Raw genomic sequence first — 57,340 nt, 5'->3', positions numbered from 1 at the left:
TTTTGTTTTGGCTTTACGATTCGGGATCAATCGGATTGGGCCCGCTGTAGGTCCAACGATAAGAAGGCGGCGTCGGTCCTTTGTTGCGTTCGCCCTGATTCATCTGTTCCCATGCATGGGCAATCACCCCGACCGAACGGGACAGACAAAACAGCCCCCGCGCCAACGGGCCTGCAAATCCCAATTCCGCATAGATCACCGCCGTTGCACCATCAATATTCATCGGCACAGGCTTGCCCTTGCGTTCATTGAGCAGCTTTTGCAAGGCGCGGCCTATTTGGGCAAACTCTCCACCCACCGTTCCTTGAGCTGCGGCTTCGTCCACCAACGCCAGCAGTCTGGGTGCTCGCGGGTCTTCTGGTTTGTGAAAGCGATGGCCAAAGCCGGGGACGAATTTTGTGCGTTCCGCCTGCCATTTGTCCACCATAGTGGCGGAAGCCTCCTCCAAAGCAGTTCCCTCGCGCACGGACGCTGCGATCCAGTGATACAATTCCACCGCTTGCTCTCCCGCACCTCCATGAACATCATCCAGCATATTGACCGCAGAGGCCATTGCACCGTTCAGGCTCAGCCCGCACGTCACCGCCATACGGGCGGCCGCGATGGACGGTGCCTGCGGACCATGGTCGACCGCCGCAACCAAGGCGCATTCCAATAGTTTGGCTTGGGCAGGAGTGGGTAGATCACCACGGGTCATCAGCCAGATCATTTGCGGGAAGGAGACGGTTCCGATGAGATCCTCGATCGGGTTGCCGCGAAAGCGGATCTGACCAGGAGCCATGTCGATGATGGACGTAGTCCACCAGTCTGAGACATCGTTGCGTTCGCCACTCATAGGGTTCCCTCCTTTTTCAATCTTGCCAGTTCGTCACTGGACAGGCCCAACTCGGTCCAGATTTCTGCATTGTCCTGTCCCAACTCTGGTGGGGGAGTGTCCACATGCAGCGCTTCTCCATCCAGCTTTATCCCCGTTGTCACCACCTCAATATCACGTCCGACACCGGGAACATTCGCGAAAGGATGCAAGAATCCACGCTCGGCAATTTGCGGCATGCCAAGCACTTCAGGCACACTCAATACCGCCCCAGCAGGAACGCCAATGTTGTTCAGGTCTCTGGCCCACTCACGCGCAGATCGTGTCAAAAGCACCGTCTCCAATGCAGCTTTGAGCGCCAAACGGTTCTTTTTGCGATCTTCCCGCGTCGCATAGTCCGGTTGATCGCGCAAAATCTGCAGGCCCAAATGATCGGTCAACAGCACCCATTGTTCGTCCTTGTTGGCGGAGATGTTGATCAGGCTGTCTTTTGCCGCAAATGTGCCCGATGGGGCCGACGTCGGATTTTCATTGCCATTGGCGGTGGGCTCCACACCCGCAATAAGGTGGTTGGAAACGACCCACCCCATGGTGGCCAAAACGCTTTCCAGCATTGAAACATCCAGAAAGGCCCCACGGGGCTTGGCATTGAGTGCCGCAGCAATGGCAAAGGCTGCTGTCATTCCGCCGACGCTATCGGCAACCGGATAGCCAACCCGCAGGGGGGCGCTGTTGCTGTCACCGGTGATTGACATCACGCCGGAAGCGCCTTGAATGATCTGGTCATAGGCAGGCCTGTGCACCCATGGACCATCCTGCCCGAAACCGGATATCGCACAATAGATCAAGTCTGGCTTGATGGCTTTAAGCGCCTCATAGCCGACACCCAGTCGGCTCATGACGCCGGGGCGAAAATTCTCAACCAGCACATCAGCGGTGGCGACCAGTTTCTCAAACAGTTTTTTGCCTTCGGAATGTTTGAGATTGACGGTTACCGATTTTTTGCCTGCGTTCTGCGCCAGAAATGAGACGCCCATGCTTTTGGCGTTGAGTTCCGTATCCGCGCCCAATTGTCTGGCCAGATCCCCACGACCCGCCGCTTCCACTTTGATAACATCCGCCCCCATATGCACAAGCTGATGACAGCAAAAGGGGCCAGCCAGAACATTGGTCAGGTCCAGTATGCGAATGCCTTCTAGCGGTTTGATCAAGTCAACCTCCTTCGTAAGTTCTATCTAGTAGAACGAATTTGTAATTAATAGAACAGTGTGTCATGATCGTCTCACTTGTCAATCACGAATTTGGCCGCAGGCGAGGGGCCAGACAAAGGAAGCAGCGATGTCGGAAGCCAAAGGCGTTGAAGCCGTTGAACGTGCGTTGAGCATTCTAGATTGTTTTGAACCAGACACCACCGAGCTGAGCCTTGCTGAAATTGCGCGCCATACGGGTCTCTACAAAAGCACGATCCTGCGTTTGGCAGTGTCGCTGGAGCGGTTTGGCTACTTGGTCCGCGGGGAGGGCAGTCGATTTCGTGTCGGGCCGACAGCTTGGCGACTTGGTGCCAATTATCGACAAAGTTTCGACCTTGCAGCTGTTATCCGCCCGCAGTTAAAGCAATTGAGTGAGGCCACCAATGAGACGGCCTCATTCTATGTCAAAGAGGGGCGGCATCGTGTGTGCCTGTTCCGGCACGAACCGCCTCGGGCAATCCGTCATACGATACAGGAGGGAGTGAGCCTGCCGCTTGTTCAAGGCGCTTCGGGTAAAATCCTGCAAATTTTCGCGAAAATTCAGCAGGATTATGGGACAGAAGAAGACGCCCGTGTGCGGTCCTGCGGCATTGCGATTTCCATGGGAGAAAGGGACGTGGAAGTGGCCGCAATCGCTACGCCGATCCTGTCGACATCCGGTGGGCTTGTTGGTGCTTTGGCTGTGTCAGGGCTGATCACCCGTTTTGGCCCGGACCGTCAGGAGGAGATGACGATCCTCTTGAAGGACTATCGTAAGGCATTGGAAAAAATGATCATTTGCTAGGTGCTTCTACTGTGCATAAATCGGCTTTGAAGAGCCGTCGCGATCACGATTAAGCCGGATTCTTGTAAAATATACTGGCAATTGCCCGCCAATCTCTATTAACTAAGCGCCGTGACAGGGGCGTCCGGACCACCGGACTGAGAAGCACCCTTTGAACCTGAACCAGATCATACTGGCGGAGGAAGTCGCGGATCCAGCCCTTCTATTCCCATCGGAACAAGGGCTCGGCCCTACGTCATTCCATCCGCCTCAGTAGGAGCGAAGAATGACCAACTGGGGCCACTATCTCAACCAGATGCGTGCCAATGCACCACTCGTGCAGAATATCACCAACTATGTGTCCATGAATATCATGGCCAATGTCATGCTTGCTGCAGGCGCCTCTCCTGCCATGGTCCATGCAGAAGAAGAAGCTGCCGAATTTGCCAGCTTCACCTCTGCACTGACCATCAATATCGGCACGTTGTCAGCACCATGGGTCAATGCCATGCAAATGGCTGCCAAGGCTGCTAATGATGCCGGCACACCGTGGGTGCTCGATCCGGTCGCCGCAGGAGCGACTGCTTTTCGCCGTGAAACCGCAGCCAAATTGTTGGCGCTCAATCCATCCATTATCCGCGGCAATGCCTCTGAGATCATGGCGCTTGCCGGGGCTATAACAAAGGGTAAAGGGGCCGACAGTGCCGACAGTGTCGAGGCAGCTCAGGAAGGCGCCAAAGCACTGGCTAAATCCATCGGTTGTGTTGTTGCCGTAACCGGACCGCAGGATTTTATTACTGACGGTGCAACATCTTACGGGGTTACCAATGGCCATGCTTTAATGCCTTTGGTAACGGCCCTAGGCTGTTCGCTCACCGGTGTTGTCGCCGCCTTTGCTGTCGGGCAGCCGCATCTGGAAGCAACAACCGCAGCGCTGGCCTATTATGGTTTAGCCGGTGAAGTCGCCGCCGAGACTGCACAGGCTCCCGGGTCCTTTGCCACCGCTTTGATCGATGCGTTGCACACGGTAACACCCGACATTCTCTCACAAGCAGCAAAGGTTGAGTTGTTATGAATCTCTCCGTCTATTTCGTAACCCCCCATAATCCCGACGATTCGCTGGTCCTTGCTGCGTTGAAGGGTGGGGCCTCAGTGATCCAACTGCGCGACAAAACAGCGAGCGATGCGGTCTTGATTGCTCAGGCCAGACGATTGGTTGCCATGGCCGAGGATTTCAATATTCCCTTGATCATTAATGATCGTGTTGAAGTCGCCTTGGCGAGTGGTGCATCTGGCCTTCATATGGGCCAATCTGATGGCGATCCTGTGGCTGTGCGAGCCGCCCTTGGCCTCGATAAGATTTTGGGACTGTCGATTGAGAATGAAGTGCAATTGGCAACAATGGCCGCGCTTCCGAAAGGCACTCTGGACTATATTGGGGCAGGACCGGTGCGAGCGACCGCATCAAAACTGAACCATGCAACGCCCATTGGTTTTGAAACACTGGCGCGCATAGCCAAAGCTGCGCCAGTGCCCTGTGTCGGCATTGGTGGTGTCAAGCAGGCTGACATTGCAACGGTGAAAGCGGCGGGTTGTGCCGGTCTGGCCATCGTTTCAGCTATTTCCGGTGCTGTCGATCCCGAACTGGCCACGAGGCAGCTTGTCGCCAGTTGGGAGGCGGCATGATACCGAATATTCTTTCCATTGCAGGCTCTGACCCTTCGGGTGGGGCTGGCATTCAGGCTGACATAAAGTCCATTTCCGCCAATGGTGGATATGCGATGGCGGTGATCGCTGCCATGACGGCGCAAAACACCCAAGGGGTAACCGGTTGGGTGCCGACACCGCCGGATTTTATAACAGATCAGATCGCCGCCATCCTTGCTGATATTGACGTCAGCGCCATCAAAATTGGCATGTTGGGCACCGTCGAGATTGTCACTGCGGTCGCAGACGCTCTGGCTGACTGCCCAGCCCCCATTGTGCTCGATACTGTGATGGTGGCAAAAGGCGGTGACCGCCTGCTTAAACAAGATGCGGTTGCTGCTCTGCGTCAGACTATGCTTCCCTTGGCGGCCATTATCACACCAAATTTGCCCGAAGCGGCCGATTTGTTGGGGGGTGTAGAGGCAATAAATAAAAATGAGATGGAAGCTCAGGCTCGTGCTTTGCTTGACCTTGGCCCCAAGGCTGTGTTCCTCAAAGGCGGGCATTTAAGGGCAGAAGACAGTCCTGATCTGTATCTCTCCAAGGATCAAATGGAGTGGTTTCCGTCGGAGCGCATTGCCACCAAAAACACCCATGGAACCGGTTGCACTCTGTCATCGGCATTGGCCACGCATTTGGCCTTGTCTGGTGATGGCCTCGAGGCGGCCAAAGCTTCAAAGGCTTATATTCTCAACGCAATCCGAGCCGCTGACGCATTGTCTGTCGGCCATGGCCACGGCCCAACCGATCACTTTTTTGCCCTAAGGGCGACCTAAGGAAGCCGATATGAAAACGTTCATCGCCGCTCTGATGCTTGCTGCTGCCATCACGCCTGCCGCTGCAGAAACCAAGCTTTCCATCATGCTAGACTGGTTTATCAATCCAGATCACGGTCCTATCATTGTTGCCCAGCAACGTGGTTATTTCAAAGAAGCCGGCCTCGATGTTGAAATCATCGCGCCAGCGGATCCGTCTGATCCACCCAAAATGGCCGCTGCCGGTCAGGTGGATTTGGCTGTTTCCTATCAACCACAGCTTTATCTTCAGCATAAGGAAGGCTTGCCCGTTGTTCGTGTTGGCACACTGGTCAACTCTCCGCTTTATTGCGTCATGGTGGATGCTGATGGCCCGATCAAAAGCCTCGCTGATCTCAAAGGCAAACGCATCGGCTTTTCCGTTCCCGGCATTGAAGAAGCCTTGATGCATCGCATGTTGCGCACCAATGGTGTTGAACCGACTCAGGTGGAACAGATCAATGTCAATTTTGCCCTCACTTCAGCGCTGGCAGCTGGAAAAGTTGATGCGACATCTGGCGCTTTTCGCAATTTTGAACTGCACCAAATGAAAGCGGTGGGGCGTACAGGAAAATGCTTTAACCCAGAAGATCACGGCGTGCCTGTCTATGAAGAACTGATCTATGAGGCCAGTGCCACGCGTGAGACTTATGATGACATCAAGTTGTTTCTGGATGCCACAGCGCGCGCTACCGCAGACATACGCAATGATCCTGAAGGCACTTGGGAGCAGTTCAAGACCTATGCAGCCGAATTGGATGACACGCTGAACCATTCGGCTTGGTTTGACACCTACCCAAAATTTGCCACAGATCCTGTGACGCTCGACAAAGCGGGCTATGAGGCATTTGGTGCTTACCTAACAGAGGTTGGTATGCTCTCATCGGCGCCTGAACTGCAGAGCATTGCCCGTGACCTAGGGGCAAAATAATGCCCGACAGTCCGGTGCCAAACATTGAGGTGTCTGGGACGATTACGCTTGAGGGCAGGGTGCTTGTTGATGCATTCGATCTTGCCCTCGAGGCTGGGTGGACATGTTTGCTCGGACCATCAGGTTCGGGCAAATCAACCCTGTTGCGGTTGTTGGCCGGACTGGCGACTCCTGCTCGTCTGCTAGGACAAAAAGCCGTGCCCGAGCGCATCGGCTGGATGGCGCAAACCGACCTTATGCAGCCGCGCTTGACGGTATTGCAAAATGTTATGCTGCTGGAAAAACTAGCAGGCCGAAGGCCGGATCAGGCGCGGGCAATCGACTTGCTTGCTGATGTGGGATTGCAAGGATATCAAGGCAGCTATCCCGACAAATTATCAGGTGGGCAGCGCCAGCGCGTGGCTTTGGCTCGCACCTTGATGAGCGATGCCGAGCTGATCTTACTCGATGAGCCGTTTTCTTCCCTTGATCCGGTAAATCGCGCGCTGATGCAAGAGTTGGCATATCAACAATTTGCCGGGCGCGCGGTGCTGCTGGTTACCCATGATCCGACGGAAGCTCTGCGTTTGGGGCGCAATATTTGGTTGCTTTCCAATCGGAAACTTAAAAAAATCAATCCTTTGTCGGGTGAGACGCCTCATGGCCTGTCTGATCCATCGCTTGCTTTGGCGGCGGCCGAACTGCTTACTCAGATCAGGGGGGAAACGTGAAAAAGGCAATCGTACCGACATTTCTTTTGATTGTCTGGCAGATCATTGCTTGGGCCGAGTTGCTGCCCCGTTTTATCCTGCCAGGGCCTTTGGCGGTGATGGAAGCGCTTTGGACAAACGCACCGCTACTGACCTCGCATTTGTTGGTTACGTTGGGTGAAGTTATCGCCGGATTTTCGATTGGGGCGTTGCTCGGTCTGGGCTTTGCCACTCTTATGATGATGTCGCCGCTGGTGCGCGTTAATCTACGGCCATTGCTCAATGCATCGCAGGCCATTCCCGTGTTTGTGCTGGCGCCGATCCTGACACTTTGGTTTGGGTACGGAACCGAGCCAAAGGTTGCCATGACGATCTTGTTGGTGTTTTTCCCCATCGCTTCCGGTTTGCTAGACGGCATGCTGGCGACGCCAGAAGCAACGTTGGATTTGGCCCGCATTGCCAAGGCATCCCGGTGGCGTGAGCTGGTTTGGTTGCGGTTGCCACAAGCGATCCCCCAGCTGGCGGCAAGCGTTCGGATTGCGGTCACCTATGCTCCGACCGGCGCTGTGATCGGAGAGTGGATCGGCGCGTCCAAAGGCCTTGGTTATCTGATGTTGATGGCCAATGCACGGTCGCGCACAGAATTGATGTTTGCCGCCTTGGCCTTGATCGTCGCCATGACATTGCTGCTCCACAAAGCTGCGGACTTGCTGTTGAGGCGGTTTCTGGAAAAAGACCGTTAGCTGACGATCGCGCCTACAACAAAGGCCACGAGCGCACAGACGCTACCCACCAGCACCGTTTCTCCAATGCATCGCACTATGCGTTCGCGCGTCGACCACCAACGCAGCAATCCCAATCCAACGAGCGCGGAGAAGGCAGCAAGAACCGACAGGAAAAAGGTGTTTTGGGTTGGCTCCAGCAGGAAATAAGGAACCAGTGGCGCACTGCCAAAAATGACAAAGGCAATGAATGTAACCAGACCATCCAATACCGGCGACACCTGCCGCATATCTGGCAGTTCCAATTCATAAGCCATCATCAGGTCTGCCACCAATTCTGGGCTTTGCATCAACTCATTGGCAACCCGTTCGGATGCATCATCGTCCAAACCACGTTCGCGCATCATCTGCACAAGTTCTGATTGTTCATGGACTGGGTTGCTTTTCAGCTCTTCAAAGACAAATTTGCGCTGCTTTAAATAAAGGTCCTGCTGAGATCGCGTCGACAGAAACTCCCCGAGCCCCATGGAAACAGCGTCAGCAAACAGGTTGGCCAAACCAAACACCAACACAGCGATCGCTCCGATTTGCGCAGTGCCGTCTGCTTGCGCCCCTGCAAAGCCCGCAACAATAGCAAAGGTGGTGACGATGCCATCATTGCCGCCATAGACAATCTGTTTCAGGAAATCTTGTACCTTGCCCAGATTGTGCACTTCTTTGCGGTGAAGATCCCAGTCTATAGCCATCATCGGTCCTCATGATTGCTGTGTTCGTTGCGTTAAAAATTCCCTATTCAATCTGAGACCAGATCAAAACAAAGGCAAGGGAAGATAGCTCCGCGCAACAGGATTTACGATACAATTGGCTTTTGGGGCGATTGTCGCAGACTGTCCAAAATGGCAAAAATTTCTTTCTATGAAGGCATCCATTGAGGCATGTTTGAAGGCGAAACGCTCACAACACATCAATGCTGATATCTATGTGTATAGAAAATAGTCTTTATTTATAGAGGATTATGGGTTATCTCAACAGATATTATAAGATGAGTTAAATAATCAACTTTACAAACATGACTTTTTAATTCAACTATTTGACGCCCGCGTTGATTGGTGTTTTATGCCACTGAAATAGCGGCTTAGAAATTTGGCGGTGTCTGCTTGACGATAGACCTAACATGTCTGTTTTTGCAGGTTGCCTGTTGATCTGAGTTTGAATTGATTGAAAAATTGGGAATGTGATCTGATGATGAAACGCAATCTTGCAGCCTATTCTTGTTTGTTGCTGATGGGGGCTGGTTCCTCTGCGTTGGCCCATGAACATGTCAACAAAACGACTGTTCTGGACACCTATGCCAACATTGCAGAGGCCAAATATAGCGACAGCCTGACAACTGCAAAACGTTTGCAAGCGTCGGTCGCGGCTTTGATCGAAGCGCCTTCGGCCGTAAATCTGGAAGCCGCCAAAAAAGCATGGCTGGCGTCCCGCGTGCCTTATCAGCAAACCGAAGTTTACCGTTTTGGCAATGCCATTGTTGATGATTGGGAAGGCAAAGTGAATGCTTGGCCGCTGGACGAAGGCCTGATTGACTATGTCGACGCGTCATATGGCGGCCCTTCAGATGAAAACGCCTTTGCTGTGCTTAATGTTGTCGCAAACCCGAACTTTGAGCTGTCTGGCAAGACGATTGACGCAACGCAGATCACACCAGACCTTTTGGCAGAAACCCTGCATGAAGCCGATGGTGTCGAATCCAACGTTGCGACCGGCTACCATGCCATTGAGTTTTTGCTTTGGGGGCAGGACCTCAATGGTCATGCGCATGGGGCAGGCAGCCGTCCTTGGACCGATTTTGCCAAGGGTGATGCGTGCACTAGCGGCAATTGTGATCGTCGCGGCGCCTATTTGTCATCTGCAACGGATCTGCTGGTGTCTGATCTTCAATGGATGACATTGCAGTGGGGCGAAAGCGGTGAGGCGCGTAAGGCTCTTTTTGCGGATGAAGATGCCGGTATCGTCACCATCCTGACAGGCATGGGGTCGCTGTCATATGGTGAGCAGGCAGGAGAGCGTATGCGCTTGGGCCTGATGCTTAATGATCCTGAAGAAGAGCATGATTGTTTCTCGGACAATACCCACAACAGCCACTATTATGACGGACTGGGCATTCAGAATGCTTATCTCGGAGAATATGTGCGTGTAGATGGATCGCTTGTATCTGGCCCGTCCCTGTCCGACTTGGTCGCTCATGCTGATGAAGAACTGGATGCGGAGCTGCGGAGCAAATTGTCCACCACAATGATGAAACTGGGCCGCATCAAAAGTGCAGCTGAAGCCGGTTTCAGCTATGATCAGATGCTTGAACGCGGCAATGCAGGCGGCGAGGCCCTGATCATGGGTGGTGTGGATGCACTGGTTGATCAAACCAAGTCGATTGAGCGGGTCGTTTCTGTTTTGCAAATCGATAATATCGCATTTGAAGGTTCCGACAGCCTTGACAATCCAAAAGCTGTTTTTGAATAGAAACTGATTTAATGGTGCGGCATTTGGGTGCCGCACCATGCCATTTTAAGACCGGTAAAATGACCCGAATTTATACGTTGTTGATTGCTGTTTTGTTCAGTCTACCGGTTGTGGCTGGTCCCATGGATGAACCGCATCTGGATTTTGTCCCAAGAACCGTCAGGGAAGCCGCACGTATCGGTGTGGTTACGGCGCCCGCATCAAGTTTCACAACCGCCCAACCTTTTGAAGCCAACCCCGCTGGCGCTGCAACCGTGCATCTCAAAAGCAATGAAGACCCATTCTCTCAAGCATCGGGCAACATGCCCTTCGACGACATATTGAATTTTAAACTCGGCAATGGGTTGTTCGAAAAGTTATGGGTTTCATCTCCCTCGTCCACCAAGGCTTCTGACGGATTGGGGCCCCTTTACAATGCCCGCTCCTGCAACCGATGTCATGTCAAAGACGGTCGGGGCCATCCACCAGAAACGGCAGATGACAGCGCGGTCTCTTTGTTCCTGCGCGTCTCCATTCCGGCTCGATCCCATCCGCTTACAGACAAGATTGAAGGCTATCACCCAACGGCACCCGAGCCGAGCTATGGGACCCAGATGCAGGACTTTGCTCTTGCTGGGCACACGTCCGAATATCGTCTGGAAGTCTCCTACCAAGAAACAGAAATCACTTTATCGGGCAGTGGAACGGCAAGTCTGCGAAAACCAACCTACAAAGCAGCAGATTTGGGGTATGGGCCGCTGCACCCCAATGCAATGTTGAGCCCGCGTATTGCACCGCAGATGATTGGCTTGGGGCTGCTTGAAGCCATTCCCGCTGCTGATATTTTGGCCAATGCTGATCCGCATGATGAAGACGGCAACGGCATTTCTGGCCGTGCAAACATTGTTTGGTCTGTGGAATTTAAAACCCCTATGTTGGGGCGCTTCGGGTTAAAAGCCGGGGCCCCAACCGTCAAGGAACAATCCGCCGCTGCCTTTTCGGGAGATATAGGCATCTCTACCCCACTGTTCCCGAACCCGTGGGGTGAGTGTACCGAGCGCCAGATCGACTGCCGCGCGGCGCCTCATGGTGACAAAGATGTGCGCGGGCAGGAAGTGGACAGTGTCGGGCTCGATTTGGTGACCTTTTACAGCCGCAATCTTGGCGTGCCAGCCAGACGCGAAGCCAATAATCCGGATGTGTTACGCGGCAAAGAGGTGTTCTATAAAACCGGCTGCATTGCCTGTCACACGCCTTCTTTTGTCACCCACCGCCTGAAGGATCAGCCTGAACAGAGTTTTCAGCTTATCTGGCCCTATTCCGATTTGTTGTTGCATGATATGGGCCCTGATTTGGCCGATAACAGACCCGAAGCCCGTGCTGATGGTCAGGAGTGGCGCACGCCACCCTTATGGGGTATCGGTTCCACCAAACAGGTGTCGGGCCATACCTACTTCCTGCATGATGGCCGTGCCCGATCTTTGCTTGAGGCTGTGTTATGGCACGGCGGCGAAGCCCAGTCCCAAAGGGATGCTGTCGTCACCATGCTTCCCGATCAACGGGCGGCGTTGATCCGCTTTTTAGAGAGTTTGTAAGATGCTAAAAGTTTGTCTGGTCTTCTTGAGTGTGCTGATCGCGCCGGTGGCAGCACAGGCTTTGGACCTAAGGGCCATCGTCGATCAGCATATTTTGTCCGGCTATCAGCAATTGGCAGATCGCTCAGCAGAGCTTGCCAAAGCCTCAGAGTCGAGCTGCGAAGCGGGGCATGACGCTTTGACACCTGCTTTCCATGTTGCCTTTGATGCGTGGGTTGCGGTGAGCCATTTGCGGTTCGGGCCATCAGAACAACAGGATCGCGCTTTCGCTCTGGCTTTTTGGCCAGACAGCCGCGGCGTTACACCCAAAACATTGTCTGGCCTTTTGCGTAGCCAAGACCCTGCCATCGACGATCTTGCGCTCTATCAGCATGTCTCGATCGCTGCGCGTGGCTTTTATGCTTTGGAATTTCTGCTCTTTGATGCTGCTTTTGTTGATAAGCCATCGTCCAAATCATGTGCCCTTATCAAGGTGATCGCAGAGGATATTTCCGCCAATGCCAATGCGATATTGGAAGGTTGGAACCAAGGCTATGCGAGCCTTTTAGCTGAGGCAAACAACGACACCTATCGCTCAAGGGACGAGGCGGTCAAACAGCTCTACACTTCCCTGACCACTGGACTGCAGTTCACGGCAATGACGCGACTTGGCAGACCGTTGGGCACATTTTCCAAGCCGCGCCCAAAGCGGGCTGAAGCACGCCGATCCGGCCGTTCTTTGCGCCATGTGATCCTGTCTCTCAAAGCCAACCAACGATTGGCCGCGCTGTTGTCTGATAATGATAAGGCCATAGACGCCCGCTTCCAACATGTCATCCAACAGGCGGAAGACCTGAACGATCCAGTCTTGCAAGGGGTGAATGATCCGATGAGTCGCATTCGGATTGAGGCTTTGCAGGGGGCGATCAATACAATCAATGACTCTCTGGCATTGGATCTGGCACCCAAGCTTGGCATTACCGCAGGTTTCAACTCTATGGATGGAGACTAACATGCACAATCGACGTTCATTCCTTGCGGGTCTGTTTGCCCTTGGACTTTGCCCCAGTGTGACATGGGCCGATGCCGGCAGTCCGGCTTTTCTGTCAGCCGCCCGAAACCCCGATGGAAAATACGCGTTGTTTGGCTTGTCCGACAAGGGAGGGATCATTTTTGAAATCCCTTTGCCGGGGCGCGGACATGCCGCCGCAGCGCACCCGCAGCGCCCGGAAGCGGTGGCTTTTGCTCGGCGACCTGGTAATTTTGCATTGGTCATCGATTGTATCTCGGGCAAAACAAGGGCTGTATTGGACGCTCCCAGCGGCCGCCATTTCTATGGTCACGGGGCCTTTTCTGCTGATGGAACACGGCTCTTTACTTCGGAAAATGATTTTGAGAATGCCCAAGGCATTATTGGTGTCTGGGCGGTCGGTGAAACCTATCAACGATTGGGCGAATTCCACTCCGGTGCAATTGGGCCTCATGAACTCAAGCTGCTGCCTGACGGCAAGCATCTGGTCATCGCAAATGGTGGCATAGAAACCCATCCTGATAGTGGTCGCACCAAGCTCAACATTGCCACGATGCAACCCAGCTTGGCTTATGTTCGTCTTGATGGCACACAGGTGGATGAATTGATTCTACCGCAGACGATGCACAAAAACTCGATTCGTCATCTCAGCGTTGGCAGTGATGGTACGGTGGCTTTTGCGATGCAGTGGCAAGGGGATATAAACCAGAGTCCGGCTTTGTTGGGTTTGCATACAATGGGCGGCACATCGCAGTTGCTCAAGGCCCCGACCGATGCACATCGCGCATTGCAGGGATATATTGGAAGTGTGGCTTTGTTATCCGGGCAAAACCGATTGGCAGCAACCTCGCCCCGCGGCGGTATGATGCAAATCTTTGACACTGGCAGCGGAGACTATGTCGAAACCATTTTGGAGCCGGATGTTTGCGGCGTTGCCATTCATGATGCACAATTTGTTAGAACCAGCGGCCAAGGTGTTGTTTCCTGCTCCCAATTGCGGGAGCAAGACAAACGACAGGCAGATGGAAGCGCCCAAAATTGGCGACAAACCCATATTTGCCAATGGGATAATCATTTGGTGCCGATCGGGTAAAGCCCAAACGGGGCATTATTGAGTGTTCACGCCTTTTCTATGGGTTTGGATTTATTGCCTCCAACCTGACGCACCAAATCAGCAATATGGGTCAACTGCCCCAATAGAGGGTTGGTCTTGCGCCAAACCATCCCAATGGTCCGTGAGGGCCGTGGATGGGGCAGCCGTGCCAAAGCAACATCGGCCGAGCGGGTCTCTATGTCGACCGCCATTTCTGGAATGAGGGTCACTCCTATTCCAGCACCGACCATCTGCACCAGAGTGGAGAGCGAACTGCCCTCCATGAGCTGACGGGGCAAGGCTGAATTGGACGTGCAAAACGCGATTGCCTGATCGCGAAAACAGTGACCTTCTTCCAGCAACAGCAAGCGCATTTCTTGCAGCATGCTGGCACTAGGAACCGGTTTGTTGGCATCTGCCTTGGGCCGTATCAGGACAAACTCTTCATCAAAGAGAGCAACTTCGCTCAAGGATGGTTCCGATATTGGCAACGCGACAATCGCCACATCGAGACGCGCTTCCATCAACTCCTTTATCAGTGTCTGGGTTTTGGCCTCCCGTGGCCGGAGGTCCAAGCCGGGATAGGCAATTGAAAGCTCCTTTATGACACTTGATAACAGGTAAGGTGCCACGGTGGGTATGACGCCCAGCCGCAACTGACCTGTGAAGGGACCATGTGACGCACGGGCCAAATCTTCCAGCTCATCAACAGATCTAAGAATGCTTTGCACCCGTTCTGCGAACTCGCCCCCAAGACCAGTCAAATGAATCTGGCGTGCACCGCGCTCGACCAAAGCAGCCCCGATGAGGCCCTCAAGCTCCTTGATTTGAACCGACAGCGCCGGTTGTGTGATGGCGCAATCCTCTGCAGCGCGACCAAAATGGCCATGGCGGGCTAGGGCATCAAAATAGCGAAGATGTTTCATGGATAATCTACTCATTAGATTTTATTATCACAACCGTTAGAAAATGCAATTTTATTTAATCACATTTCTTTGCTATTCCTAATTTTAGAAAAGGGAAGAGCACTGCTTGGGTAATAATCATAAACACCCCTTTAGCTCAGCTTTCTTTGACCACCCCAACGCTGCTTCTTTGGAGGACAATATGGACCATAATGATATGAAATCTGCTGGAAAATGTCCGGTAATGCATGGCGGGAACACCGACCACAGCAAGCCCGTTACCGACTGGTGGCCCAATGCACTAAATCTCGACATTCTGCATCAACATGATACCAAGGTTGACCCGATGGGCGAGGACTTTGACTATCGCGAAGAAGTCAAAAAGCTGGATGTGGATGCACTGAAAGCTGACCTTAAAGCCTTAATGACCGACAGTCAGGATTGGTGGCCAGCGGACTGGGGCCATTATGGTGGTTTCATGATCCGTATGGCGTGGCACTCGGCAGGGACTTATCGTCTGGCCGACGGACGCGGTGGTGGCGGCACCGGCAATCAACGGTTTGCACCGCTTAATTCTTGGCCTGATAACGTCAGTCTCGATAAAGCGCGCCGTTTGCTTTGGCCCGTCAAAAAGAAATATGGCAATAAGCTCAGCTGGGCTGATTTGATGATCCTTGCCGGCAATATGGCCTATGAATCCATGGGTCTGAAAACCTTTGGCTTTGGGTTTGGTCGCGCCGACATTTGGGCGCCTGAAATCGACGTATATTGGGGCTCAGAAAAAGAATGGCTGGCGCCTAGTGATAGCCGTTATGAGGCGGTTGAAAATCCAGCCACTATGGAAAATCCGCTCGCAGCTGTTCAGATGGGCCTGATTTATGTGAACCCTGAGGGCGTCAACGGCAAGCCGGATCCATTGGAGACAGCAAAACACGTGCGTGAAACCTTTGCGCGCATGGCCATGAATGACGAAGAAACCGTCGCACTGGCGGCTGGTGGTCATACTGTGGGCAAGTGTCACGGCAATGGTGATGCCAGTTTGCTCGGCCCAGAGCCGGAAGCGGCCGGCGTTGAAGAGCAAGGCCTTGGTTGGCGCAATCCAAACGGCTCTGGCCATGGTCGCCAGACTGTTTCTAGCGGTTTGGAGGGCGCTTGGACAACCAATCCAACCAAATGGGACAACGGCTATTTCTATCTGTTGTTCAATTATGATTGGGAGTTGAAAAAAAGCCCTGCTGGCGCTTGGCAATGGGAACCCATCAATATCAAGGAAGAAGACAAACCGGTCGATGTGGAAGATCCATCGATCCGCCTCAATCCGATGATGACTGACGCGGATATGGCGATGATCAAAGATCCGATCTATCGTGAGATCTCCGAGCGGTTTCATAATGATCAAGAGTATTTCACCGAAGTCTTTGCCCGCGCTTGGTTCAAACTGACACACCGCGATCTTGGGCCTAAAGTGCGCTATCTCGGGCCGGATGTACCGCAGGAAGATTTGATCTGGCAAGATCCAATCCCAGCCGGCAACACCGACTATGATGTCATTGCCGTGAAAGCAAAGATCACCCAAAGCGGCCTTTCCCTGAGTGATATGGTTTCCACCGCTTGGGACAGTGCCCGCACCTATCGCGGATCCGACATGCGCGGTGGCGCCAATGGTGCTCGCATCCGCTTGGCTCCGCAGAAAGATTGGCAAGGCAACGAACCTGTTCGTCTGGCAAAGGTGCTTGCTGTGCTGGAGGGCATTGCGGTTGAAACGGGCGCTAGCATTGCTGACGTGATTGTGCTGGCTGGTAATCTGGGTGTGGAACAAGCGGCCAAGACCGCTGGTTTCGACGTGAGCGTACCCTTTGCGCCCGGTCGTGGTGATGCAACCGATGAAATGACTGATGCAGAATCGTTCGACCCGCTTGAGCCTCTGGCTGATGGGTATCGCAACTGGAGCAAGAAAGATTATGTCGTCAGTCCCGAAGAAATGATGCTTGATCGCACGCAGTTGCTGGGGTTAACCGCTCACGAAATGACCGTATTGGTCGGTGGGATGCGTGTCATGGGGACCAACTATGGTGGCACCAAACATGGTGTCTTCACAGAACGAGAAGGCGCTCTGACAACAGACTTCTTCGTCAATCTGACCGATATGGATTATGCTTGGACCCCTTCGAGCAACGGTCTTTATGATATCCGTGATCGCAAAACGGGTGAAGTCAAATGGACAGCAACCCGGATGGATCTTGTCTTTGGGTCCAATTCGATCCTGCGGTCCTATGCCGAAGTGTATGCTCAAGATGACAACAAGGAAAAGTTCGTCAAAGACTTTGTTGCTGCATGGACCAAGGTCATGAATGCCGATCGTTTCGATCTGGCCTAAACAAAATTAAACCCCCGCGCAGCCGTCTGCGCGGGGGTTTCTATCATCTGTTCGCGGACAGTGGGCCCTTATAAGACCACAATCGGAGACTGTGACGGGACGCGGCTGTGAAGGTCGATAATGTCCTGATTGAGCAGACGGACACACCCAGACGATACAGACTTGCCAATGGACCATGTTTCGGCGGTTCCATGCAGGCGATAAAGCGTATCACGACCATCCTGATAAATATAAAGCGCACGTGCACCAAGTGGATTCTGAAGCCCACCTGGCATGCCGCCATTTTTCCAACTCCATTTTTCAAGTTCGGGCTGGCGGGCAATCATTTCTGTCGGTGGTGTCCATTTGGGCCAAGAGGCCTTCCGTGCAACATAGGCTCGGCCAGCCCACTCAAACCCGGCGCGTCCCAAGCCAACGCCGTAACGCATGGCTTTGCCATTTTCTTCAACCAGATAAAGGTAGAAGTTTTTGGTATCAACCACCAGAGTGCCAACGCGCTCATCGGTGCGATAATCCACTTGCCGTCTTAGAAACTTGCTGTCAATTTTTTTAAGATTAATAGCGGGAAGCGGAAAACGTTCGTTTGGCATGGCGCCATACATAGAGGCAAAAGGACTGATTGTTTCGGCTCCGGGCAGTGCTTTTCGCGTGCTCGGGCTACAAGCCGCCAGCAGGCTTGCTCCAAATGCAACTGAACTGCCTCTCAAAAAGTCTCGCCGATTGAGATGTGTGTTGGCTATGGCAATGGACGATGGTGCATTGTATTTCGATGTCATGGGTCAGGACTCGTCAATAAGGGCGGCAAGGAATGAAACCTTGCATAAAAAGGTATTTCGGGAGGTGTTCTTTTAATGATCAGGTGATCGGTGGCCGTAGCACGCGCCGCTTGGCCTCTGCCTTCAGAGAGGTTTCATCATCATACCAAACAGTGGCACACGACCCAGCGAAGATGTGGACGGTGTTAGGCAGACAATAGCAGGCGGAAGATCCACAAGTGGACGCGAGTGCATCCGTTCCCGATATATGCCGATGGCGGCATCTTTTGGTGAGTTCATCGTGCGAAGGCCCTGCAATAAACGGCTTGACTGGGTCGAGCTGATTGGAAAGGGAGACAGTCGGTTTGGCATAGGCCACTGTGGGGGCGATGAACAATGCCGCAAAACTGAACAGCATAACAAGAGCGGCTAGACGCTGAATAGAACGGTATAAGGGCATTTCTCGTCTTTGATTGCTGATTCGGGACTGGACCATTCAATGCGGGGGAGACCGCATTGAATCATCAAAATTATCTGAAGATTCAATTTAATAGACAATAGTTGGAATAAGCGTTCACAATTGCGTGTAGTGCGTCAGAGAAACAAACAGTGTGACAAAAAAAGAGCACAGGCAGTGATGCCTATGCTCTTGATTTTCGTGCCGGTCCCAACACCTTAAGGGAGCTGAGTGTCAGCAAAGGTGATGCGGGGCAAAGCTCCGCATCTGATATGTTAGTTGGCGTACCAAGCGATGAAGTAGCCTGCAACCACTGCGGTACCGATAACACCGGCAACGTTTGGCCCCATGGCATGCATCAACAGGAAGTTGCCTGGATCTGCGCGTTGGCCTTCCACTTGACTGACACGAGCAGCCATAGGAACAGCAGACACGCCAGCCGAACCGATCAACGGATTGATCTTGTTTTTCTCGCCGCTGAACCAGTTCATCGCTTTAGCCATCAGAATTCCACACGATGTGGCAATGCTAAAGGCGACAATACCAAGCGCCAAGATCTTCATCGTATCAATATTCAAGAAGCGTTCTGCGGTCATGGTAATACCGACCGAGGTACCCAAGAAAATGGTAACAATGTTGATCAACTCGTTCTGAGCCGCTTTTGTCAGACGTTCTGTTTCCAGGCTTTCCCGAAGGAAGTTACCCAGCATCAGCATGCCGATAAGAGCTGCAGCAGCAGGAACCAGCAGGATTACAACAATGGTAACCATGCAGCAGAAGATCAGTTTTTCAAGGCGTGACACTTGACGCAACGACTTCATGCGAATCTTCCGCTCGGCCTCTGTGGTCAGAGCACGCATGATAGGAGGCTGAATCATCGGCACCAAAGCCATGTAGCTGTAAGCAGCAACGGCGATCGGAGCCAATAGATGTGGTGCCAGCTTGTTGGCCAGGAAAATGGAGGTTGGACCGTCGGCACCGCCGATGATGCCAATGGCTCCTGCTTCCATCGCTGTAAAGCCGATAGCCGTCGCTCCCAGGAAGGTCGCAAAGACCCCGAACTGGGCGGCAGCTCCCAACAACAGCGTCCGAGGGTTGGCGATCAATGGACCAAAGTCCGTCAATGCTCCAACACCCAAGAAGATCAGAGGTGGAAAGATTTCCAACTCGACGCCTTTGGAGATGTAGTAGTACAAACCGCCACCGTGTTCACCCAGAGGCACATTGACCAGTCCTTCTGTTGGAAGGTTGGCCAACAAAGCCCCGAAGGCAATCGGGATCAGCAGCAGTGGTTCAAATTTCTTATAGACCGCAAGATAGAACAGAAGAGCAATAATCGCCCACATCACCATCATTTGCCAGGTGACATCAGAAAAGGCGGTTAAATTCCATAACTGTTCGAGCTTGGAGACCTCTGTGGTTGTGCCTTCCATGGAAGGGACTCCCGTCATGAAAGGGTGATAAGGACTTGTCCCTCGGTGACTGAAGCGCCGGGGGCTACGTTAACTGCGGTGATAGTGCCGTCTTTTGGAGCGCCGATGTTGGTATTCATCTTCATGGCTTCCAGAACGAGCAAAGTATCGCCATTGGACACTTTTTGGCCAACAGAGACTTCAACACTGATCACGGTTCCTGCCAGTGGGCTAGGAACTGCACCATCGCCAGCAGGGGCAGCCGGTGCTGCAGCAGCAGGAGCCGCAGCAGCGACTGGCGCCGGAGCAGCAGCGGCAGCCACAGGGGCGGCAGCGACTGGCGCCGGAGCAGCAGCAGCTGCGTCTACAGAGGCCATATCTTCATCTTCAACAGTCACATCATAGGTGATGCCTTGCACGGTGATCCGCAAGCGTTTCATTGCTTTTTTCCTCTCAGAATATTGGGGGTCTCACTACCCAGCATAGGCTGGATAGGACCCCAGTCAGTACGATTACGGGCAGAGACGGATGATATCCGACCTTCCATTGGCCATGCACTGACTTGGTGATGGGGAGCGGCGACGCGGGTAACGCGGTACCCGGTACCGAGTGTATCGGCTACAGCCGCAGCAATCGCGGCTAGATGATGTGGAGGCACTCCCGCCCGAGCGGACACAGCCGCAGCGGGGGGAACCTTGGGTGAATTGCTGGCAGCAGGAGCAGCTTTTGCACTCGCACGGATAAAGAAGAATCCGACGATAGAACAAGAAGCCCATAATAATGCCAGTGCCGACATAACCACCGCAAAGCCGGTGCCAATCATTTCCAAGTTGTCGAGCATCAAGAAAATCCTTTGCTTACAACGGAATGTTGCCGTGTTTCTTAGGCGGCCGCGTTTCACGTTTGGACATCAGGCCCCGCAACGTCAGAGCAATGGCGCTCTTGGTTTCGCGTGGTTGAATGATATCGTGAACAGCCAACATACCGGCAGACAGGTAAGGCGTCGCAAATTGTGTCCGATATTCATCGGCCAGTTCTTTCGCTTTTGCCACTTTGTCGTCAGCTTCAGCCATTTCCTTGCGGTAAAGAATATTCACAGCACCTTCTGCACCCATCACAGCGATTTCGGCAGTTGGCCAGGCGATAACCCGGTCGGCACCCATATCTTCACTACACATGGCAAGGTAAGCTCCACCATACGCTTTGCGCATGATAACTGTGATTTTAGGCACAGTAGCGGAGGCGTAAGCAAAGAGCATTTTTGCGCCGTGACGAATGATACCCCGTCGTTCTTCGTTGATACCAGGCAAGAAGCCAGGAACATCGACCAAGGTGACGATAGGAATGTTATAGACGTTACAGAAACGAACAAAACGCGCTGCTTTATCGCTGGCGTCGATGTCCAGTGTACCGGCTTTAACGGTTGGCTGGTTGGCAACAAATCCGACAACGACACCGCCAACGCGACCAAAGCCGATGACGATATTTGCTGCGAACTGCTCCATAACTTCCAAGAAATCGGCTTCGTCAGCGAGGCGTTTGATAACTTCGCGGCAGTCGTACGGCTTCTTGGGATCGTCGGGCACCAATTCATCCAGAACTACATCATCAACAATCTTGAGATCCGGTTCGATACGGTGCGGTGGGTCCATCATATTGTTGGACGGCAAGAAGGACAGCAGGCGATGCACAAGAGCAACAGCGTGCGCGTCATTCTCGGCAATAAAATGAATATTGCCTGAAACTGAAGCGTGAGCCTGAGCTGAACCAATTTCATCCATCGTGCAGACTTGGCCTGTAACAGCCCGGATCACTTCTGGTCCACAAATAAACATGCTTGCATGTTCGCGTGTCATGATGATGAAGTCAGTCAGAGCCGGACTATAGGCAGCGCCACCAGCGCAAGGGCCTGCAATCACGGAAATCTGCGGCACAACGCCTGACAATTGAACATTGCGATAGAAAACCTGACCATAACCGGACAGGGCACCAACGCCTTCTTGAATGCGCGCTCCTCCGGAATCGTTGAAACCGACAACAGGCACGCCTGCTTTGCCAGCATGGTCTAGTGCGTTACAGATTTTTTTTGCATGGACCTCACCCAGAGACCCTCCAACTACGCCAAAATCTTGTGAAAAGGCAGCAACTGGACGTCCGTCAATGAAGCCGGTGCCAGTAATAACACCATCTGTCGGAATCACTTTGTCTGCCATACCGAAGTGGCGAGTCTTGTGTTGGGCGTGCAAACCGAATTCTTGGAACGTCCCTTTGGAGTAAAGAGCGCCTAGCCTTTCACGGGCGGTCATCCGCCCTTTGGCATGTCTGTCATCAGCTTTTTTCTTGCCGCCGCCTTCCAGCGCGACGGCGCGCCGCTTCTCCAACTCGTCCGCGAGAGCTTTGGAAATCGCCATAATATAACCGCTTTGTTAGAGCGCGCCCGGAGTGGGCGCTGCGTTTTTATGATAATGACAGGGTTGCCCCTGACACGAATCCTGAACGCATAAAATAGGCGTCAGAACCCTCAACGACTAAAGTAGTAATCTGTTATGACGCAAAGAAAAAGGATCGAGATCAAATTTGTGAATAGACTAAAGGCTAAAAATGGGCATAGAGGTTGGGAAATTAGTATAACAACATACGTCATTAGTCTAATGAACGTGGCCTGTGGGTGTTTCGGCATAAGCAAGACACAGCGCGAAAATGGTGTTGAATATGAACGACCGTTCTGATCGCTGGTTTGGCTAAATTTCCTATTTTAAAAGCGATTTTGTCCCGCCTTTCAGCTGGTTGGCAGCCTTTGGATGCATAGCGTAAAAATTGCACCCACCGCCATCTCGTCAGGTCAATTGAAGGCCGCCCTTCTATTGTTTCCAAACCATTGGTAGCGACATATTGATCCTAGTGGACAAGCGGTGTCGTTGGGCCTTGACTCATGCGAAAATTTTCTATTACCTACCGGTTGGTAAGTTAGGGAGGAAGCTATGAACTTTACTAAATCTATTGTGGCAGCTGCTACAGTGATGGCCTTGTTTGGCGCGACAAGCGCTTCGGCTGAATGGAAGCCGGATCGCCCGATTAACATCATTGTGCCTTGGTCGGCGGGGGGATCTACAGACCAAGTAACACGGGTTGTTGCACCATTGCTTGCAGAAGCATTGGGCACGGATATTGTTGTCGTCAATCAGCCAGGGGCCTCAGGTTCTATTGGAACCAAGGCGGCGCTAGACGCTCCGCGCGACGGTTACACCTGGACGGCCAATGCCATCGCCAACAATGCGACCTACGCAATCACCGGGTTGGTCAAAGATACATCCATCGACGATTATCATATCTATCTTCATGTGGCGAACGTGCCTGTGGTGAGCGTCAATGTTGACTCCAAATATAAAGACTTTGCGGAGTTGCTTGCAGACTTCAAAACAGGAGATGTGACCGTTGGAACCGCGGGCGTAAACTCTTCCGGAGGTATGGCTCTCGCCGCAATCAAGGAAGCTGCTGGTGGTAGTGACTTCTCGGCACGTATGATCACGTATGATGGCGGAAATCCTGCTGTTATTGCCGCGGCCAGTGGAGAGGTGGTTGCTACCACGCAGTTGGCGGTGGAGCAAACCGAAATGATCAAAGCGGGGCGTTTGCGCGCTTTGGCTGTTTTGTCGGATACCGATTTGATTGTTGCGGGGATGGACCCAGTTCCACCAATCACCAATTATTTGCCAGATATGCCAATTGCAGCTGACTATTTTGGTGTCTTTATTCCAGTCGGTGCACCAGCCGAAGTCTACGAAACCGTAGATAAAATCTGGAAAGAGCAGATCATGAACTCCAAGGAACTGCAAGACTATGCCTCTGCCCGCGGCGCAGTTTTCTCACCCAGCTATGGTGATGCAGCCTACAAAAAAGCCATGCCTGTGGTGATCGCTGAAGCTTGTGCGCGTGTTGCACGCAAGGAAGCTGTGATCGATCCATCTACGCTTGGTATTGAGTGTCCCGCTCACTAGGCACAGTGACCTTGTGCCGCCCACTTTTCTTTGGTGCGGCACAAGGTCTGCGATCGAAAACATTCCCAATCCTTAGAACGATCATCTGTGTGTTTGCTTTCAGATGACAGACTTGTTTGCCCTACGGCAAGCGGAGAAGAACAATGCACCTCGACATGACAAAAGCTGATCGGATCATGGCGATCCTGCTGGCCTTGCTTGGGCTGGCAATGCTGATCGGCGGCTATCAAATGGATCGGTTGGAAATTCGGCAAATCCACCCGGCAAGCATTCCCGGTTTGGTGCCTATGATACTTGGGGGGCTTTTGGTGCTATGTGCCTTCCTTCTTTTTTCAAGCGCGGTGGAAGAAGCCAAACAACAAGACCATGATGAAGCCGTGGAATTGACAGAGGCCGATCGCAAAGAAAAACGCGCACTATGGCGCAATCTGATCATGTGCGCGCTGTGGAGTGTGGTTTTTGCGCTCTTGTTGGTTGGCAACATGCCCTTTGTGATCGCTTGTGGCCTTTACATCTCGGTCTTCTACGCGATTTTTGCGACAGATGAGCCAGTGAGGTCGCTGCAGCCTAAAGCCATTGCCCTGTTGTTGGTTAAAGCGGTGGCGCTGGGCGCCGTGGCTTCTATCGCCATTTCAAGCCTGTTCCGATATGGATTTTTGGTGAGGTTGCCGTAATGGAAACACTTGCACATCTCGCATCTGCATTTGGCACATTGTCAACACCGATCATGCTGGCGCATGTTATGTGGGCGACTTTGTTGGGTATTTTTGTCGGCAGCTTGCCCGGCCTGACAGCCACCATGGGCGTGGCGCTGATGACGACCCTGACCTATTCATTGGATCGGGACGCGGCCGTTTTGGTCCTCATCTGTATGTATGTGGGGGCCATCTATGGTGGCTCACGCAGCGCGATCTTGCTCAATATTCCCGGAACGCCAGCAAGTGCAGCAACCTCCCTTGATGGGTTTCCATTGGCACAGCAGGGCCGCGCCGGCTATGCCATGGCTCTGGCCACTGCGGGGTCCGCCCTTGGCACGATGGTCGGTATTGTTCTTCTGGTGCTGCTTGCACCGCCTTTGGCTGAAGCGGCGCTGCGCTTTGGGTCGTTTGAGTTTTTCTGGCTGGCCGTTTTCGGCATCGTCATTTCGGGGCAGTTGACAGGCGGCATACAGCCGCTCAAAGGCTATATCGCAGGTCTGCTCGGCTTGATGATTGCGATGATCGGTAGCGAAGGCATCCACGCCCATGTCCGTTTCAGCTTTGGTTGGTCTGACCTCAATGGTGGCATCGCCTTGATCCCGGCCATGGTCGGTGCGTTTGGCTTTGCCGAAGTCATGACCGCCATGTGGCGTCCCAAGGCAAATCTAGCAGCTGAAAATGGTGAGAATGACCGCATTCTGCCGCGGCTTTCCGATCTCTGGAAATACAAAAAGACAATCACCCGTTCAGGCATCATCGGCACCTTTATCGGAATCATTCCCGGCGTGGGAGAAGATATCGGTGCATGGGCTTCCTATGCTGCGGCCAAACGTACCAGCAAAGAGCGGGATATGTTTGGCAAGGGCTCAACCGAGGGGCTGACCGCCGCCGAAACCGGCAACAGCGCGGTTGTGCCCGGATCGCTCATCCCCGCCATTACGCTCGCTATCCCCGGCTCGGCATCGTCTGCCGTTTTGATCGCGGCTCTCTATATTCATGGCGTGCGTCCCGGTCCGATGATCATGATCGAGCAGCCGCAGTTCATTTATTCTGTTGCGGTTATGCTGTTCTTCGCGACCATTGCGATTGCTGTTTTTGGTTTGTCTTTGACGCGTTTGTTTGTGCAAATTCTCAAGGTGGACCGCGCGATCCTGATGCCAATCGTATTCACCTTGTGTGTGATCGGTCCCTATGCCCTAACCCAACGTGTCTTTGATATCTGGGTAATGGTCTTTTTCGGGCTGGTTGGCTTTGCCTTGCGCCAGATGAAATATCCTATGGCACCTCTGGTTCTTGGTATCATTTTGGGAAGCCTGCTCGATAAAAGCCTTCGGCGTTCCCTTACCTTGAGTGATGGCGATATCTCACCATTTTTCACCAGACCCATTTCAGCAGGGTTCGCGTTTGTGATCCTCCTCACATTCTTGTTTAGCATTCCGTTTGTGAAAAGGCAGAGCGCGAAACTTGTTTCCCGCATAGCGCAGAAGTTCGGGTCTTCAGACAAAAGGGATGTGACATGAGCGACAAAACCAAGGTTGAAAAGGCCCCCAAGCGCGATGCCGAACGCACGCGGCAGGCTATCCTTCAGGCTGCGCTCGTTGAATATTCTGAGCATGGATTTTCCGGAGCCAGAATTGATCGTATTGCCAAAAATGCGCGCATTTCCAAGCCCATGATTTATGATTATTTTGGTGACAAAGACGCTCTTTATGCGGCTGCCTTGCGGGAAGCCTATGTGCAAATCCGTGAGGGTGAGAGCGAACTGCATTTGGATGAATTGCCGCCAGAGACGGCGATCCGTAGCTTGGTCCAGTTCACCATGGCTCACTTCCGCGAAAAACCTTGGTTTATCTCCATGTTGAACACGGAGAATCTGCGCGGTGGTAAGACCGTCCGCGAAATACAGGATGCCAACGAAATCCAGTCGCAGCTGTTGGTAAAATTGTCAGATCTGCTTAAGCGCGGCGCCGCTGATGGGACTTTTCGTAAGGATGTCGACCCGGTTGGCCTCTATATTCACATTGCTTCGCTTTGTTATTTCCCCGTTTCCAACGCGCATACTTTGCGCGCGGTCTTTGGGCCTCCCATCGATGACGCTTGGCTTGACCAGCATGTCGAAGAAGCCTCGGAAATGGTGATCCGTTTCCTTAAAGCGGAGGCGTGAGACGAGCGATGACGTTGAAACTGTCTTTTTGTAACGAGATGTTGGCCGCCGAGGGCATTGATCTTGATGGGCAAGCGGCCAGAGCTGCTGCGCTGGGTTACATGGGGCTGGAACTGGCACCGTTTACTTTGTCAGAACAGCCACATTTGTTGACAAAACAAGACGCGCTCACCATCAAGGCGACCCTGCAAGGGCACAATATCGCCGTCACCGGTCTGCATTGGCTGTTGTCTGCCTATCCCGAATTGTCCATTACCAACACGCAAGTGAAACGTGAGACGATTTCTGTGCTGTTGGCGCTCGTGCGCCTGAATGCCCATCTGGGCGGAAGTGTTATGGTGCATGGTTCACCGGCTCAGCGCAAACTGCGGGGCGATGAAGATAAAAAACAACTCAATACACATGTGGCCGAGCTGTTTAAACCTGTTGCGGCCTTGTGCGAGGAACTTGATATTGTCTATTGTATCGAGCCTTTGTCACCGATCGAGACCAGTTTCATCAATCGGGTCGAAGAGGCGGTAGAGCTGTGCGATCTGATCGGATCCAGCCACTTTCGTACCATGATCGACACCAGTGCTTCGGCCCAGTCTGAAGACATGCCAGTGGCCGACTTGATCGATCACTGGCTGCCAACCGGTTGGATCGGTCATATCCAGTTGAACGACAGCAACCGTGGCACGCCGGGCTCGGGGCAAGACCCGTTCAAAGAGATTATCACAGCAATCAAACGGCAGGGCTGGTCAAAGCCAATGGCCATAGAGCCCTTTGTCTCAACCATAGATGCAACCACAACCGCTGCGCTGGGCGCTGGTCTGATCCGTGGCCTGTGGGACGCCTCAACGTGACCAAAGTGATTTTAAACAACAAAAATTTGTAAGTGTCGCAAGACACCAAGAGACATGAATAAGAAAGGTAGGTGTTGGAATGGAAACACGGCGTATCGGTATCATCATGCACGGGGTAACCGGCCGCATGGGCATGAACCAGCATTTGATCCGCTCGGTTTTGGCGATTAGAGAGCAGGGTGGTATTGCCCTCAAAGATGGCTCCATGCTTGTCCCTGATCCTATTATCGTTGGGCGCAATGCCAACAAAATCGAAGCCTTGGCCAAAAAGCACAATGTCGAACGTTGGACCACCGATCTCGATGCAGCACTGGCCAATCCCGACGACACTATTTTCTTTGATGCCGCCTCGACACAACTGCGACCGACGCTTTTGCGCAAGGCCATTGAAGCAGGCAAGCATGTCTATTCCGAAAAACCGGTTTCAGAAGGCCTTGCCGAGGCGATTGATATTGCTCGTTTTGCCAAACAATCTGGTGTCAAAAATGGCATCGTACACGATAAGCTGGACTTGCCCGGCCTACGCAAACTAAAGCGCCTGCGTGATAGTGGCTTCTTTGGCAAGATTCTGTCTGTGCGTGGCGAATTCGGCTATTGGGTCTTTGAAGGCGATTGGATGCCAGCCCAGCGCCCGAGCTGGAACTACCGTGCAGCGGACGGTGGCGGCATTGTTTCCGACATGCTCTGCCATTGGCGCTATGTGCTCGACAATGTGGTTGCACCCGTCAAGGCGGTGAGCTGTCACGCGGTCACGCATATTACCGACCGTTGGGACGAGGCTGGCGAGCATTACACCGCTGATGCTGATGATGCCGCCTATGCCACGTTCGAACTGGAGGGCGGTATTGTCGCGCACATCAATTCCAGCTGGGCTGTGCGCGTTCGCCGCGATGATCTGGTCACCTTCCAGATTGATGGGACCCATGGGTCTGCTGTTGCCGGATTGCATACATGTTTCAGCCAGCAGCGGGTAAATACACCAAAACCGGTGTGGAACCCCGATGAACCTCAGGCCATGAATTTCTATGAAGATTGGGAAGAAGTGCCCGACAATATGATTTTTGACAATGGTTTCAAAGTCCAGTGGGAACAATTCTTGCGCCATGTCGTTGAAGATGGCCCATGGAATTACACGCTGGAAGAAGGTGCCAAGGGCGTGCAATTGGCTGAGCTCGGTTATCAAAGCTCCAAAGAGCGCCGCTGGCTCGATGTGCCCAAGCTGGAGATTTAATCCATGGTTGTTCAACTGAATTTGCCTAAATTGGGCGGTGAACTGGAACTTCTCCAGCTCACCGCAGCGCCTCAGTTGGTCGAAAAGCCGACCGGCTGGACCCGCACCGCCTATTCCGCTGCCCATGTGGTTTGCGATCCGCTTGCCGACGTTGATCCCTGGATCAACAACGTGATTGACTGGGACACTACGCTTGGGTTCAGGCAGCATTTATGGGATTTGGGGTTGGGCGTGGCGGAAGCCATGGATACCGCGCAACGGGGCATGGGGCTGGATTGGCCCACATCGCTTGAGTTGATCACCCGCAGTGTCAATGCTGCCAAGGCTGGCGGTCATTTGATTGCATGCGGAGCAGGTACAGATCATTTAGCCCCCAGTCCTGATGTAACCATCGACGATGTGATTGCTGCCTATGAAGAGCAATGCGAAGCGGTGGAAGCGGTTGGTGGCCGTGTGATCTTGATGGCGTCACGTGCGCTTTGTGCCGCCGCCAAAGGCCCGGAAGACTATATCCGTGTTTATGAACGCGTCTTGGGCGGATTGTCCCGACCTGCAATCTTGCATTGGTTGGGTGAGATGTTTGACCCTGCATTGGCTGGTTATTGGGGCAAGGATGATCATCTTGAAGCAATGGACGTTTGCCTTGATGTGATCCGCGCCAACGCTGCAAAAATCGACGGCATTAAAATTTCGCTGTTGTCGGCCGAGAAAGAAATTCGGATGCGCCGAAAATTGCCAAAAGATGTACGGATGTATACGGGAGACGACTTCAATTATCCCGACCTGATCGAAGGGGACGAAGAAGGCTACAGCCACGCTTTGTTGGGAATTTTTGACCCCATCGCCTCGGCGGCATCCCAGGCTCTAACGGCACTGGGCCGTGGTGATAAAAAAGCCTATCGGGATAGCATGGACCCGACGGTTGCCCTATCCCGTCACATATTCAAGGCCCCGACACGCTTTTATAAAACCGGTGTGGTGTTCATGGCTTATCTCAATGGTCATCAGGATCATTTCACCATGGTCGGCGGGCAAGAAAGCACCCGCTCAACGTTGCATCTGGCTGAGATCATCCGCTTGGCAGAAGCTGCCAAGCTGTTCGCAGATCCGGATACTGTTGCGATCCGTGCTCGGGCCGTCTTTGCGACACGTGGTGTGGAGGTTTAAGCATGGTTGATGCATCTAACCTGTCGTTGAACACCGCCACCGTACGGGAACAATGGAACCTGGAACAATGTGTCGAAGGCTGCCTTCGGCACGGTTTTGGCGGTATTGCACCGTGGCGGGACAAGATCCACGAAATCGGCATCGAGCGTGCGGCCAGACTGGTTTCTGACTCTGGCCTCAAAGTATCTGGTCTGTGCCGGGGCGGCTGGTTTACCTCCGAAGGCAAGATCACAGACGCTGTGCTGGATGATAATAAGCGCGCAGTGGACGAGGCCGTCGCCTTGAATGCCGAATGCCTCGTGATGGTTGTTGGGGGCATCGCGGATGGATCTAAAGACTTGCCCCATGCGCGTCAGTTGGTCTCCGAAGGGCTCGCCAAGACACTGGACTATGCCCGTAGCCAAAAAATGCCCGTAGCAATTGAGCCTTTGCACCCCATGTACGCCGCCGATCGTGCCTGCATCAACACCTTGCGGCAAGCTTTGGATGTTTGTGATGAGCTTGGCGATGGTATTGGCGTTGCAGCGGATGTCTATCACATCTGGTGGGATCCAGAGCTTGCAGATCAAATCAAACGGGCTGGTAAATCTCGGCTTTTGGCCTATCACATTTGCGATTGGCTGGTGCCAACCAGTGATATGCTGACCGACCGCGGCATGATGGGGGATGGCGTGATTGATATCGCCGCGATCCGCAAAATGGTCGAAGCCGAGGGATTCTGTGGCCTCAATGAAGTCGAAATCTTTTCCGCCAACAATTGGTGGAAGAGGGATGCCGATGAAGTCATGCGCACCATCGTGGACCGTGCCAGAGACTGCTGAATATGCGCGTATCCTCGCTATCTCGTTCCTTATGATGACAGGGCAACCTAATGCTTCGTTCTCAGGGAATACGGCGCTGCCATTGGACCAAACCTTGGTCAAACTGCGTCAATTGGGTGTCCCCACCCAGAGCCGCGTTTTCAAAGGTGTCTACCACCGCTGAGGACGCGGCACCCTTTTCTCCCGATTGAAGGTCAGTGCACGATCTGGTCCGGATGGGCTGCTGCAAAAGCAGGAATTGTCGACAAATTGTCTTCAATGCGCTTGATTTTGGGCATAGCGTCCAGTGTGACCCCCCAACGGTGAGCGTTGTAGAGCTGGGGCAATAGACATATGTCGGCAATCGATAGGGTTTCACCGAAACAGAAATCTCCACCCTCAAGCATATCCTCCAGAGCCAGCAGAGCCGGTGTGATATGAGCTTGCATCCAACTCTGCATGGTGAGCCCTCCATTGGAATGGGCCACAGCATATTTGGCAACTCGCAGATTACAAACCGGATGCAGATCCATTGCGATCATGTAGGCCAGCATCCGCACGCGGGCGCGCCCCTCAGCATCGGGGGGCAACAGGCCTAGACTACGGGTTTCATTGAGATACTCCACGATAGCGATGGATTGGGTGAAGCGTTGGCCATCAATATCAAGCACGGGCACCAGCCCTTGCGGATTACGATCCAGATGCGCGTCGCTGCTTTGTTCTCCTGCTACCAGATCAACCGGTATTGACTGCCATTCAAGCCCCGCAAGCCCGAGCGTTATGCGCACACGGTAGCTGGCTGTGGAGCGCCAATAGTCATACAGCGTAATCATTTGACGACCCCTTGCAAAATCCTATCCAGCCCCGCTTCCAATCCACCAAGATTTTCTGCCAGACGGGCCTCAACCTCCTTTTGAAAGGCCTGTGCCATGGGCAACAATTCAACCATCATCGCATGGCCTTCATCCGTGAGGGTCAAGTGGATCAAGCGCCTATCTTTCGCATTCATTTCTTTGGTGACCAAGCCGCGTTGTTCGAGCCGGGTCGCCGCGCGACTGACTTTGGATTTCTCCATTCCGACACGAGCCTCAATATCACGCACCGATGCTCCACCGGCATGGGCCACATGTACGATCACCCGCCACTCGGGGATTGAAATACCAAACCGCTCTTTATATTGGTGCGCGAGTTCTTCACTCAGGCTTTGCGCAGCAACGGCCAAGCGGTAAGGCGTAAAATGCATCAAATCGAAGTCAGGCAGAGAGGTGCGTTCTACATCTGGCATAAATAGATCCTTTTCTACGGCCATTACGCCGTTCACTTCGTCGAATTGCAAGTCTTTTCGTTGCATTCGCAACAAATTTACTTGACAACGTTGCATGTGCAACGAAATACTGACCTGAAAGGGACATGCTGGATATGTGAAGTCGGGAGGACGGGACATATGACATTCAAACTGCCAGATACGATCACCCAAGCAAACGATGGCACGGGACCCCATAAGGGATACATGCCCGGTTTTGGCAATGACTTTGAAACCGAAGCGCTGCCCGATGCTTTACCGCAAGGTCAAAATTCGCCACAAAAATGCGCCTACGGTCTCTATGCCGAACAATTATCCGGCACCGCCTTCACAGCACCGCGTGGACAAAATGAGCGGACTTGGTGTTACCGAATTCGTCCTTCTGTCAAACACACAGGCCGATTCTCCCGCATTGATTTACCCTATTGGAAAACCGCGCCACATGTGACCACTGACAAAGACAACGCACAGGCCAACGACATTATTTCGTTGGGCCAATATCGTTGGGATCCGGTGCCTCATACCGATCAGGATCTGACATGGGTCACCGGTATGCGCACCATGACAACCGCAGGGGATGTCAACACACAAGTCGGCATGGCGTCCCATGTGTATCTGGTCAACACATCCATGCAGGATGAGTATTTCTTTTCAGCGGATTCGGAGTTGTTGATTGTCCCGCAAGAAGGCCGTCTGCGTTTCTGCACCGAGCTGGGCATCATTGATCTGGAGCCAAAAGAGATTGCGATCATTCCCCGTGGTCTGGTTTATCGTGTCGAAGTCTTGGAAGGCCCGTGTCGCGGGTTCGTTTGCGAAAACTACGGCCAGAAATTTGACCTGCCTGGTCGCGGCCCCATCGGCGCCAACTGTCTTGCCAATCCACGCGATTTCAAATGTCCGGTTGCGGCCTTTGAGGATCGCGATGCAAAAAGTCGCGTTGTGATCAAATGGTGCGGTCAGTTTCACGAAACTTTCATTGATCATTCTCCACTCGATGTGGTGGCATGGCACGGCAATTACTGCGCCTATAAATATGACCTCCGGACATTTTCACCGGTGGGTGCAATCTTGTTTGATCATCCCGATCCTTCCATTTTCACGGTTCTTACCGCTCCGTCTGGACAACCGGGCACCGCCAACATCGATTTTGTCCTGTTCCGCGAGCGCTGGCTGGTGGCAGAAAATACATTCCGGCCGCCGTGGTATCACAAGAATTTAATGTCCGAAATGATGGGCAATATCTACGGTATCTATGATGCCAAGCCTGAAGGCTTCGTGCCCGGAGGTCTGTCGCTTCACAATTGCATGTTGCCGCATGGTCCAGATTTGGATGCCTTTACCCATGGGTCGACAGAACCGATGGAACCGGCATTTCTGGACAAAACCATGTCCTTCATGTTCGAAACGCGTTTTCCCCAACATCTGACGGCTTTTGCGGCCAATGAGGCGCCAATGCAGGACAATTACATAGATTGTTGGACCAGCATTGAAAAGAAATTCGATGGAACGCCGGGTGCCAAATAAAGATCTTTGCAGCGCATCCATAAGTGTGTTCGAGTGTGATGTGAAAAAGCAAAAGACGAAAGCCATTAAGAAGGAAAAACCATGAAGCTTGCAACTCTGAAGGATTCAACGCGCGACGGAAGATTGGTCGTGGTGTCAAAGGACCTGACCTATTGTTCCGAAGTCAGGCACATCGCCAACACGCTTCAGGATGCGCTAGACGATTGGGCCCATGTCGCACCGCGTCTGCAGCTTGTGGCAGAGGGTCTGGAGCGTGGCTCGCAGCCTTATATGCGCTTTCACGAGCATGAGGCGGCTTCGCCATTGCCGCGCGCCTATCAATGGGCTGATGGATCGGCTTATGTTAACCACGTCGAATTGGTGCGCAAAGCCCGCAATGCGGAAATGCCAGCGAGCTTCTGGACGGATCCTCTGATGTATCAGGGCGGTTCGGACACCTTCCTGCCGCCGCGCTCTCCCATCCGAATGGTGGAGGATGAAACCTATGGCATCGATATGGAAGGCGAAGTGGCTGTCATTGTTGATGATGTTCCCATGGGAGCCAGCGTCCAGGAATCCGCTGATGCCATCAGGTTGATCATGCTGGTCAATGATGTCTCATTGCGCGGTCTTATCCCAGACGAGCTTGGTAAAGGTTTTGGCTTTTTCCAATCCAAACCATCCTCTGCCTTTTCGCCTGTTGCCGTCACGCCCGAAGAGCTTGGCGATGCATGGGATGGTGGCAAGCTTAGCCTGCCGCTGTGCGTGGATTATAACGGCCAGCCTTTCGGTCGAGCCAATGCAGGTATCGACATGACCTTTGATTTTGGCCAGCTGGTTGCTCACGCTGCCAAAACCCGTCCGCTTTGTGCCGGTTCCATTATCGGCTCTGGCACAGTGTCCAATAAGTTGAATGGTGGCCCTGGTAAATCGATTGCCGAAGGAGGTGCTGGCTATTCTTGCATCGCTGAAATCCGCATGATCGAGACTATCGAAACAGGTTCTGCTCAAACGCCCTTCATGAAGTTCGGTGATATCGTACGCATCGAAATGAAGGATAAATCAGGGCATTCGATCTTTGGTGCCATCGAACAGACCGTCGAACAATATAAATAATGATCAGGAGAGGCCTCAATGGCAAAGAAATTTGCGTCCCAAGGTGATCTGGAAGAGAAAACCATCAGCTTCACGCAAGTAGGCGATGGCCTCTATGCCTTCACCGCCGAAGGCGACCCGAATACCGGCGTGATCATTGGCGACGAGAGCGTTATGATCGTTGAGGCCCAAGCCACGCCGCGCTTGGCGCGCAAGGTGATCGAATGCGTGCGTTCGGTCACCGATAAGCCGATCTCTCATGTGGTTCTGACCCATTATCACGCCGTGCGCGTGTTGGGGGCGTCAGCCTATGGTGCTGGTGAGATCATCATGTCCGAAAAGGCCCGCTCCATGGTGGCCGAGCGCGGTAAAGAAGACTGGGATTCCGAATTTGGACGTTTTCCGCGTTTGTTTGTGGGGCATGAAGAGATCCCCGGTCTCACATGGCCGACGACAACCTTCAGCGACAAGATGACGGTTTATCTGGGCAAACGCCGCGTCGACATCATGACGATGGGGCGTGCGCATACTGCAGGGGACGCTGTTGTCTGGGTGCCGGATCAGGAAGTGATGTTTACCGGTGACATCGTGGAATATCATTCGGCCTGCTATTGTGGGGACGGCCACTATCAGGATTGGCCACAAACCCTTGCCAACATAGCAGCCTACAATCCTAAATCCATCGCGCCAGGACGCGGCGATGCACTGGTCGGTGAGGAGATGGTTAATAAGGCACTGGCAAGCACCGCCGATTTTGTCAAGTCCACCTATGACCCCGTTGCCCGTATTGTTGCGCGTGGTGGTTCATTGAAAGAAGCGTGGGATGCGGTGCGCGCTGAATGCGACACCAAATTTTCTGACTATGCCATCTATGAGCATTGTCTGCCGTTCAATGTTGCGCGTGCTTACGACGAAGCCCGGGGCATTGATACACCCCGTATTTGGACTGCCGAGCGCGACATCGAAATGTGGAACGACTTACAGAGTTAGGTCGCTGCGTCCCTCAGGAATACAATCAATTTGTAGGCGGGTGATTGAAACATCACCCGCTTCAATCTGCTGGCTCATTATGAGTGGCAACAGCCAGAATGAGCGCTTCGATGCCTTTGTCAAGCGCCGCACGGTCTACTTGCGGGATGGCATTGAGCATTTCTGCAGCACGGGCATCTACCTTCGGCTTGATGTCTTCAAACAGAGATCTGCCAGCCTCGGTAATGCTCAAGTCGCGCAAGCGGCGATCTGTTGTTGAGATTTCACGGCTGATGAATTTCTTTTCTTCCAAGCGCTGCGAGGCGCGGCTGACTTGAACCTTGTCCAAGGTAGTGCGGCGGCTGAGCTCTTGCGAATCCAACCTTTCTGCATTGGCTAGCAGATAGAGCAAGCGCCATTCTTCGCGCGTCAGGCCATATTCCTTGCTGTAAACCTGAGCGATATTGCGCGAAAACGCCTCGGCAGCGATGGCAAGGCGGTAAGGGAAAAAAGCTTCTAAAGACATGGTGCATCCTTTTAGAGCTATTTCAGCGATTCTCAAATCGCGGGGCGGGTATAAGTCTTTGTTTCCGAATATAATCTTATCAGAAATACACAAAGAAAGATACGCAAACAACATGCTGCCCGGTCAACTGGAAATGGCAGCACAAGTACCTTGTCTCTCCAGTTGAGTGTGTAATCTTTATCGTTTCGGTCGCCAACCTCAAGCATCAAAATGACAGCTATGGGGTGCCAACTGAGTTGGCATATGAGAGTGGCTTGATCTTTCGTTGCATATGACACCATTGCAAATGCAACGACTTGATTTGCGTCAAGTTTAGCGATATGTTTGAACGACATTTGTTGTAAATGCAATGATCTGGGAGGAGAATTGATTGACCGACATCGCGCTAAAAGTGGATCATATTCACCAAGTGGCCTACCGCTGCAAAGACGCCAAGCAAACAGTTGAATGCTATACCAAGATGTTCAACATGGATTTTATGCTGGCCATTGCTGAAGATCATGCCGCTTGGCTGCATGTCAAGGAACTGGGCAAGGAGAGCGCGGATGCTTGATACATATGATTGGCCGGTTTACCATTATACGCAATCAGACGAGCAAAAAAGCGGCGTTGCCAGTCGTCATGCTGTGATAGTCGTCGGGGCCGGACCCATCGGGCTGACCGCTGCGCTCGATTTGGCCTCGCGTGGCATTGCTGTGGTTGTTATGGATGATAACAACACGGTGTCCGTTGGTTCCCGTGCCGTATGTTACGCCAAGCGTCCATTGGAGATCTGGAACCGCTTGGGCGTCGCGGACCGCATGATCGACAAGGGAGTGCTGTGGCAGCGTGGCCGCGTCTTTTTTCGCGACTTTGAGGTCTATAACTTTGATTTGCTGCCCGAAGAGGGTCACAAGATCCCTGCCTTTATCAACTTGCAGCAATATTATCTCGAAGAATATCTGGTCACGGCCTGTCTGGCCAATCCATTGATAGAGCTGCGATGGAAGCACAAACTGGTCGGATTGGAACAATATTGTGACCATGCCGATGTGACGGTTGAAACCCCTGACGGTGTTCTTCACACCAAGGCAGATTGGGTAATTGCCTGCGATGGAGCCAATTCGCGCATACGTGACATGGTGGGAGCAGAGTTTACCGGTCAATTCTTTCAAGACCGCTTTTTGATTGCCGATATTGTTATGAAGGCCGAGTTTCCTACCGAGCGTTGGTTCTGGTTCGATCCCGATTTTCATCGTGGCCAATCAGCCTTATTACACAAACAGCCCAACGATGTCTGGCGGCTGGATTTTCAGCTTGGCTGGGATGCTGACCCCGAAGAAGAAAAGAAGCCGGAAAATATCATTCCGCGTGTCAAAGCGATGCTGGGCGATGATGTTGATTTTGAGCTGGAATGGGGGAGTGTTTATCAGTTTGCTTGCCGTAGGGTCGACGAATTCCGGAAAGGCCGCGTGATCTTTGCCGGCGATTCCGCCCATCAGGTCTCTCCCTTTGGCGCGCGTGGTGCCAACACCGGTGTGCAAGACATCGATAATCTGGCTTGGAAATTAGCAGCGGTCATCCGCAAGGAGGCTCCGGAAGCGCTGGTTGACAGCTATCACGCCGAACGCGCCTTTGCGGCCGACGACAATCTGCTCAATTCCACCCGCTCTACCGATTTCATCACACCCAAGAACAAAGCCTCCAATCGCTATCGCAATGCGGTGCTCGATCTCTCGCGCCTATATGAGTTTGCGCGCCCTTTGGTCAATTCGGGTCGCTTGTCCCAACCTACACCCTACAGCGATAGTCCGCTCAATACCCCTGATCAGGATGACTGGTCAGGCAAAATGATGCCGGGGACATGCATTTCCGATGCCCCCGTTCAACGTGACGGCAAGGACGGTTGGTTGATTGAGAGTTTGGGCGATGGCTTTACCCTTTTGGTCTTTGATCTTGAAGCAAGTGATGTTGATGCTGGAGCATTTTCGCCCAGAATTGTGATTGAAGGGCGTGATTTTTCGGACGTACAAAACCTCGCCCGTGCGCGTTTTGATGCCGCCCAAGGCGCTGTTTATTTGATCCGTCCAGACCATCATATTGCGGCACGGTGGCGCTCCTTTGACCCGGATGCGATCTGCGCTGCCATCACCAGAGCTACGGCAGGAGATGCACAATGAGCCTGATCCTCACACCTAATATCGAAAATCCGGATAATTTTTACCAAGCGTTGACCGACGCCCAGCGTGATTTAAGCGAAGATGAAGCCAATGACATGAATGCGCGTTTGGTGCTCATTCTTGCCAATCAGGTCGGCAATCTTGAGGATTTAAAAAAGGCGATTGAATTGGCCGGTCCTCAAGCCTTGCACAAATGAGACAGTGACAGTGTGCCTGTCTCCTTGAGACGATCAAGTACGATGGAAGACTTGAGGTGCGACACACCCTCATGTGGTAAAAGCTTGTTGTTGATGACATGCGATAAGGTCTTGAGGTCCGGCACCACCAGTTTGACATGATAATCCGTTGATCCTGTCATCGAATAGGCTTCGGTCACCTCCGGCATCGCCTGCATCAACGCCAAAAGCCGATCAGCCGCACCAACCGAATGGGAATCCAATGTGATTTCCATAAATACAATCAACTCCAGCCCAACCGCTGCTCTCGACAGGCGTGCGTGATAGCCCGATATCACGCCTGATTGTTCCAACAAGGCACGACGGCGGGCACATTGAGAGGCCGACAAGCCCACCTTTGTTGCCAGTTCCTGACTGGTTAAGCGGCCATCCTGTTGCAAGGCATCAAGAATTTTTAGATCAAACATATCCATGCGTTGATATCGCACAGATCTCGAAAATTTGTCAAATCTTGCGCATAGAGTGGGTGCTAAATGTAGATTTTGCGCACATCTTGCATAGGGTTTGAATTAGTATATTCCCTTAGATGATGGGAGATTGGGGAGGATACAATGGGACCATTTCCGCACGATGCAGACAAGGCCATAATTGATGAAGTCAATGTTGCCGGAACCGACGGGTTCGAATTTGTCGAATTCGCACATCCCGACGCTGGTGTGCTTGAGGCATTGTTTGAGAGCATGGGCTTTATAGAAGTCGCTCGCCACAAACACCTCGATATAGCGCTCTTCCGTCAGGGGGATATCAACTATATCGTCAACCGCGAGCGCAACACACATGCGGCGCAATTTGTGGAGGACCATGGTCCTTGTGCGCCGAGCATGGCGTGGCGGGTTGTGGATGCCCGGCACGCCTTGAAATGCGCTCTCGACTATGGCGCTAAAGAATATACCGGTGCAGACAAAACTCTGGATGTCCCAGCCGTTTATGGCATCGGCGGCTCTTTATTGTATTTTGTTGAGACTTACGGCGAGGCTGGTTCTGCCTATGAAGGCACATTTGACTGGTTGAAAGACGTGGATCCTAGGCCACAAGGGGCTGGTTTCTATTATCTCGATCACCTGACCCACAATGTGATGCGGGGTAACATGAGCACCTGGTATGACTTTTATGCGCAGGCGTTCAACTTCAAAGAAATTCGCTTTTTCGATATAAAGGGCAGGATAACGGGCCTTTTCTCACGGGCGCTGACATCTCCTGACGGCAAAATTCGCATTCCGATCAATGAGAGCGCAGATGCAAACAGCCAGATTGAAGAATATCTAAACGAATATAAAGGCGAGGGCATCCAGCACATCGCAGTGGGGTCCGATGATATTTATACCTCCACAGATGCTATCGCCGAGCGTGGCATTAGTTTTATGCCAGCCCCTCCGGATATCTATTATGATATGTCCCACGAACGGGTGAAAGATCACAAGGAACCGCTGGACCAACTGAAAAAGAACGGCATTTTGATCGACGGGGAAGGGGTTCTTGATGGTGGGATGACCCGTGTCCTGCTGCAGATTTTTTCCAAGACCGTCATCGGGCCGATTTTCTTTGAGTTTATCCAACGCAAGGGCGATGACGGCTTTGGTGAGGGCAACTTTAAGGCCCTGTTCGAAAGCATTGAACGTGATCAGATCGAGCGTGGCGTAATATCGGATCCCGCCACAGACACCACAGCGGCCTAGCCCAACGCAAACCATCCCGAGGCCCAAAGCGCCTAATGCCTCGGGATGGTCCAACTTGCAAATTGAATTAACCGGTTTAGTCCAACAGCGGAAATACCGATGTCTTTTTGACCGTGCTAAAAACAAAACTCGTATCAATCGAGGCGATACCGCCAATCGGGTGAATGCGTGAGCGGATGAAATCCTCATAGGCATTCAGATCAGGCACCAACACCCGCAATTGATAATCGGTTTGTCCGGTCAGAATATAACACTCCAAGACCTCATCAATCAGCTGAATATGGCGCTCGAAATGACGCGTTTCCTTCTCATTATGTCGTTCCAATCTTATCCGCACAAAGACCGTCATCGGCAATCCATAAGCAACGGGGTCCACATCGGCACTAAAACTGCGGATGACGCCGGATGTTTCCAGATTACGTAATCGCCGCAAACAGGGCGACGGGGACAGATTGACCTTTTCTGCCAATTCCAGGTTTGTCATGCGGCCATCTTCTTGCAGAGCCCGAATGATCTGACGATCCTTTTTGTCCATAAAATCCTCAATATTGGCATTATATGCCAATATCTATTGCACAGTTGGCTGAAATAGCAAGCACCTGCCACGCAAGGCAGATCACAATGATCAGCACGTCGTACAGGAGAGACCCATGAAGAACACCGCCAAAGGCTTTGCAACACGCGCCATTCATCACGCTTATGATCCGCTGGATAATGACGGCGCGCTGACGCCGCCGCTGCATTTGACATCTACCTTTGCATTCGAATCTGCAGAAGCGGGTGGCGAGATGTTTGCTGGCGAGCGGGAAGGCTACATCTATAGCCGAATTTCCAACCCGACCAACGCCTTATTAGAACAAAGGATTGCCTCGCTTGAAGGCGCAGAGGCCGGTTTGGCTTTATCCTCCGGCATGGGTGCTATCACCTCCACGCTTTGGACCTTGCTGGCCCCCGGTGATGAAGTGATCGTCGACAAAACGCTCTACGGCTGCACATTTGCCTATATGAACCATGGCCTGACCAAATTCGGCATCACCATCACTCATCTGGATTTGACCGATCCGGATAATCTCAGTGCCGCGATTAGTGACAAAACAAAGATTGTCTATTTCGAAACCCCCGCCAACCCGAATATGCGGTTGGTAGACATCGCTGCGATCAGTGCCATCGCGCACAAAGCGCATGCGACAGTGGTGGTCGATAACACCTATGCGACACCTTATCTGACCAGACCAATTGAATTGGGTGCCGATTTGGTGGTGCATTCAGCAACCAAATATTTGGGGGGCCATGGAGACGTGGTGGCTGGGTTGGTGGCTGGCAGCCTTGAGAAAATCACCGAAATTCGCCTGTTTGGCATGAAAGACATGACCGGTGCCGTGATGGCGCCTTTCAACGCTATGTTGATTCTGCGTGGCCTGAAAACTTTGGCGCTTCGCATGGAACGTCACTGTGCATCGGCGCTGGTTGTGGCGAAATGGCTGGAGGCTCAACCCTCCGTCTCGCATGTTTCCTTCCCTGGCCTGGAGAGTTTCGCCCAAAAGGATTTGGCGGAAAAGCAAATGGCTCTGTCGGGCGCGATGATTGCCTTTGAGATGAGAGATGGTCTGGGCGCTGGTCGGGATTTCATGAACCGTCTTAAAATGATTCCGCGCGCGGTCAGCTTGGGCGATGCGGAAACGCTCATCCAGCATCCCGCTTCGATGACCCACTCAACCTACACCCCCGAAGAACGTGCCGAGCATATGATCAGCGATGGCTTAATTCGCCTATCAGTGGGACTGGAAGATGTGGATGATATTCTGGCTGATCTTGAGCAGGCCATGCCGCACAAAACGCAGAAAGCGGCACAATAAGTCAAATAAACCCTCGGCGCATATAGCGTCGGGGGTTGGTTGTTCAAAGCAGGTTTCCCGCTCAATTGAATATTTCGGCTCTTTGCATCAGGTCTTCCAGATCCGGCTCGTCAGGATTGCGCGGCAGTCCGGGGTGAATGATGCTGACCTGACAGCTTTCTGCTGCCTCCACAAGTTGCCGGTAGGTACCACCATCGGGGTCCTTCACATAGGCTTGCATATTTTCATTATAGGCAAACAACGTATTGCTGACCTGAGTGCATTCATTGCAGGTGGTGCAACGAGGCGTTTCGATCCATGCAAGTCCGTCTGAATGGTCTGGATCCTCTGATGCTTCTGGCTGGATTTCTGGCGCCGCTTCACCCGCTGCAGGTGCAACGGGTAACGATGCCGCGACAGGCACAGCAGGAAACACGGGCGCAGCCGCAACATTGGCTGCCAATTCCCGCGCCAGAGCTTCGCGTTTTTTCCGCTCTTCTGCCAATAGTGCCTGCGCATGTGAATTGTTGATGCCTGCCAGTTCCTGCAACCTACCCCAAGCGTCATTGCACCGTCGTGCTGCACTGATGATCTTGTCGTCGACAACGACCCTTAGCAATTGCTTGTCGCTTTCAACACCAAATACATAAGGGCTCTGGATGTCGTTTGAGTCTTTTGGCACCTTGAGCCAGTCAGCCAATGGCACCATGTCGCCACGCCATTGTGTGCGAGGAACCTCATGACAGAACCGGCGATAGCGGCTGTCACAGATTGCAAAATCACCAAAGGTGAAAGCCATGTGTTCCGTTTTGCTGTTGCCTGCTTGGTCCTCATACAGCAAGTCATGCTCTGGCCAATCAGTCAGGTTCTGCGGGTTTTGGGAGAGGTCGAACCGTCCGGCCCAATTGGTGCCAGCAGAGGGATCAAAGGTGAAATTGGGGAAAGCTCGGGATTCGGTGGCTGCGGCTGCCAGAATATAAGGCGGGATATCGGGCGCGGTTGCGGTCGCTCCAGAATAGAGGCTGAATACAGCAGGCCCGCCATATTGCATGCCGTGCATCAGGGAATCCCGCATGCGATAAAGATGGGCACTTGTGGTTTGCATCACAAAAGCATTGTTGAGCCCTATCGCCATCGTGGCCAGTCGTGCTGTGCCTGCCCCAAAGGAGTTGAGCGGAGGCTCTGGTGATGTTGGGCCCAAAATATCATCAATCTGGATCAACACCTTGATCGGCAGTCCACACGCAAGCGCTTCATACACGCGGGCGATTTCGGCCGAGTCTGTGATGCCGTCACGCAAATAGATCATCGCTGGAGGCAACAGATCCATTTGTTCCGCCGTCAGGTCGCTTTCATCAAAACGATCAAAAATTGTGTCATGCAGCGACGACACATATTTGTTATCGACTTCCAATTCGGCAATAGTCAACGCTTTGGTGAAGTCAACCATGCTGGGTAAACGTTCCCGATAGGCGTCGAGTGCTTCAGAACAGCTTTTGAAGACATAATTGTAGCAGACCGCATGTCCGGGTTCGCTGTAGGACGCGCGTCCGGGACCAAAGAAAGCCTGGGACTGCAGCACGCGCATAGCATGTTTGATCCGCGCCACGCGATCCGTGGGTAAACGGTCTTCAGGGCGGGCGCGATGCAAGACTCCTGACAGGGCGGAAAAATCAATTGAACCGTCTCCATCTGCTCCCATTGAAGCGGCAAGCGCTGTGGCACCATGAGCTTCTTCAGATTTCATATGGTCGGATTTGAGGATGTCTGTCAGTCTCAGAATCAATCCGTCCACCTTGTTGCGAAAGCGGCGCGCCCTGAATTTGTGCATGGCTTTCCAACTGTGGGAAAGAATCTTGCTGGGCGTGGATCCGTCGCAGCCAATGACTTTGCCGTCAACTTTGATTTTCTGGCGGGCAAGGTCAAGGTTTTGATCAAGCGGACCAAAGCGGTCTTCGCCGCTTTCCTCCACCAATTCCATTTCACACAAATGCCATAGGTCCGAGAGATTTTCCTCTCGTCCTTGCGACACATACTCCCGCATACGTTGTTCAAGGCTTAGAACCTGTTGACGCAGCTCTTCACCCGATGGACCTTGTGGCGCAACAGCCCTGAGTACGTCATCGATAATCCGACTAAGCGGGCGTAGCAGGTTGGCTTGATCTTCGCTGTCTACCAAGACCAGTGGATAGTCATAGCGGAGGTTTTCCAGCGCTCCATAACGGGCAAAAAGCGCTGGTTTGAGCGTGGTCAATTGTGTGTCATTCATGGTTTGTGGGGCCATTGGGGAGACGTTATTTTGTGCGAATTGAGTATTTTGCATAACCGATCACTCCCCGCCTTGTGCCGATGAAGCGTCTGTTGGCCAAATGCCGATTTTATCAAACTCTTCGTTCAGAACCGTTTCAACCAATGCAGGTGTACTGGGGCGTTCACCTGCGCGTAATTCGTCATAGCAAGGCACGGTAGGATTGGCATAAAGGATGCCCACTGGGATTTCTTCGCCAAGGGCAGCAAGCGCCAAAGCGCGTGTCATATCCAGCGGATCATGGGTCTCTTGGTTCTTGTAGACCCGCGAAATTTCCGGTTTCAATCGCAACCCGTTCTGATGGGTCAGAATGCGGGTTTTGAGCGGATCACGCACGGCCTCATCAAAATGATGTTCCATGAAATTGGGGCATCGTTGCAAAATGCGCACAAAAGAAAATCCTTTGTGGTGATAGGCCTTGGACAAGACTTCATAGAGCAGCTCGGGGATCCAGTCGACCACTTGTGCCACAAAGGAAACATTGGAAACACCCAATGTCACCGTTAATGGATTTAGCGGTGCCAAAGTTGCCCCGAACGGTGTGGTATTGCTTTTAAAGCCTTTGGGTGATGTGGGAGAGGCCTGCTTTTTTGTCAGGCCATAGACATTGTTGTCATGCAACAGCATGGTCATGTTCATGTTGTAGCGCACCGCATGCAGCCAGTGGGCCGCACCAATGGAACAACAATCGCCGTCTCCTGTGGTCACAAATACATTCAGATCCGGTCTTCGGATTTTGATCCCTTCGGCGATGGGCAATGCGCGGCCATGGATACCGTGAAAGCCATAGGCATTCATATAATGGGGCAAACGTGAAGCGCATCCGATGCCCGAAACACAAACGGTTTTCTCGGGTGGCAACTGCTCATCCCTGCACAGACGTTGCATGGCGGTGAGAATGCCGGTATCGCCACAGCCAGAACACCAGCGGGGCGCAATTTCGCTCTGATAATCCTTGATGGCATAGTCAGTATGCACCATCTGCATCAGACATTGACTCATTGAAGCGGTCATATCTCTCCCCTATGCCTTTCCAAGTTTGTTTAGTGCGGCCTTGATGATTGCGGCAGGTTTTAGCGGTTGACCGCGCGCGTTCCCCCAACAATCCACATCGACCAGCCAGCGGGATCGCAACAACATGGCCAGTTGGGAATAACGCCGGTTATCAGGTGTGATCAAAGGATCATCCTTTGGATCATTCCAGTTGTTTTCAATGGTCATCACCGTACCAAAGCGGCGCATCACTTCGTCGATCCCCGATGCCATTGGCTGGAGATATTTCAAATGCAGCGAAGACACTGCGTGTCCTTTGGCTCGCATGGCTGTGACGGCTTCCTCAATGGCGCCGCGGGTGCTGCCCCAACCGATCAGCAGCAACTCGCCATCCTCCCCGCCAAAGACAGGTGCCAGCCTTAATGTTGTTTGGAAGGCAGCAAGTTTGCGACTGCGGTTCAGCAGTCCCTCTTCGTTGATTTTGGGGTCATAGGCCACATGGCTGTCCCGATCATGCGCAAGGCCGGTCAGGCAATGCATGCCATTGGGTTGGCCGGGAATGAACCGTGTCGCGATGCCTGTGCGTTCATCCCAATCATAGGGACGAGCGTCTTCTGGTACGGCGCTTTGGTTGACAGGAGGAGCCAGCCAAGCGGCGTTGAAATTGGGCCGGTCAAAGGGTTGCTGTGCAGTAGACAAGGCCGCATCGGACAGGATCACAACCACCATATTAAAGGTCTCTGCGATCTTGCGCGCCGTGATGACCGAGTAAAAGCAATCCTCGATGGAATCCACTGCCATCACGATCTTCGGTGCGTCGCCGTGGCCACCAAACATGGCTGCCATCAAGTCGCCCTGTTCCACCTTGGTTGGCAGGCCGGTGCTTGGTCCACCGCGCTGGACATTGATCACCACTAGCGGGATTTCAGTCATCACTGCCAAGCCCAAAGCTTCTTGTTTGAGTGACAATCCCGGCCCCGATGTGATCGTGACCGCGCATTTGCCGGCATAGGATGCGCCGATGGCAAACGTCGCCGCAGCTATTTCATCCTCTGCCTGATGGACAACACAGCCAACTTTTTCAAAGATGCTGGATAGATAATGCGACGCCGATGTTGCCGGTGTGATGGGATACATCGCACAGACTTCCATGCCCGATGCGACCACGCCCAAGGCTAGGGCTGCATTGCCATTGGTCACAATTTGGGGCTTTTCAACAGCGGGGGCGGGGATCTTATATTTCAGGTCAAGATTGGTGTCGGCCCATGCCCGCCCTGCGGCCAATAGCTCCAGATTGGCATTGATGATTTTCTGGTCCTTTTTGGCAAAGGTCAGTCCGACCTGCGCCTGAGACAATGCTTCATCAAGACTATAGATGGCGCACAACATGCCCAGAACGAACATATTCTTGCCCTTGCGCGGGTCTGGCACATATTTCTGGCACTCGGCCTCCATCGGAATTTCATACAGGCGATAGCCTGCGGCCCGCACTTCGGCCACCACCGCGTCATAGGCGGCGACGATCTTGGGGTTGCCATCTGCCTTCCACATCTCCTCAATCAGGATTGTGGCACCCTGTTTGATTTCACCGGCGCGCAGGCGGCTGAGCAACACTTGTTCATTGAAGGCAACGACCAGATCAGCCTCGTCTCCGACGTTGGTCACCTTGTGGGCAGCCATGCGAACCCGATTGCCGCTGGCTCCTGCAACAGAGCGTTGTGGTGGCTGAATTTCGGCCGGAATAATCTCGACCGTCCAGATACCGTTGCCTGAACGGGCTGCGATTGCCGCCAGCGATTGACCACATCTCTGTGCTCCTTCACCGGAATCGCTGACGATCTCGACTATATGTTCGTCAAGAACAATTGCCTCAGGCGGTTGATTGTTTGCGATACCGATCAGGCCAGCATCGTAAAGTGGTTTGTTGTTGGCGTATGTGTGAATGCCATCCGAAGTCATTGCTGTGTCCCGCTCTTCAGGTCAGTCGAATACGGTTAAAATTTTGCTCGGCAAGATCAATGCCAAACAGGCTGCCATCAAACCCGGATTGCTCGGGTTTATAGACCACGCCTGAAGAGCGAATTCCGAGATATCGCCGGATGCTGTCCGCCGCTTTGCGGCCTGCGCCCATCGCTTGAATAACGGTGGCAGCGCCGGTCACAATATCGCCTCCGGCATACACACCGGCCAAGGATGTGGCGAGGCTGTCATCGGTATCGATATAGCCCCATTTGTTCAGACCAATATGAGAGGTTTGGCCCAAAATTGGGTTGGGCGATGTGCCAATGGCATAGACCACCGTGTCTGCATCAAAGTCGAACTCGCTACCGGCCACAGGCACGGGGCGCCTGCGGCCCGATGCATCGGGCTCACCCAGTTCCATCTGAATGCAGCGGATACTGCGAACATTGTTATCAGCATCTCCCAGCAATTCGACCGGATTGGTCAGCCAATGGAAGGTGACACCTTCTTCTTGGGCATGGTGTAATTCTTCGCGACGTGCTGGGCATTCCACTTCGGAGCGCCGATAAACGCAATGCACTTCTTCAGCTCCCAACCGCAAGGAAACCCGCATGGCATCCATCGCCGTATTGCCAGACCCAATCACCGCGACACGGCGACCAAGTCCCAGTGGCGTGTCATATTTGGGGAATTCACCTGCATGCATCAAATTACAACGGGTCAGCAGTTCGTTGGCGGAGAGAACCCCATTGAGATTCTCACCTGGAATATCCATGAAATGCGGCGTTCCCGCTCCAACCCCTATGAAGACCGCATCAAACCCCATGTCGTCGAGCATCTGTTCGATGGTAAACAGTCGGCCGACCAGTATGTTGCACTGGAACTCAACCCCAAGCGCTTTGAGGTTGGCAATTTCTGCGTCAACCACGGTATTGGGGAGGCGAAATTCAGGGATGCCGTACCGTAGCACGCCGCCTGGGGCATGCAGCGCTTCGTAGATGGTGACAGAGCAACCCGCTTTGGCTAAATCTGCGGCGCAAGCCATACCGGCAGGCCCTGACCCGACAATGGCAACACGGAACCGGTTGGCGACGATATGGCTTGTCTTTTGCCAACCTTTTTCGATGGCCATGTCGCCTAAAAAACGTTCCAGACGGCCAATGGCCACCGGTTCCAGATCAGTCCCGACACCAACGGCACATACGCCTTCGCACTGATCTTCTTGAGGGCAAACCCGGCCGCATACGGCGGGCAGCTGTGTGGAGTCGGTAAGCAGATCATAGGCGCCGCGATGGTCTTTCTCGAGCATTTTGGCGATGAAACCGGGGATGTCTATGCTGACCGGACACCCTGCGATACAGGCCGGTTCCGGACACATCAAACAGCGTTCGCATTCCAGCATGGCATTTTCCAGATCAAAGCCATGCGACACTTCATCAAAGTTTTTGGAACGCACCTCAGGGTCTTGAACCGACATAACCGCGCGTTCCTGCGGAATGGTCCGAATTGTTTTGCGGGCCATTTACTGTCCCCCCGTTTCGATGGCTGTTTGGGTGCCTGTATCATTGGCTTTGGTTGGATCAAGCGACAAACGGCGACAACTGTCTGAGTAGCGTTCCATTGCCTGCTTTTCTTCCGGTTTATAGCGATGAAGACGGGACAATAGATCGTCAAAGTCGACGGCATGACCGTCAAAATCGGGACCATCTACGCAGGCAAATTTGATGCGATCTGCTACACGCACTCGGCAACCCCCACACATGCCGGTTCCGTCCACCATAATGGGGTTGAGGCTGACCATGGTTTTGATTTTGTGCGGGCGCGTTGTCTCGGCACAGGCGCGCATCATAATAGGTGGTCCGATTGCGACCACCTCATTAATGTCGCCATGGGCGATGATGGCCTGCTCTATGCCTTGGGTTACCAATCCGTGGATGCCAGCCGAGCCGTCATCCGTACAAACAACAAATTCATCACAAACCGATTTGAATTTTTCCTCCCAGAACATCAAATTGGCTGAGCGAAAGCCGACGACACCGATTACATAAGCACCGGCTTCTTTGAAGGCACGCGCTTGCGGAAAGATGGGGGCAACACCCAAGCCGCCGCCCACACAAATCACCTTTTTGGCGTTGGAGACTTCGCTAGGAATGCCCATCGGGCCAACAATCGCAAAAATCGATCCACCAACCTGACACGCGTCCTGCATCTCGCGACTGGATTTTCCAACCGCTTGCACAACCAGCGTAATGGTACCCTTAACGCGATCAAAATCGGCGATGGTTAGAGGAACACGTTCCCCGTGTTCATTGACCATGACAATGACAAATTGCCCCGGCTTCGCCGCCTTGGCCATCATCGGGTGGTGAATTTCGAGCAAAAAAGTTGTCTCGGAAAAATCAGTTCGCGAGACAATTGGAAAACACGCAACAGCATCACCATCAGCAAAGGGCTGGTGGGATTTTACAGGCGCGTCGGTCGTTCGACCGCCCTCAGGTTTGCGATCGGACATATAGTTTCCTCCCTTGTTGCGACTCTGGCCAACTAAAAGAAATTGTTGTGGAAATTGGCGCAGAAACAACTGTTTCGACGCTACGCTCACAAGTGCGTAACGCATTGACACCGATCAATAAGGCTCATAGCCTAAAGTCGCTCAGGGAATGCCCGCAGTGTCACAAACGGTGGTGATTTCCCCTTTTTCGCTAACGTTATGCACGACCATGGGTGCGGGCATGATGAATTTATCTGTGCAAGACCGCTGCGGGGAGCCACACTTGAACAATCTCGGTTGACCGTGACCTGATACGAGGAACCAAACCTTGACAAAGGATGGTTTCCCATCTCAAACACTCAACAGACAATCCGCTGCCAATAATGAAACGCCACTTTGGGGGGAAGCATGATGATTGATTGCGAATTGGTGATTTTTGACTGTGACGGCGTGATAATTGACAGCGAAATCATTTCAGCTCACATGCTGATAGATGAACTGGCAACTTATGGCGTAAATTTGGATCTGGATTATATTGCGAGACATTTTTTGGGCCGCAGCTATCCGGTGGTATTAACCCAAATTCGTCAGGATTTTGACATAGAATTGTCGGACAACTTCGAAGCCGATTATCGAGCGCGCCTTATCGCAGCTTTTCAAAACGATCTAAAAATTATGCCAGGTGTCCGCGAGGTGCTGGACCTATTGGCAGTGCCCTATTGTCTGGCAACCAGTTCCAGTCCTGCCCGCGTTCAGCAATCTCTTGAAATAGTCGGATTGACCGACCAATTTAAAGGACGCATTACCACTGCGTCTGAAGTGGCCAACGGAAAACCGGCTCCGGATTTGTTTTTGCTGGCTGCCTCCAAACATGATACCAAGCCAGAAAAATGCTTGGTAATCGAAGATTCCTTCGCAGGAATTTCATCAGGTTTGGCTGCCGGAATGCAGGTTTGGCATTTTGCCGGGGGAAGCCATTTGGCAGGACAAACTTTTGACGCACAAAATAGTGTTGCCGCGCACAAGAGATTCTCCTCCTTTGCCGACATGTTTCGCCTCGCCCCTGAATTGAAGAGAGGAGTCTAACTCCAATGGTCCGCAACAATGAACATGACAAAGAGCAATCACCGATGGATCTTGCCGCTAGGGCAGCTTGGTTGTCCTTTGTTGGAGGTTTGACGCAGGATCAGATTGCCAACGAATTGGGCATTTCAAGGCAGCGGGCGCAGCGGCTTGTCGCGCGTGCGGGTACCCAGGGCCTGATCCATGTCCGCATAGAACACAAAATTGCCGATTGTCTCGAGCTGGAACGCAGTTTGAAGAATAAATTCGATCTCAAACACGCGTGGGTTTCTCCTGGGCTTGGCGCCGAGACCGATGCCTTGACAGGATTGGCTCCCTTTGCTGCCAACATCATCGAGCACATGTTCGCAACGACCGAGCCGCAGTGTTTTGCCGTTGGGACAGGCAGGACCTTGAGAATGATGGTCAAACACATCCATCCAGTGAATGGATCCGTTCACAAATTGGTCTCACTGATTGGTAATGTTGCACCGGACGGGTCTGCAAGCATGTATGAAGCGATCATGCGATTGGCAGAAAAGACCTCGTCCAAATACTATCCCATGCCTGCTCCCGTGATTGCCCAGTCATTAGAAGAGCGCGATCTCTATGTGTCGCTGCCACATGTGAAGGCGACCAAAAAAATGGCTGAAGGGTCTGATCTGGCGATCGTCGGGATTGGCCAAATGGGAGAGAAGGCCCCGTTATTTCTGGATGGGTTTTTGACCAAGGATGAGCATCAAAGCCTCCAAGCGGCCGGAGCGGTCGGTGAGATCTGTGGTCAGGTTTTCGATAAAGATGGTTTATTCATTGATCATCCCCTCAATCAACGTGTCGTGAGCACTAGAGTGGGGACCATGCCGGTTTATTGTATTGCCGCAGGAGAAGGCAAAATACCCGCATTGCGTGCGGCCCTTAAAGGGGGCCTGCTTACTGGTTTGATCACAGATGAGCACACCGCAATAAAATTGTTAACAGATTGATAAATAGATTCTTCTTGCCCTGCTGATCTGGTTTTCCGAGCGCTTTTGAAAAAGTCGCTTGACAATTGGTAGGTCTATAAGTGATTATTTGCTCATAGCTTGAGCATTTGCTCGTATTCTGGGAGGAATATCATGACCATTAAGATCCGCACTCTGTTGAGTGCGTGCGCCATTGGTGCGCTTGCTACGACCGCTATGGCTGAAACGTTGACGATCGCTACAGTGAACAACGGCGACATGATCCGTATGCAGAAGTTGACCGGTGATTTTACCAAAAAAACCGGCCATGAGGTTGAGTGGGTTACGTTGGAAGAAAACGTACTTCGCCAGCGAGTCACAACTGATATCTCCGCCAAAGGCGGTCAGTTCGACATTATGACCATCGGCATGTATGAGACCCCGATCTGGGCCAAGAATGGTTGGCTCGTTGCTCTGGATGATTTCTCGGCAGATTATGATACAGATGATATTCTGCCCGCAATGCGTGGTGGCTTGTCCCTAGACGGAACCCTCTATGCTGCGCCATTCTATGGCGAAAGCTCCATGATCATGTATCGCACAGATCTGATGGAAGCTGCTGGGCTTGAAATGCCTGAAGCTCCCACTTGGGATTTTGTTGCCAAAGCAGCGCGTGCAATGACCGACAAAGACAAAGAGATATATGGCATTTGTTTGCGCGGTAAAGCTGGCTGGGGCGAGAATATGGCCTTCCTGACCGCAACCTCCAATGCCTTCGGTGCTCGTTGGTTTGATGAAAACTGGAAGCCTCAGTTCGATAGCGAAGAATGGGCGACCACTCTCAACTTCTATATCAATCTGATGACTGAAGCAGGGCCTCCAGGTGCCTCCAACAATGGCTTCAATGAAAACCTGTCTCTGTTCCAACAGGGCAAATGTGGCATGTGGATCGATGCTACTGTGGCAGCGTCCTTTGTGACCAACCCCAAGGATTCAACTGTAGCAGACAAAGTCGGCTTTGCGTTGGCTCCTGATACAGGCCTAGGTAAGCGTGGAAATTGGCTTTGGGCTTGGGCTCTTGGTATTCCCGCTGGCACTCAAAAAGAAGCTGCTGCCAAGGAATTTATCCAGTGGGCAACCTCGAAAGAATATATTGAGCTCGTTGCAGCCAATGAAGGCTGGGCAAACGTCCCCCCAGGAGCTCGCACTTCGCTGTATGAAAATGAGAACTACAAATCTGTGCCTTTTGCTGAGATGACCTTGAAAAGCATCTTGTCCGCAGATCCGAACAACCCGACAGTGAAGCCTGTGCCGTATGTTGGTGTGCAGTTCGCGGCCATTCCTGAATTTGCAGGGATCGCAACTCAGGTTGGTCAGGAATTCTCGGCCGCTCTGGCTGGGCAACAGACCGCAGAAGAAGCCCTTGCCAAAGCGCAGGCGCTGACGGCTGATGAAATGGAAGCCGCAGGTTACTAAGCCGCGTCCTCCCAAGCCAGAGGGTGACCTAACTGTCATCCTCTGGCACACTTCTTTGATTCCTTTGAAACGACGGTAGGGCGGCTATTGGCCGTCCATGATGGAGGCGTGACATGGCGACCCAGCAATCGCGTTCAGCTGCGCGCATCATGATGGCACCTGCGGTTATCTTGCTTTTGGGCTGGATGTTGGTGCCGCTGATTATGACGCTGACCTTTTCTTTTAAGAAATATCTGCCACTGCGGGGGGGAGACCTTGGGTGGGTTGGGTTTGACAACTATGTGCGGTTTGTCACTTCCAGTGCCTTCTGGCCGTCCGTCCTTACGACTTTGATCATTGTCGGTGGTGTTTTGATTATCACCATTGTGCTCGGTGTTCTGTTGGCGGTTTTGTTGAACCAGCCAATGTGGGGGCAGGGCATTGTCCGCATCCTCGTCATCGCGCCATTTTTCGTTATGCCAACAGTCACGGCTCTTGTCTGGAAAAATATGTTTATGGACCCAGTAAACGGGTTGTTGGCGCATATTTGGAAATTCTTTGGTGCCGAGCCTATGGTCTGGTTGACCGAGGCCTCGCTGCAATCGATCATTTTGATTGTCAGCTGGCAATGGTTACCCTTTGCGACATTAATTTTGCTGACCGCCATTCAATCGCTGGATAGTGAGCAACTCGAAGCGTCCGAAATGGACGGCGCGTCGCCGCTGGCCCGCTTTGGCTATATCATCTTGCCTCATCTGGGCCGCGCTATCACGATTGTGCTGCTGATCCAGACGATTTTCTTGCTGTCGATTTTTGCTGAAATTTACGTGACGACGCAAGGGGCCTTTGGGACCAAAACACTGACCTATCTGATTTTCCAGCGTGTGCTTGAAAGCCAGAATGTCGGACTGGGCTCTGCTGGCGGTGTCTATGCAATCATTCTTGCCAATATCGTTGCGATCTTCTTGATGCGCATCGTCGGCAAAAACCTGGACGCGTGAGGAGAAACACACCATGGCACGTGCCGTTACAAATCAACGCAAAATCATCAACACCGCCGCCGCTTGGGCAATTGGGTTGCTGATCTTCTTTCCGATCCTTTGGACCATTTTGACCAGCTTTAAAACCGAAGCCACAGCCATTGCAGACCCGCCAGTGTTTCTGGCGTTTGACTGGACCTTGGAAAATTACAGCGCAGTTATGGAACGCTCCAATTATATGCGCTTTTTGTGGAATTCGGTGATCATCGCGGGCGGTTCCACCGTGCTGGGTATCATCATTGCCATCCCTGCAGCATGGTCGATGGCCTTTGTTCCTAGTAAATGGACCAAAGATATCTTGCTTTGGATGCTGAGCACAAAAATGCTACCTGCTGTGGGTGTTTTGTATCCGATCTATCTGATTTTTATCAAAATGGGCTTGTTGGATACAAAGATCGGCCTGATGATTGTCTTGATGTTGATCAACCTGCCGATCATTGTTTGGATGCTCTTTACTTACTTCAAAGAAATCCCCGGCGAAATCCTTGAAGCGGCGCGTATGGATGGTGCCGGTTTGAAAGAAGAAGTCATCTATATCCTGACGCCTATGGCGATCCCCGGGATTGCGTCTACTCTTCTGCTGAACGTCATTCTTGCCTGGAACGAAGCCTTTTGGACTCTGAATCTGACCGCTGCCAAAGCGGCGCCACTGACCGCTTTCATTGCCAGCTATTCCAGCCCGGAAGGCTTGTTTTATGCAAAGCTTAGTGCGGCCTCGACCATGGCAATTGCACCTATCCTCATCCTTGGCTGGTTCAGCCAGAAACAGCTTGTCAGCGGCCTGACCTTCGGCGCGGTGAAATAAGGAATAGACTTATGGGACGTATTGTACTTGAGAAAGTTCAGAAGAAGTTCGGTGATGTCGAAGTCATCCCGCCTTTGGACCTGACAATCGAAGACGGAGAATTTACGGTTTTTGTTGGCCCTTCTGGTTGTGGTAAATCAACACTTTTGCGCCTGATTGCTGGGCTCGAAGACACCACTGATGGCATTATTAAAATCGACGATGCCGACGCAACACACGTACCACCCGCCAAACGTGGTCTGGCCATGGTGTTCCAATCCTATGCTCTCTATCCGCATATGTCGGTACGCAAGAATATCGCCTTTCCGATGAAGATGGCGAAAGTGCCCGAGGACGAGCAGGTTCGGCGGATTGACGCCGCCGCCGCCGCGCTCAATCTGACGGATTATCTGGACCGTAAGCCAGGCCAGCTGTCTGGCGGTCAGCGTCAGCGTGTCGCCATCGGTCGTTCGATTGTCCGGGAACCTTCGGCTTTCCTGTTTGATGAACCATTGTCAAATCTGGATGCGGCCTTGCGGGTTGGGATGCGCTTGGAAATCAGTGAACTGCATGAGCGCCTGAAAACGACGATGGTCTATGTGACCCACGATCAAGTGGAAGCGATGACCATGGCGGACAAAATCGTGGTTTTGCGTGCAGGCTTCATCGAGCAAGTCGGTAGTCCGTTAGAATTGTATCACAAACCACGCAATGAATTTGTCGCTGGCTTTATTGGCTCGCCAAAGATGAACATCATCAAAGGCGATGAAGCGCAAAAGCATGGGGTGCAAGCTATAGGCATTCGCCCTGAACATATTGATGTCAGCACCAAAGAAGGCATGTGGAGTGGTCGTGTCGGCGTTGCCGAACACCTCGGTTCAGACACATTCATCCACGTTCACGATACGGGACTGGGGGATATGATCACCGTCCGCATCAGCGGCGATATTTCGGTCAAACATGGCGACACAATATTTCTGACACCACAGATGGATCAGTTGCACAAGTTTGATGAACAAGGGCTGAGAATAGAATGAAACGGCTTGAAGGAAAAACTGCGCTCATCACCGGAGCCGCCCGAGGCATAGGTTTTGCGTTTGCCAAGAAATATGCCAGCGAGGGCGCTCAGGTCGCTATTGCCGATATCGACATTGAGCGGGCACACAACGCAGCTGTAGAGATAGGTGACGCGGCCGTTGCCATAAAAATGGATGTCACCAGCCAAAACAGCATTGATGCTGCGGTTGCTGAAGCAGTCGAAAAAATGGGCCGCATTGATATTCTCATTAACAATGCTGCGGTGTTTAAGGCTGACCCGATTATTGAGATCAAACGGCAAGACTTCCATCAATTGTTCGATATCAATGTGTCTGGCGTTCTATTTACCATGCAGGCCGTTGCCAAGCATATGATCGCCCGTGGCGGTGGTGGCAAGATTATCAATATGGCGTCTCAGGCAGGCCGTCGCGGTGAAGCGGTCGTGGCCGTTTATTGCGCAACCAAGGCCGCCATCATTAGTCTGACCCAATCAGCGGGGCTTGATCTCATTCAATATGGCATCAATGTCAACGCTATTTCACCCGGTGTGGTGGATGGTGAACATTGGGACGGTGTCGACGCACAATTTGCCAGACTCGAGAACAAGCCGCTTGGCCAAAAGAAAATAGAGGTCGGAAAAAGTGTGCCTTACGGGCGTATGGGTACGGCAGAAGATCTGACCGGAATGGCTGTGTTTCTGGCTTCTCAAGAGGCCGACTATATCATCGCCCAGACCTACAATGTCGATGGCGGACAATGGATGAGTTGACGACTGGCAGATTAGATTGATTTGCTCGTAAAACCTGCTGCGACCTGTGTTCCCGATGGGATTACAAGCCGTGGTGCTTAACAACAAACTATACGGCTGCAGTTTTTGATTGGCCCGGAGCAATACCGGTTGCCGAAACGGGAAAGGCTTGTGCGTATACCCCCGCAGAACGAGATGCGGCATCCATTTGTTTCAATCAAAAATGGATGAGACAACACTATAAAGAGGTTAGTTATGGGAATTCGGCTGTCTGATGCAACATTGGGTGATTTGCCAGAATCAATCATCAAGCCTACCTATGATCGCACCATGTTGACCCCGGGAATCGTCCATATCGGGTTGGGCAATTTTCACCGAGCTCACCAATCTTGGTATTTGCATCGTCTCTTTGAAAAAGGCCTTAATAAGGATTGGGCCATCATCGGCGCTGGGGTGCGCCCGTATGATGAGCAAATGCGCCAGAAGATGAAAGCGCAGGACTATCTCACCACATTGATCGAACTTGATCCATCAGGCAAAA

At 52.6% G+C, this 57,340-nt stretch carries 56 protein-coding genes and 1 riboswitch (1 of these 57 only partly in view); of the genes, 36 read left to right on the top strand and 20 right to left on the bottom strand.

Annotated elements, in window-relative coordinates:
* Positions 1-13: 13 nt before the first annotated feature.
* Together C0081_RS18000 and C0081_RS17995 are read right to left on the bottom strand one after the other, a co-directional pair.
* The gene (locus C0081_RS18000) at positions 14-835 is read right to left on the bottom strand and encodes a citryl-CoA lyase (RefSeq protein ID WP_101535231.1); all 822 of its coding nucleotides are present in this window, start codon (positions 833-835) and stop codon (positions 14-16) included.
* Complete coding sequence (locus tag C0081_RS17995) at positions 832-2,025, bottom strand: CaiB/BaiF CoA transferase family protein (protein WP_101535230.1); 1,194 nt, start codon at positions 2,023-2,025, stop codon at positions 832-834. Before C0081_RS17995 ends, C0081_RS18000 begins: the two co-directional genes overlap by 4 nt.
* A gap of 127 nt (positions 2,026-2,152) precedes the next feature.
* On the opposite strand from C0081_RS17995, the gene C0081_RS17990 reads away from it, so the two are divergent.
* From C0081_RS17990 to C0081_RS17960, 7 genes are all read left to right on the top strand, one after another.
* The gene (locus C0081_RS17990; protein WP_101535229.1) at positions 2,153-2,848 is read left to right on the top strand and encodes an IclR family transcriptional regulator; all 696 of its coding nucleotides are present in this window, start codon (positions 2,153-2,155) and stop codon (positions 2,846-2,848) included.
* Positions 2,849-2,954: 106 nt separating this feature from the next.
* A riboswitch (TPP riboswitch) is annotated at positions 2,955-3,049 on the top strand.
* 64 nt (positions 3,050-3,113) lie between these two features.
* The gene (gene thiM / locus C0081_RS17985; protein WP_101535228.1) at positions 3,114-3,902 is read left to right on the top strand and encodes a hydroxyethylthiazole kinase; all 789 of its coding nucleotides are present in this window, start codon (positions 3,114-3,116) and stop codon (positions 3,900-3,902) included.
* Positions 3,899-4,513, top strand: a complete 615-nt coding sequence (gene thiE, locus C0081_RS17980; protein WP_101535227.1) for a thiamine phosphate synthase — start codon at positions 3,899-3,901, stop codon at positions 4,511-4,513. The genes thiM and thiE overlap by 4 nt, the downstream gene beginning before the upstream one ends.
* Positions 4,510-5,310, top strand: coding sequence for a bifunctional hydroxymethylpyrimidine kinase/phosphomethylpyrimidine kinase (thiD, locus tag C0081_RS17975; protein WP_101535226.1), 801 nt, complete (start codon positions 4,510-4,512; stop codon positions 5,308-5,310). Before thiE ends, thiD begins: the two co-directional genes overlap by 4 nt.
* Positions 5,311-5,320: 10 nt before the next feature.
* A complete protein-coding gene (locus C0081_RS17970) occupies positions 5,321-6,259 on the top strand; it encodes an ABC transporter substrate-binding protein (RefSeq protein WP_101535225.1) in 939 nt (312 codons plus the stop codon).
* On the top strand, positions 6,259-6,969 hold the full coding sequence (locus C0081_RS17965; RefSeq protein ID WP_101535224.1) for an ABC transporter ATP-binding protein: 711 nt from the start codon (positions 6,259-6,261) through the stop codon (positions 6,967-6,969). Before C0081_RS17970 ends, C0081_RS17965 begins: the two co-directional genes overlap by 1 nt.
* Positions 6,966-7,691 carry an ABC transporter permease gene (locus C0081_RS17960; RefSeq protein WP_210200549.1) on the top strand — a complete coding sequence of 242 codons (726 nt, stop codon included), beginning with the start codon at positions 6,966-6,968 and terminating at the stop codon, positions 7,689-7,691. Before C0081_RS17965 ends, C0081_RS17960 begins: the two co-directional genes overlap by 4 nt.
* Here C0081_RS17960 and C0081_RS17955 read toward each other — a convergent pair.
* A complete protein-coding gene (locus tag C0081_RS17955) occupies positions 7,688-8,419 on the bottom strand; it encodes a VIT1/CCC1 transporter family protein (protein WP_101535223.1) in 732 nt (243 codons plus the stop codon). The genes C0081_RS17960 and C0081_RS17955 overlap by 4 nt on opposite strands.
* A 496-nt stretch (positions 8,420-8,915) precedes the next feature.
* Between C0081_RS17955 and C0081_RS17950 the strand changes: the two genes are divergently transcribed.
* Genes C0081_RS17950 through C0081_RS17935 form a run of 4 tightly spaced genes read left to right on the top strand, consistent with a single transcriptional unit; the run spans position 8,916 to position 13,866 of the window.
* Positions 8,916-10,190: an imelysin family protein gene (locus C0081_RS17950; RefSeq protein WP_180966958.1), complete on the top strand. Its 1,275-nt coding sequence runs from the start codon at positions 8,916-8,918 to the stop codon at positions 10,188-10,190.
* A gap of 59 nt (positions 10,191-10,249) precedes the next feature.
* On the top strand, positions 10,250-11,764 hold the full coding sequence (locus C0081_RS17945; RefSeq protein ID WP_101535269.1) for a di-heme oxidoreductase family protein: 1,515 nt from the start codon (positions 10,250-10,252) through the stop codon (positions 11,762-11,764).
* A 1-nt stretch (position 11,765) separates the two neighbouring features.
* Positions 11,766-12,755 (top strand): imelysin family protein, encoded by a 990-nt coding sequence (locus C0081_RS17940; protein ID WP_101535222.1) that lies wholly within the window; start codon positions 11,766-11,768, stop codon positions 12,753-12,755.
* A 1-nt stretch (position 12,756) separates the two neighbouring features.
* The gene (locus C0081_RS17935) at positions 12,757-13,866 is read left to right on the top strand and encodes a DUF1513 domain-containing protein (protein WP_210200548.1); all 1,110 of its coding nucleotides are present in this window, start codon (positions 12,757-12,759) and stop codon (positions 13,864-13,866) included.
* Between the two features lie 26 nt (positions 13,867-13,892).
* Here C0081_RS17935 and C0081_RS17930 read toward each other — a convergent pair whose 3' ends face one another.
* A complete protein-coding gene (locus tag C0081_RS17930; RefSeq protein ID WP_101535220.1) occupies positions 13,893-14,807 on the bottom strand; it encodes a hydrogen peroxide-inducible genes activator in 915 nt (304 codons plus the stop codon).
* Positions 14,808-14,973: 166 nt separating this feature from the next.
* On the opposite strand from C0081_RS17930, the gene katG reads away from it, so the two are divergent.
* Positions 14,974-17,148 (top strand): catalase/peroxidase HPI, encoded by a 2,175-nt coding sequence (gene katG, locus C0081_RS17925; RefSeq protein WP_101535219.1) that lies wholly within the window; start codon positions 14,974-14,976, stop codon positions 17,146-17,148.
* Between the two features lie 68 nt (positions 17,149-17,216).
* On the opposite strand, the gene C0081_RS17920 is transcribed toward katG, so the two are convergent.
* The 6 genes from C0081_RS17920 to C0081_RS17895 all read right to left on the bottom strand — a co-directional run bounded on the left by C0081_RS17920 (position 17,217) and on the right by C0081_RS17895 (position 22,183).
* Positions 17,217-17,924, bottom strand: a complete 708-nt coding sequence (locus tag C0081_RS17920; protein ID WP_245417987.1) for a L,D-transpeptidase — start codon at positions 17,922-17,924, stop codon at positions 17,217-17,219.
* 79 nt (positions 17,925-18,003) lie between these two features.
* Positions 18,004-18,363, bottom strand: coding sequence for a hypothetical protein (locus tag C0081_RS17915; protein ID WP_101535218.1), 360 nt, complete (start codon positions 18,361-18,363; stop codon positions 18,004-18,006).
* 272 nt (positions 18,364-18,635) lie between these two features.
* The gene (locus C0081_RS17910) at positions 18,636-19,793 is read right to left on the bottom strand and encodes a sodium ion-translocating decarboxylase subunit beta (RefSeq protein ID WP_180966952.1); all 1,158 of its coding nucleotides are present in this window, start codon (positions 19,791-19,793) and stop codon (positions 18,636-18,638) included.
* 14 nt (positions 19,794-19,807) lie between these two features.
* Entirely contained in the window at positions 19,808-20,212 is a 405-nt protein-coding gene (locus tag C0081_RS17905; protein WP_101535216.1) for an acyl-CoA carboxylase biotin carboxyl carrier protein subunit, read from the bottom strand.
* A complete protein-coding gene (locus C0081_RS17900) occupies positions 20,209-20,613 on the bottom strand; it encodes an OadG family transporter subunit (RefSeq protein ID WP_101535215.1) in 405 nt (134 codons plus the stop codon). Before C0081_RS17900 ends, C0081_RS17905 begins: the two co-directional genes overlap by 4 nt.
* Positions 20,614-20,629: 16 nt before the next feature.
* Positions 20,630-22,183, bottom strand: a complete 1,554-nt coding sequence (locus C0081_RS17895; RefSeq protein WP_101535214.1) for an acyl-CoA carboxylase subunit beta — start codon at positions 22,181-22,183, stop codon at positions 20,630-20,632.
* A 570-nt stretch (positions 22,184-22,753) separates the two neighbouring features.
* Here C0081_RS17895 and C0081_RS17890 point away from each other — a divergent pair.
* The 8 genes from C0081_RS17890 to C0081_RS17855 all read left to right on the top strand — a co-directional run bounded on the left by C0081_RS17890 (position 22,754) and on the right by C0081_RS17855 (position 30,696).
* Positions 22,754-23,770, top strand: a complete 1,017-nt coding sequence (locus C0081_RS17890; RefSeq protein WP_101535213.1) for a Bug family tripartite tricarboxylate transporter substrate binding protein — start codon at positions 22,754-22,756, stop codon at positions 23,768-23,770.
* 143 nt (positions 23,771-23,913) lie between these two features.
* A complete protein-coding gene (locus C0081_RS17885; RefSeq protein WP_101535212.1) occupies positions 23,914-24,444 on the top strand; it encodes a tripartite tricarboxylate transporter TctB family protein in 531 nt (176 codons plus the stop codon).
* Positions 24,444-25,988, top strand: coding sequence for a tripartite tricarboxylate transporter permease (locus tag C0081_RS17880; RefSeq protein ID WP_101535211.1), 1,545 nt, complete (start codon positions 24,444-24,446; stop codon positions 25,986-25,988). Before C0081_RS17885 ends, C0081_RS17880 begins: the two co-directional genes overlap by 1 nt.
* Positions 25,985-26,632, top strand: coding sequence for a TetR/AcrR family transcriptional regulator (locus C0081_RS17875; RefSeq protein ID WP_101535210.1), 648 nt, complete (start codon positions 25,985-25,987; stop codon positions 26,630-26,632). Before C0081_RS17880 ends, C0081_RS17875 begins: the two co-directional genes overlap by 4 nt.
* An 8-nt stretch (positions 26,633-26,640) precedes the next feature.
* The gene (locus tag C0081_RS17870; protein ID WP_101535209.1) at positions 26,641-27,477 is read left to right on the top strand and encodes a sugar phosphate isomerase/epimerase family protein; all 837 of its coding nucleotides are present in this window, start codon (positions 26,641-26,643) and stop codon (positions 27,475-27,477) included.
* 79 nt (positions 27,478-27,556) lie between these two features.
* On the top strand, positions 27,557-28,708 hold the full coding sequence (locus tag C0081_RS17865; RefSeq protein ID WP_101535208.1) for a Gfo/Idh/MocA family protein: 1,152 nt from the start codon (positions 27,557-27,559) through the stop codon (positions 28,706-28,708).
* A 3-nt stretch (positions 28,709-28,711) separates the two neighbouring features.
* The gene (locus tag C0081_RS17860) at positions 28,712-29,875 is read left to right on the top strand and encodes a dihydrodipicolinate synthase family protein (protein WP_101535207.1); all 1,164 of its coding nucleotides are present in this window, start codon (positions 28,712-28,714) and stop codon (positions 29,873-29,875) included.
* 2 nt (positions 29,876-29,877) lie between these two features.
* Positions 29,878-30,696 carry a sugar phosphate isomerase/epimerase family protein gene (locus C0081_RS17855; protein WP_101535206.1) on the top strand — a complete coding sequence of 273 codons (819 nt, stop codon included), beginning with the start codon at positions 29,878-29,880 and terminating at the stop codon, positions 30,694-30,696.
* A gap of 194 nt (positions 30,697-30,890) precedes the next feature.
* Here the strand turns inward: C0081_RS17855 and maiA are convergent, their stop codons facing one another.
* Both maiA and C0081_RS17845 read right to left on the bottom strand, forming a co-directional pair.
* The gene (gene maiA / locus C0081_RS17850) at positions 30,891-31,508 is read right to left on the bottom strand and encodes a maleylacetoacetate isomerase (RefSeq protein WP_101535205.1); all 618 of its coding nucleotides are present in this window, start codon (positions 31,506-31,508) and stop codon (positions 30,891-30,893) included.
* The gene (locus C0081_RS17845; protein WP_101535267.1) at positions 31,505-31,960 is read right to left on the bottom strand and encodes a MarR family winged helix-turn-helix transcriptional regulator; all 456 of its coding nucleotides are present in this window, start codon (positions 31,958-31,960) and stop codon (positions 31,505-31,507) included. The genes maiA and C0081_RS17845 overlap by 4 nt, the downstream gene beginning before the upstream one ends.
* A 159-nt stretch (positions 31,961-32,119) precedes the next feature.
* Between C0081_RS17845 and hmgA the strand changes: the two genes are divergently transcribed.
* The 3 genes from hmgA to C0081_RS17830 all read left to right on the top strand — a co-directional run bounded on the left by hmgA (position 32,120) and on the right by C0081_RS17830 (position 35,566).
* Positions 32,120-33,502 (top strand): homogentisate 1,2-dioxygenase, encoded by a 1,383-nt coding sequence (hmgA, locus tag C0081_RS17840; protein WP_101535204.1) that lies wholly within the window; start codon positions 32,120-32,122, stop codon positions 33,500-33,502.
* 81 nt (positions 33,503-33,583) lie between these two features.
* Positions 33,584-34,597: a fumarylacetoacetate hydrolase family protein gene (locus tag C0081_RS17835; protein WP_101535203.1), complete on the top strand. Its 1,014-nt coding sequence runs from the start codon at positions 33,584-33,586 to the stop codon at positions 34,595-34,597.
* 18 nt (positions 34,598-34,615) lie between these two features.
* Positions 34,616-35,566 carry an MBL fold metallo-hydrolase gene (locus C0081_RS17830; protein ID WP_101535202.1) on the top strand — a complete coding sequence of 317 codons (951 nt, stop codon included), beginning with the start codon at positions 34,616-34,618 and terminating at the stop codon, positions 35,564-35,566.
* Between the two features lie 61 nt (positions 35,567-35,627).
* On the opposite strand, the gene C0081_RS17825 is transcribed toward C0081_RS17830, so the two are convergent.
* Positions 35,628-36,071, bottom strand: a complete 444-nt coding sequence (locus tag C0081_RS17825; RefSeq protein WP_101535201.1) for a MarR family winged helix-turn-helix transcriptional regulator — start codon at positions 36,069-36,071, stop codon at positions 35,628-35,630.
* A gap of 370 nt (positions 36,072-36,441) precedes the next feature.
* Between C0081_RS17825 and C0081_RS17815 the strand changes: the two genes are divergently transcribed.
* The 3 genes from C0081_RS17815 to C0081_RS17805 are packed head-to-tail and all read left to right on the top strand — an operon-like array spanning position 36,442 to position 38,427.
* Positions 36,442-36,624: a hypothetical protein gene (locus C0081_RS17815; RefSeq protein WP_210200547.1), complete on the top strand. Its 183-nt coding sequence runs from the start codon at positions 36,442-36,444 to the stop codon at positions 36,622-36,624.
* On the top strand, positions 36,617-38,230 hold the full coding sequence (locus tag C0081_RS17810) for an FAD-dependent oxidoreductase (protein WP_101535199.1): 1,614 nt from the start codon (positions 36,617-36,619) through the stop codon (positions 38,228-38,230). Before C0081_RS17815 ends, C0081_RS17810 begins: the two co-directional genes overlap by 8 nt.
* Positions 38,227-38,427, top strand: a complete 201-nt coding sequence (locus C0081_RS17805) for a DUF2783 domain-containing protein (RefSeq protein ID WP_101535198.1) — start codon at positions 38,227-38,229, stop codon at positions 38,425-38,427. Before C0081_RS17810 ends, C0081_RS17805 begins: the two co-directional genes overlap by 4 nt.
* Here the strand turns inward: C0081_RS17805 and C0081_RS17800 are convergent.
* Positions 38,409-38,879 (bottom strand): Lrp/AsnC family transcriptional regulator, encoded by a 471-nt coding sequence (locus tag C0081_RS17800; RefSeq protein ID WP_101535197.1) that lies wholly within the window; start codon positions 38,877-38,879, stop codon positions 38,409-38,411. The two genes, C0081_RS17805 and C0081_RS17800, sit on opposite strands and share 19 nt — an antisense overlap.
* Positions 38,880-39,017: 138 nt before the next feature.
* Between C0081_RS17800 and hppD the strand changes: the two genes are divergently transcribed.
* Positions 39,018-40,142 (top strand): 4-hydroxyphenylpyruvate dioxygenase, encoded by a 1,125-nt coding sequence (hppD, locus tag C0081_RS17795; RefSeq protein ID WP_101535196.1) that lies wholly within the window; start codon positions 39,018-39,020, stop codon positions 40,140-40,142.
* Positions 40,143-40,218: 76 nt separating this feature from the next.
* On the opposite strand, the gene C0081_RS17790 is transcribed toward hppD, so the two are convergent.
* Positions 40,219-40,677 carry an Lrp/AsnC family transcriptional regulator gene (locus tag C0081_RS17790; RefSeq protein WP_101535195.1) on the bottom strand — a complete coding sequence of 153 codons (459 nt, stop codon included), beginning with the start codon at positions 40,675-40,677 and terminating at the stop codon, positions 40,219-40,221.
* A 115-nt stretch (positions 40,678-40,792) separates the two neighbouring features.
* On the opposite strand from C0081_RS17790, the gene C0081_RS17785 reads away from it, so the two are divergent.
* The gene (locus tag C0081_RS17785; protein WP_101535194.1) at positions 40,793-41,998 is read left to right on the top strand and encodes a methionine gamma-lyase; all 1,206 of its coding nucleotides are present in this window, start codon (positions 40,793-40,795) and stop codon (positions 41,996-41,998) included.
* Positions 41,999-42,059: 61 nt separating this feature from the next.
* Here the strand turns inward: C0081_RS17785 and C0081_RS17780 are convergent, their stop codons facing one another.
* From C0081_RS17780 to C0081_RS17760, 5 genes are read right to left on the bottom strand one after another with little or no spacing between them, the layout of a single operon-like run.
* The gene (locus C0081_RS17780) at positions 42,060-44,300 is read right to left on the bottom strand and encodes a ferredoxin (protein WP_146006493.1); all 2,241 of its coding nucleotides are present in this window, start codon (positions 44,298-44,300) and stop codon (positions 42,060-42,062) included.
* Positions 44,301-44,306: 6 nt separating this feature from the next.
* Positions 44,307-45,299, bottom strand: a complete 993-nt coding sequence (locus tag C0081_RS17775; RefSeq protein ID WP_101535192.1) for a thiamine pyrophosphate-dependent enzyme — start codon at positions 45,297-45,299, stop codon at positions 44,307-44,309.
* A gap of 9 nt (positions 45,300-45,308) precedes the next feature.
* On the bottom strand, positions 45,309-47,237 hold the full coding sequence (locus tag C0081_RS17770) for a 2-oxoacid:acceptor oxidoreductase subunit alpha (RefSeq protein WP_101535191.1): 1,929 nt from the start codon (positions 47,235-47,237) through the stop codon (positions 45,309-45,311).
* 16 nt (positions 47,238-47,253) lie between these two features.
* On the bottom strand, positions 47,254-48,762 hold the full coding sequence (gltA, locus tag C0081_RS17765) for an NADPH-dependent glutamate synthase (protein WP_101535190.1): 1,509 nt from the start codon (positions 48,760-48,762) through the stop codon (positions 47,254-47,256).
* Complete coding sequence (locus tag C0081_RS17760) at positions 48,763-49,752, bottom strand: sulfide/dihydroorotate dehydrogenase-like FAD/NAD-binding protein (protein ID WP_101535189.1); 990 nt, start codon at positions 49,750-49,752, stop codon at positions 48,763-48,765.
* Between the two features lie 387 nt (positions 49,753-50,139).
* On the opposite strand from C0081_RS17760, the gene C0081_RS17755 reads away from it, so the two are divergent.
* From C0081_RS17755 to C0081_RS17720, 8 genes are all read left to right on the top strand, one after another.
* Entirely contained in the window at positions 50,140-50,817 is a 678-nt protein-coding gene (locus C0081_RS17755; RefSeq protein ID WP_245417986.1) for an HAD family hydrolase, read from the top strand.
* A gap of 5 nt (positions 50,818-50,822) precedes the next feature.
* Positions 50,823-51,776 carry a sugar-binding transcriptional regulator gene (locus C0081_RS17750; RefSeq protein ID WP_101535188.1) on the top strand — a complete coding sequence of 318 codons (954 nt, stop codon included), beginning with the start codon at positions 50,823-50,825 and terminating at the stop codon, positions 51,774-51,776.
* A gap of 138 nt (positions 51,777-51,914) precedes the next feature.
* The gene (locus C0081_RS17745) at positions 51,915-53,210 is read left to right on the top strand and encodes an ABC transporter substrate-binding protein (RefSeq protein WP_210200554.1); all 1,296 of its coding nucleotides are present in this window, start codon (positions 51,915-51,917) and stop codon (positions 53,208-53,210) included.
* Between the two features lie 113 nt (positions 53,211-53,323).
* Positions 53,324-54,190, top strand: coding sequence for a carbohydrate ABC transporter permease (locus C0081_RS17740; RefSeq protein WP_101535186.1), 867 nt, complete (start codon positions 53,324-53,326; stop codon positions 54,188-54,190).
* Positions 54,191-54,203: 13 nt separating this feature from the next.
* Positions 54,204-55,034 (top strand): carbohydrate ABC transporter permease, encoded by an 831-nt coding sequence (locus tag C0081_RS17735; RefSeq protein ID WP_101535185.1) that lies wholly within the window; start codon positions 54,204-54,206, stop codon positions 55,032-55,034.
* Between the two features lie 11 nt (positions 55,035-55,045).
* Complete coding sequence (locus C0081_RS17730) at positions 55,046-56,050, top strand: ABC transporter ATP-binding protein (RefSeq protein WP_101535184.1); 1,005 nt, start codon at positions 55,046-55,048, stop codon at positions 56,048-56,050.
* Entirely contained in the window at positions 56,047-56,820 is a 774-nt protein-coding gene (locus C0081_RS17725) for an L-iditol 2-dehydrogenase (protein ID WP_101535183.1), read from the top strand. Before C0081_RS17730 ends, C0081_RS17725 begins: the two co-directional genes overlap by 4 nt.
* 234 nt (positions 56,821-57,054) lie before the next feature.
* Positions 57,055-57,340, top strand: the 5' portion of a protein-coding gene (locus tag C0081_RS17720) for a mannitol dehydrogenase family protein (RefSeq protein WP_101535182.1). It continues 1,190 nt past the right edge of the window; only the first 286 of its 1,476 coding nucleotides appear in the window; the start codon lies at positions 57,055-57,057; its stop codon lies off the right edge, out of view.

This window comes from Cohaesibacter celericrescens, from assembly GCF_002866925.1.
GTDB lineage: Bacteria > Pseudomonadota > Alphaproteobacteria > Rhizobiales > Cohaesibacteraceae > Cohaesibacter > Cohaesibacter celericrescens.
The sequence above is the reverse complement of the archived record's forward strand: the minus strand, read 5'-3'. Positions and strand labels throughout refer to the sequence as shown.

Bases quoted from the DNA above. Each gene is read 5' to 3' on its own strand.
- C0081_RS17835 (WP_101535203.1), top strand. From the start codon at position 33,584: ATGAAGCTTGCAACTCTGAAGGATTCAACGCGCGACGGAAGATTGGTC.
- C0081_RS17955 (WP_101535223.1), bottom strand. From the start codon at position 8,419: ATGATGGCTATAGACTGGGATCTTCACCGCAAAGAAGTGCACAATCTG.
- C0081_RS17965 (WP_101535224.1), top strand. From the start codon at position 6,259: ATGCCCGACAGTCCGGTGCCAAACATTGAGGTGTCTGGGACGATTACG.
- C0081_RS17825 (WP_101535201.1), bottom strand. From the start codon at position 36,071: ATGTCTTTAGAAGCTTTTTTCCCTTACCGCCTTGCCATCGCTGCCGAG.
- maiA (WP_101535205.1), bottom strand. From the start codon at position 31,508: ATGATTACGCTGTATGACTATTGGCGCTCCACAGCCAGCTACCGTGTG.
- C0081_RS17755 (WP_245417986.1), top strand. From the start codon at position 50,140: ATGATGATTGATTGCGAATTGGTGATTTTTGACTGTGACGGCGTGATA.
- C0081_RS17800 (WP_101535197.1), bottom strand. From the start codon at position 38,879: ATGGATATGTTTGATCTAAAAATTCTTGATGCCTTGCAACAGGATGGC.
- C0081_RS17870 (WP_101535209.1), top strand. From the start codon at position 26,641: ATGACGTTGAAACTGTCTTTTTGTAACGAGATGTTGGCCGCCGAGGGC.
- thiD (WP_101535226.1), top strand. From the start codon at position 4,510: ATGATACCGAATATTCTTTCCATTGCAGGCTCTGACCCTTCGGGTGGG.
- C0081_RS17810 (WP_101535199.1), top strand. From the start codon at position 36,617: ATGCTTGATACATATGATTGGCCGGTTTACCATTATACGCAATCAGAC.
- katG (WP_101535219.1), top strand. From the start codon at position 14,974: ATGGACCATAATGATATGAAATCTGCTGGAAAATGTCCGGTAATGCAT.
- thiM (WP_101535228.1), top strand. From the start codon at position 3,114: ATGACCAACTGGGGCCACTATCTCAACCAGATGCGTGCCAATGCACCA.
- C0081_RS17790 (WP_101535195.1), bottom strand. From the start codon at position 40,677: ATGGACAAAAAGGATCGTCAGATCATTCGGGCTCTGCAAGAAGATGGC.
- C0081_RS18000 (WP_101535231.1), bottom strand. From the start codon at position 835: ATGAGTGGCGAACGCAACGATGTCTCAGACTGGTGGACTACGTCCATC.
- C0081_RS17990 (WP_101535229.1), top strand. From the start codon at position 2,153: ATGTCGGAAGCCAAAGGCGTTGAAGCCGTTGAACGTGCGTTGAGCATT.
- C0081_RS17875 (WP_101535210.1), top strand. From the start codon at position 25,985: ATGAGCGACAAAACCAAGGTTGAAAAGGCCCCCAAGCGCGATGCCGAA.
- C0081_RS17970 (WP_101535225.1), top strand. From the start codon at position 5,321: ATGAAAACGTTCATCGCCGCTCTGATGCTTGCTGCTGCCATCACGCCT.
- C0081_RS17855 (WP_101535206.1), top strand. From the start codon at position 29,878: ATGGTTGATGCATCTAACCTGTCGTTGAACACCGCCACCGTACGGGAA.
- C0081_RS17735 (WP_101535185.1), top strand. From the start codon at position 54,204: ATGGCACGTGCCGTTACAAATCAACGCAAAATCATCAACACCGCCGCC.
- thiE (WP_101535227.1), top strand. From the start codon at position 3,899: ATGAATCTCTCCGTCTATTTCGTAACCCCCCATAATCCCGACGATTCG.
- gltA (WP_101535190.1), bottom strand. From the start codon at position 48,762: ATGGCCCGCAAAACAATTCGGACCATTCCGCAGGAACGCGCGGTTATG.
- C0081_RS17860 (WP_101535207.1), top strand. From the start codon at position 28,712: ATGGTTGTTCAACTGAATTTGCCTAAATTGGGCGGTGAACTGGAACTT.
- C0081_RS17885 (WP_101535212.1), top strand. From the start codon at position 23,914: ATGCACCTCGACATGACAAAAGCTGATCGGATCATGGCGATCCTGCTG.
- C0081_RS17740 (WP_101535186.1), top strand. From the start codon at position 53,324: ATGGCGACCCAGCAATCGCGTTCAGCTGCGCGCATCATGATGGCACCT.
- C0081_RS17915 (WP_101535218.1), bottom strand. From the start codon at position 18,363: ATGCCCTTATACCGTTCTATTCAGCGTCTAGCCGCTCTTGTTATGCTG.
- hmgA (WP_101535204.1), top strand. From the start codon at position 32,120: ATGACATTCAAACTGCCAGATACGATCACCCAAGCAAACGATGGCACG.
- C0081_RS17945 (WP_101535269.1), top strand. From the start codon at position 10,250: ATGACCCGAATTTATACGTTGTTGATTGCTGTTTTGTTCAGTCTACCG.
- C0081_RS17905 (WP_101535216.1), bottom strand. From the start codon at position 20,212: ATGAAACGCTTGCGGATCACCGTGCAAGGCATCACCTATGATGTGACT.
- C0081_RS17930 (WP_101535220.1), bottom strand. From the start codon at position 14,807: ATGAGTAGATTATCCATGAAACATCTTCGCTATTTTGATGCCCTAGCC.
- C0081_RS17890 (WP_101535213.1), top strand. From the start codon at position 22,754: ATGAACTTTACTAAATCTATTGTGGCAGCTGCTACAGTGATGGCCTTG.
- C0081_RS17785 (WP_101535194.1), top strand. From the start codon at position 40,793: ATGAAGAACACCGCCAAAGGCTTTGCAACACGCGCCATTCATCACGCT.
- C0081_RS17950 (WP_180966958.1), top strand. From the start codon at position 8,916: ATGAAACGCAATCTTGCAGCCTATTCTTGTTTGTTGCTGATGGGGGCT.
- C0081_RS17845 (WP_101535267.1), bottom strand. From the start codon at position 31,960: ATGCCAGATGTAGAACGCACCTCTCTGCCTGACTTCGATTTGATGCAT.
- C0081_RS17775 (WP_101535192.1), bottom strand. From the start codon at position 45,299: ATGACCGCTTCAATGAGTCAATGTCTGATGCAGATGGTGCATACTGAC.
- C0081_RS17730 (WP_101535184.1), top strand. From the start codon at position 55,046: ATGGGACGTATTGTACTTGAGAAAGTTCAGAAGAAGTTCGGTGATGTC.
- C0081_RS17900 (WP_101535215.1), bottom strand. From the start codon at position 20,613: ATGCTCGACAACTTGGAAATGATTGGCACCGGCTTTGCGGTGGTTATG.
- C0081_RS17920 (WP_245417987.1), bottom strand. From the start codon at position 17,924: ATGACATCGAAATACAATGCACCATCGTCCATTGCCATAGCCAACACA.
- hppD (WP_101535196.1), top strand. From the start codon at position 39,018: ATGGGACCATTTCCGCACGATGCAGACAAGGCCATAATTGATGAAGTC.
- C0081_RS17770 (WP_101535191.1), bottom strand. From the start codon at position 47,237: ATGACTTCGGATGGCATTCACACATACGCCAACAACAAACCACTTTAC.
- C0081_RS17750 (WP_101535188.1), top strand. From the start codon at position 50,823: ATGGTCCGCAACAATGAACATGACAAAGAGCAATCACCGATGGATCTT.
- C0081_RS17760 (WP_101535189.1), bottom strand. From the start codon at position 49,752: ATGTCCGATCGCAAACCTGAGGGCGGTCGAACGACCGACGCGCCTGTA.
- C0081_RS17780 (WP_146006493.1), bottom strand. From the start codon at position 44,300: ATGCAAAATACTCAATTCGCACAAAATAACGTCTCCCCAATGGCCCCA.
- C0081_RS17830 (WP_101535202.1), top strand. From the start codon at position 34,616: ATGGCAAAGAAATTTGCGTCCCAAGGTGATCTGGAAGAGAAAACCATC.
- C0081_RS17895 (WP_101535214.1), bottom strand. From the start codon at position 22,183: ATGGCGATTTCCAAAGCTCTCGCGGACGAGTTGGAGAAGCGGCGCGCC.
- C0081_RS17725 (WP_101535183.1), top strand. From the start codon at position 56,047: ATGAAACGGCTTGAAGGAAAAACTGCGCTCATCACCGGAGCCGCCCGA.
- C0081_RS17865 (WP_101535208.1), top strand. From the start codon at position 27,557: ATGGAAACACGGCGTATCGGTATCATCATGCACGGGGTAACCGGCCGC.
- C0081_RS17940 (WP_101535222.1), top strand. From the start codon at position 11,766: ATGCTAAAAGTTTGTCTGGTCTTCTTGAGTGTGCTGATCGCGCCGGTG.
- C0081_RS17910 (WP_180966952.1), bottom strand. From the start codon at position 19,793: ATGGAAGGCACAACCACAGAGGTCTCCAAGCTCGAACAGTTATGGAAT.
- C0081_RS17805 (WP_101535198.1), top strand. From the start codon at position 38,227: ATGAGCCTGATCCTCACACCTAATATCGAAAATCCGGATAATTTTTAC.
- C0081_RS17880 (WP_101535211.1), top strand. From the start codon at position 24,444: ATGGAAACACTTGCACATCTCGCATCTGCATTTGGCACATTGTCAACA.
- C0081_RS17935 (WP_210200548.1), top strand. From the start codon at position 12,757: ATGCACAATCGACGTTCATTCCTTGCGGGTCTGTTTGCCCTTGGACTT.